Origin of the sequence: Auritidibacter sp. NML120636 (genome assembly GCF_003185945.1) — a bacterium.
Taxonomy (GTDB): Bacteria; Actinomycetota; Actinomycetes; order Actinomycetales; family Micrococcaceae; genus Auritidibacter; species Auritidibacter ignavus.
Genome location: NZ_QHLO01000004.1, coordinates 1 through 57,671, shown reverse-complemented (window position 1 = coordinate 57,671; position 57,671 = coordinate 1). Strand labels below are relative to the sequence as shown.

42 protein-coding genes (1 of these 42 running past the window's edge) are annotated in these 57,671 nt (G+C 60.0%); 29 read left to right on the top strand and 13 right to left on the bottom strand.

Annotated elements, in window-relative coordinates:
- The 5 genes in view from DCC25_RS04875 to DCC25_RS04860 are tightly spaced (at most 29 nt apart) and all read left to right on the top strand, a layout consistent with a single transcriptional unit that may run on beyond the window.
- Positions 1–1,508: the 3' portion of an amidohydrolase gene (locus DCC25_RS04875; RefSeq protein WP_110100811.1), read on the top strand. Its footprint begins 109 nt before the window's first position; the window shows 1,508 of its 1,617 coding nt (coding positions 110–1,617); its start codon lies off the left edge, out of view; the stop codon is at positions 1,506–1,508.
- Positions 1,509–1,537: 29 nt separating this feature from the next.
- Entirely contained in the window at positions 1,538–2,500 is a 963-nt protein-coding gene (locus DCC25_RS04870; protein WP_233487908.1) for an ABC transporter substrate-binding protein, read from the top strand.
- Positions 2,501–2,517: 17 nt separating this feature from the next.
- A complete protein-coding gene (locus tag DCC25_RS11415) occupies positions 2,518–2,886 on the top strand; it encodes an ABC transporter permease subunit (protein WP_199445873.1) in 369 nt (122 codons plus the stop codon).
- A gap of 6 nt (positions 2,887–2,892) precedes the next feature.
- A complete protein-coding gene (locus tag DCC25_RS11410) occupies positions 2,893–3,465 on the top strand; it encodes an amino acid ABC transporter permease (RefSeq protein WP_370443907.1) in 573 nt (190 codons plus the stop codon).
- Between the two features lie 3 nt (positions 3,466–3,468).
- A complete protein-coding gene (locus DCC25_RS04860) occupies positions 3,469–4,236 on the top strand; it encodes an amino acid ABC transporter ATP-binding protein (protein WP_110100809.1) in 768 nt (255 codons plus the stop codon).
- 21 nt (positions 4,237–4,257) lie between these two features.
- Here DCC25_RS04860 and panD read toward each other — a convergent pair whose 3' ends face one another.
- Positions 4,258–4,668, bottom strand: a complete 411-nt coding sequence (gene panD, locus DCC25_RS04855; protein WP_110098997.1) for an aspartate 1-decarboxylase — start codon at positions 4,666–4,668, stop codon at positions 4,258–4,260.
- A gap of 191 nt (positions 4,669–4,859) precedes the next feature.
- Between panD and DCC25_RS04850 the strand changes: the two genes are divergently transcribed.
- Entirely contained in the window at positions 4,860–6,773 is a 1,914-nt protein-coding gene (locus tag DCC25_RS04850; protein ID WP_110100808.1) for a heavy metal translocating P-type ATPase, read from the top strand.
- A 37-nt stretch (positions 6,774–6,810) separates the two neighbouring features.
- Here DCC25_RS04850 and DCC25_RS04845 read toward each other — a convergent pair whose 3' ends face one another.
- The 5 genes from DCC25_RS04845 to DCC25_RS04830 form a co-directional block, all read right to left on the bottom strand.
- Positions 6,811–8,067, bottom strand: coding sequence for a DUF418 domain-containing protein (locus DCC25_RS04845; protein ID WP_146206412.1), 1,257 nt, complete (start codon positions 8,065–8,067; stop codon positions 6,811–6,813).
- 177 nt (positions 8,068–8,244) lie between these two features.
- Positions 8,245–9,054, bottom strand: coding sequence for an alpha/beta fold hydrolase (locus DCC25_RS04840; RefSeq protein ID WP_110100806.1), 810 nt, complete (start codon positions 9,052–9,054; stop codon positions 8,245–8,247).
- A gap of 218 nt (positions 9,055–9,272) precedes the next feature.
- Complete coding sequence (locus DCC25_RS04835; protein WP_110100805.1) at positions 9,273–10,895, bottom strand: AbgT family transporter; 1,623 nt, start codon at positions 10,893–10,895, stop codon at positions 9,273–9,275.
- 121 nt (positions 10,896–11,016) lie between these two features.
- Positions 11,017–11,151, bottom strand: coding sequence for a hypothetical protein (locus tag DCC25_RS11750; RefSeq protein WP_255410754.1), 135 nt, complete (start codon positions 11,149–11,151; stop codon positions 11,017–11,019).
- Between the two features lie 163 nt (positions 11,152–11,314).
- Positions 11,315–13,204 (bottom strand): FAD-binding monooxygenase, encoded by a 1,890-nt coding sequence (locus tag DCC25_RS04830; protein WP_110100804.1) that lies wholly within the window; start codon positions 13,202–13,204, stop codon positions 11,315–11,317.
- Positions 13,205–13,343: 139 nt separating this feature from the next.
- On the opposite strand from DCC25_RS04830, the gene DCC25_RS04825 reads away from it, so the two are divergent.
- The 13 genes from DCC25_RS04825 to DCC25_RS04765 all read left to right on the top strand — a co-directional run bounded on the left by DCC25_RS04825 (position 13,344) and on the right by DCC25_RS04765 (position 28,252).
- Complete coding sequence (locus DCC25_RS04825) at positions 13,344–14,069, top strand: IclR family transcriptional regulator (protein WP_110100803.1); 726 nt, start codon at positions 13,344–13,346, stop codon at positions 14,067–14,069.
- Between the two features lie 140 nt (positions 14,070–14,209).
- A complete protein-coding gene (locus tag DCC25_RS04820; RefSeq protein WP_110100802.1) occupies positions 14,210–15,856 on the top strand; it encodes a thiamine pyrophosphate-binding protein in 1,647 nt (548 codons plus the stop codon).
- 165 nt (positions 15,857–16,021) lie between these two features.
- Positions 16,022–16,609, top strand: a complete 588-nt coding sequence (locus tag DCC25_RS04815) for a TRAP transporter small permease (RefSeq protein WP_110098989.1) — start codon at positions 16,022–16,024, stop codon at positions 16,607–16,609.
- Positions 16,606–17,979, top strand: a complete 1,374-nt coding sequence (locus tag DCC25_RS04810; protein ID WP_110100801.1) for a TRAP transporter large permease — start codon at positions 16,606–16,608, stop codon at positions 17,977–17,979. The genes DCC25_RS04815 and DCC25_RS04810 overlap by 4 nt, the downstream gene beginning before the upstream one ends.
- Positions 17,980–18,015: 36 nt before the next feature.
- The gene (locus DCC25_RS04805; RefSeq protein WP_110100800.1) at positions 18,016–19,200 is read left to right on the top strand and encodes a TRAP transporter substrate-binding protein; all 1,185 of its coding nucleotides are present in this window, start codon (positions 18,016–18,018) and stop codon (positions 19,198–19,200) included.
- 77 nt (positions 19,201–19,277) lie between these two features.
- Positions 19,278–20,771, top strand: a complete 1,494-nt coding sequence (locus DCC25_RS04800) for a fumarylacetoacetate hydrolase family protein (protein ID WP_110100799.1) — start codon at positions 19,278–19,280, stop codon at positions 20,769–20,771.
- Positions 20,771–21,469, top strand: a complete 699-nt coding sequence (locus tag DCC25_RS04795; RefSeq protein WP_110100798.1) for a GntR family transcriptional regulator — start codon at positions 20,771–20,773, stop codon at positions 21,467–21,469. Before DCC25_RS04800 ends, DCC25_RS04795 begins: the two co-directional genes overlap by 1 nt.
- A 2-nt stretch (positions 21,470–21,471) precedes the next feature.
- The gene (gene hpaE / locus DCC25_RS04790; protein ID WP_110100797.1) at positions 21,472–22,980 is read left to right on the top strand and encodes a 5-carboxymethyl-2-hydroxymuconate semialdehyde dehydrogenase; all 1,509 of its coding nucleotides are present in this window, start codon (positions 21,472–21,474) and stop codon (positions 22,978–22,980) included.
- 49 nt (positions 22,981–23,029) lie between these two features.
- Positions 23,030–24,190 (top strand): 3,4-dihydroxyphenylacetate 2,3-dioxygenase, encoded by a 1,161-nt coding sequence (gene hpaD, locus DCC25_RS04785; RefSeq protein ID WP_110100796.1) that lies wholly within the window; start codon positions 23,030–23,032, stop codon positions 24,188–24,190.
- A 41-nt stretch (positions 24,191–24,231) separates the two neighbouring features.
- The gene (locus tag DCC25_RS04780) at positions 24,232–25,641 is read left to right on the top strand and encodes an FAD-binding oxidoreductase (protein WP_110100795.1); all 1,410 of its coding nucleotides are present in this window, start codon (positions 24,232–24,234) and stop codon (positions 25,639–25,641) included.
- 9 nt (positions 25,642–25,650) lie between these two features.
- The gene (locus tag DCC25_RS04775; RefSeq protein WP_110100794.1) at positions 25,651–26,436 is read left to right on the top strand and encodes a 2-oxo-hepta-3-ene-1,7-dioate hydratase; all 786 of its coding nucleotides are present in this window, start codon (positions 25,651–25,653) and stop codon (positions 26,434–26,436) included.
- A complete protein-coding gene (locus tag DCC25_RS04770) occupies positions 26,421–27,278 on the top strand; it encodes an HpcH/HpaI aldolase/citrate lyase family protein (RefSeq protein WP_110098980.1) in 858 nt (285 codons plus the stop codon). Before DCC25_RS04775 ends, DCC25_RS04770 begins: the two co-directional genes overlap by 16 nt.
- On the top strand, positions 27,275–28,252 hold the full coding sequence (locus tag DCC25_RS04765; protein ID WP_233487907.1) for a helix-turn-helix domain-containing protein: 978 nt from the start codon (positions 27,275–27,277) through the stop codon (positions 28,250–28,252). Before DCC25_RS04770 ends, DCC25_RS04765 begins: the two co-directional genes overlap by 4 nt.
- Here the strand turns inward: DCC25_RS04765 and DCC25_RS04760 are convergent.
- Both DCC25_RS04760 and DCC25_RS04755 read right to left on the bottom strand, forming a co-directional pair.
- Positions 28,233–29,567, bottom strand: coding sequence for an NAD(P)/FAD-dependent oxidoreductase (locus DCC25_RS04760; RefSeq protein ID WP_110100793.1), 1,335 nt, complete (start codon positions 29,565–29,567; stop codon positions 28,233–28,235). The two genes, DCC25_RS04765 and DCC25_RS04760, sit on opposite strands and share 20 nt — an antisense overlap.
- Positions 29,560–31,029 (bottom strand): APC family permease, encoded by a 1,470-nt coding sequence (locus tag DCC25_RS04755; protein WP_110098978.1) that lies wholly within the window; start codon positions 31,027–31,029, stop codon positions 29,560–29,562. Before DCC25_RS04755 ends, DCC25_RS04760 begins: the two co-directional genes overlap by 8 nt.
- A gap of 175 nt (positions 31,030–31,204) precedes the next feature.
- Between DCC25_RS04755 and DCC25_RS04750 the strand changes: the two genes are divergently transcribed.
- Complete coding sequence (locus DCC25_RS04750) at positions 31,205–32,620, top strand: aldehyde dehydrogenase family protein (RefSeq protein ID WP_199445871.1); 1,416 nt, start codon at positions 31,205–31,207, stop codon at positions 32,618–32,620.
- 148 nt (positions 32,621–32,768) lie between these two features.
- Positions 32,769–34,592, top strand: a complete 1,824-nt coding sequence (locus DCC25_RS04745) for an alkaline phosphatase (protein ID WP_110100791.1) — start codon at positions 32,769–32,771, stop codon at positions 34,590–34,592.
- A 73-nt stretch (positions 34,593–34,665) separates the two neighbouring features.
- On the opposite strand, the gene DCC25_RS04740 is transcribed toward DCC25_RS04745, so the two are convergent.
- Positions 34,666–35,511, bottom strand: a complete 846-nt coding sequence (locus DCC25_RS04740; protein WP_110098976.1) for a CoA transferase — start codon at positions 35,509–35,511, stop codon at positions 34,666–34,668.
- A 113-nt stretch (positions 35,512–35,624) separates the two neighbouring features.
- On the opposite strand from DCC25_RS04740, the gene DCC25_RS04735 reads away from it, so the two are divergent.
- From DCC25_RS04735 to DCC25_RS04720, 4 genes are all read left to right on the top strand, one after another.
- On the top strand, positions 35,625–36,734 hold the full coding sequence (locus tag DCC25_RS04735) for an alcohol dehydrogenase catalytic domain-containing protein (RefSeq protein WP_110098975.1): 1,110 nt from the start codon (positions 35,625–35,627) through the stop codon (positions 36,732–36,734).
- Between the two features lie 147 nt (positions 36,735–36,881).
- A complete protein-coding gene (locus DCC25_RS11405) occupies positions 36,882–40,142 on the top strand; it encodes an isopeptide-forming domain-containing fimbrial protein (RefSeq protein WP_199445870.1) in 3,261 nt (1,086 codons plus the stop codon).
- Positions 40,143–40,545: 403 nt separating this feature from the next.
- Positions 40,546–43,095: an immunoglobulin-like domain-containing protein gene (locus tag DCC25_RS11820; protein WP_158524724.1), complete on the top strand. Its 2,550-nt coding sequence runs from the start codon at positions 40,546–40,548 to the stop codon at positions 43,093–43,095.
- Positions 43,096–43,268: 173 nt separating this feature from the next.
- On the top strand, positions 43,269–46,772 hold the full coding sequence (locus tag DCC25_RS04720; protein ID WP_110100789.1) for a lamin tail domain-containing protein: 3,504 nt from the start codon (positions 43,269–43,271) through the stop codon (positions 46,770–46,772).
- Here the strand turns inward: DCC25_RS04720 and DCC25_RS04715 are convergent.
- Together DCC25_RS04715 and DCC25_RS04710 are read right to left on the bottom strand one after the other, a co-directional pair.
- Positions 46,769–48,097 (bottom strand): hypothetical protein, encoded by a 1,329-nt coding sequence (locus DCC25_RS04715; protein ID WP_110100788.1) that lies wholly within the window; start codon positions 48,095–48,097, stop codon positions 46,769–46,771. The genes DCC25_RS04720 and DCC25_RS04715 overlap by 4 nt on opposite strands.
- A 92-nt stretch (positions 48,098–48,189) precedes the next feature.
- On the bottom strand, positions 48,190–49,332 hold the full coding sequence (locus tag DCC25_RS04710; RefSeq protein WP_110100956.1) for a zinc-binding dehydrogenase: 1,143 nt from the start codon (positions 49,330–49,332) through the stop codon (positions 48,190–48,192).
- Positions 49,333–49,706: 374 nt separating this feature from the next.
- On the opposite strand from DCC25_RS04710, the gene DCC25_RS04705 reads away from it, so the two are divergent.
- The 4 genes from DCC25_RS04705 to DCC25_RS04690 all read left to right on the top strand — a co-directional run bounded on the left by DCC25_RS04705 (position 49,707) and on the right by DCC25_RS04690 (position 55,285).
- Positions 49,707–50,783, top strand: coding sequence for a 2,3-butanediol dehydrogenase (locus tag DCC25_RS04705; RefSeq protein ID WP_110098971.1), 1,077 nt, complete (start codon positions 49,707–49,709; stop codon positions 50,781–50,783).
- Between the two features lie 91 nt (positions 50,784–50,874).
- A complete protein-coding gene (locus tag DCC25_RS04700) occupies positions 50,875–51,621 on the top strand; it encodes an IclR family transcriptional regulator (RefSeq protein ID WP_110098970.1) in 747 nt (248 codons plus the stop codon).
- Positions 51,622–51,716: 95 nt separating this feature from the next.
- Positions 51,717–53,105 carry an FAD-binding oxidoreductase gene (locus DCC25_RS04695; protein WP_110098969.1) on the top strand — a complete coding sequence of 463 codons (1,389 nt, stop codon included), beginning with the start codon at positions 51,717–51,719 and terminating at the stop codon, positions 53,103–53,105.
- 2 nt (positions 53,106–53,107) lie between these two features.
- Positions 53,108–55,285 carry a malate synthase G gene (locus DCC25_RS04690; protein WP_110100787.1) on the top strand — a complete coding sequence of 726 codons (2,178 nt, stop codon included), beginning with the start codon at positions 53,108–53,110 and terminating at the stop codon, positions 55,283–55,285.
- 48 nt (positions 55,286–55,333) lie between these two features.
- Here the strand turns inward: DCC25_RS04690 and DCC25_RS04685 are convergent, their stop codons facing one another.
- Both DCC25_RS04685 and DCC25_RS04680 read right to left on the bottom strand, forming a co-directional pair.
- Positions 55,334–56,350 carry an alpha/beta hydrolase gene (locus tag DCC25_RS04685; RefSeq protein ID WP_110100786.1) on the bottom strand — a complete coding sequence of 339 codons (1,017 nt, stop codon included), beginning with the start codon at positions 56,348–56,350 and terminating at the stop codon, positions 55,334–55,336.
- Positions 56,351–56,352: 2 nt separating this feature from the next.
- Positions 56,353–57,396 (bottom strand): hypothetical protein, encoded by a 1,044-nt coding sequence (locus DCC25_RS04680; RefSeq protein WP_110100785.1) that lies wholly within the window; start codon positions 57,394–57,396, stop codon positions 56,353–56,355.
- Positions 57,397–57,671: the final 275 nt, after the last annotated feature.

The window sequence follows — 57,671 nt, the reverse complement described above, 5'->3', positions numbered from 1 at the left end:
TGGACGACGCGCGAGGTCTTGCATCGGAGAGCTGTGTAGAAGTTCGGCTTCCTGGAGAAGCCGTTCTTCCCGGATTTCATGACGCACACATTCACACTGGCGATATGGCACGAGGGCTGGTGGCACCTCAGCTGGGTGGAGCCACAAATTACCAAGACGTGTTGAGACGGTTGTCCGAGTTTGCAACATTCCGGTCAGGTGAAACCTGGGTGCTTGGCGGACGTTGGGATTCTCATGAATGGCACTGCGGATCGGCTCCAGATAAGGCTGACCTCGATGCGATTTTTGGGGCGACACCTGTGGTGCTACAAAGCGTCGATGGACACGCCTCGTGGGCAAATTCTGCTGCCCTTGCGCAGGCGGGAATTCACCGCGAAAGCCCCGAAGTTGAGGGCGGTGAGATCGTTCGGGACGATACGGGTGACCCCACAGGATTATTGCGAGAAGCTGCACAAGATATACCTCGTCGGATGGCAGAGAGTTCGCTTGAACCGCAGCTTCCCGACCTGATCAGTGCCATTCAGGGTGAGCTGATTCGTCTTGGCATTACCCAGATCACAGATTTCGATGGAGAAGAAATCCGGAACGTGTATCAACAACTGGATGACGCCCGAAAGCTTCGTTTGCGGGTTAATAAAGCGGTACAAGCAGCTGATCTTGAGCTCGCGATAGCGCAGGGGCGTCGAACCGGTGCGGGCTCCGATTACCTGCGGACCGGTCCCGTAAAGTTCTTTTCCGACGGTGCGTTGGGGACCCACTCTGCTTTGGTCTCAGAACCGTATGCAGACTCTACCCCAGAGCAGCCGTGTAACTGTGGCATCGCGGTTACGAGTGTTGCGGACCTCGTCACTGGTGTCACGCGAGCGAATGCACACGGGCTGTCAACAGCGATTCACGCGATTGGCGACCAGGCCAACACCAACGTCTTAAAGATCTACGCCGGTGTGTTTCTGTCCACCCGTGCCAACCGGTTGGTCAACCGCATCGAACACGCCCAGCATCTCAGTCACACCGACGTCGCCCGTTTTGCCTCATACGGCGTGGTGGCCTCACAACAACCCACACATTGCACCACCGACTATCCACTGAACTCCAAACGTCTCGGTGACCGCCCGCTGGCTAGTTATGCCTGGAAGACTCTCCTTGACGCGGGGGCCCTGGTCGCATTCGGATCCGATGCTCCCGTTGAACCAGCGAATCCATGGTTTGCTATCCACGCCGCAGTTACCCGGCGCACCCGAGAACTGAATGCGCTGACAGATGGTAAGACCTCAGAAACGTTGACTGTTGCCCAAGCACTTCAGGCTCACACACAGTCGCCGGCAGACGCACTAGGACTTGGGGAGTTGAGCGGAACCCTTGCCCCGGGAAAGTATGCGGATTTCATTGCATGCGACCAAGACCCCTTTGAAGTAGAACCCACCGATCTCTGGAAAACACAGGTGCAGGCCACAGTGATTGGTGGGACGGTCCAATATGCTGCGCCAGATTCCGCAGACGTCGGATGAGAACATCATCCCGAAAGGTGAAAATACGCGTGAAGAACGTCAAAACATGGAGCCTTGTCACAGTGCTTGCTGGGTCGTTACTCGGCCTGAACGGTTGCGGAGCGGAAGCGCTGTGGCTCATTGATGAGGAAACCGATCCAGCAAAAATAGACCTCAGCGATTTCGAGACAACCCCGGTACCCGAGGAAGAGAAGGCCAAAGAAATCATCGAGAGGATAGAGCCTCAAGAAGAACTTCACGCCATGCTTCCTCCCGAATACCGCGCTGGGCTGAAATGGACAACGTCAGTCGGCTACCCGCCAATGGAACTGTGGGCGAGCAATAACGAAGACATTATCGGCGTCGATCCCGCAATGGCACGAGCAATGTCCGCGGCCCTTGGTGTTGAGATGACCTTGGAAGACCAGGAATTCAACGCCATGATTCCAGGGTTGATCTCCGGGCGCTACGACGTATTGGCCAGTTCGATGACCGACACGGAAGAGCGACGGGAGACGACGTCCTTCGTGAGCTATGTGAAGTCTGGCAACGCGTTCCTGGTGGAAAAAGGCAATCCGCTCAACGTCGAGGTGCCAGAGGATCTATGTGGCAAAAAAGTAGCACTGGTCGATGGCGGCTCTAGCGCTGCATTTGCTGAAGGTGTTTCAGCAGAATGCGAAAGCAATAACGAGGAACCGTATGAAATTTTGAGGTTCGAACAAGATCAGACTGCCAATCTAGCGCTGGAAAGCGGGCGAGCCGATGCCACGGTCACCGATCTGCCGGTTGCACTGTCTCACGCAAGTTCCGACAACAAAAATTTTGAAGCGGTCCCGATCGACGGCGACGAGGCCATCTGGGGTATTGGCATTGATAATGCGCAAACACAACTCGCCGAAGCCATACAGGCTGCCATGCAGTATCTGATGGATGAGGGCTACTACGAGGAGATTCTTGCCGCCTGGGACGTCGAGGTCATGGCGGTCGACGAGGCCACACTAAACGGGGGATGACCAAGAGAGGGAAAACCGTGGAGAGAAGAACCGAACCTTTTGTCTTAGCAGATGGAAGAACGATTCCCGTTGCACCGGTCAAACATGTCAAACGGTGGATCGTCGGCGCAATTGCCATTGCGGTGCTGATCTGGTTGCTGTCGATTCTCGTCTTCAACGAGCGGATTCGTTGGGATCGAGTGTGGGAATACCTGTTTTTCCCTAATATTCTCAGCGGAGTCGGCGTCACCATCTATATCAGCATCGTGGCAACGATTCTCGGGCTCGTGCTTGGTGTTTTCATCGCGATTATGAAGTTGTCGAATAACCCGGTACTCCGGTGGATCGCTGAAGGCTATATCTGGTTTTTTCGCGGCACTCCGGTGCTGGTGCAACTGATCTTCTGATTTAATCTGGCGTTTCTCCTGCCGTACTTGGTGCTCAAAATCCCCTTCACGAATCTCGGGTTTCGATGGGACACGAATGAGCTCATCTCGGGGTCCACCGCTGGAATCTTAGGACTGGGCCTGAATCTGTCAGCCTATTTCGCAGAGACAGTGCGAGCCGGAATTATGGCGGTCGACCGAGGGCAAACCGAAGCTGCGTTGGCCTCAGGAATGACGCGCGGACAAACCACCCGGTTAATTGTCTTGCCCCAGGCACTGCGCATCATCATTCCGCCGACAGGCAACGAGTTCATCTCGATGTTGAAGACCACCTCACTGATCGTGGTCGTGGCCGGTAATGACTTGATGACCAATGCCAGCCAAATCTACAAGCAAAACAACCTCATCATCGAGCTACTGATTGTGGCAAGTATTTGGTACATGGTGATGACCGCGATTGCCACGTACGGGCAGTCACTGCTGGAAAAACGGTTTGGTAAAGAACGCGTCCGTGCTATTCGTGGCACCACTTTCAGCCAGAAGGTTGTTGAAGCCACGACCGGTGCACTCAAAATCCCTCAGGGCTCGAGAAAGGGCTGACCCATGGCTAGCGACGCATCACTTGTTCACGCGCATGGAGTGCGCAAAGCATTCGGCAACCACGAAGTCCTCCGTGGTATAGATTTCAGCGTCAAGCCGGGAGAGGTCTCGGTCATCATCGGACCGAGCGGATCCGGTAAGTCGACGTTCTTACGGGCGATCAACGGCTTAGAGACGCTCGACCAAGGAAGCCTCGTCGTTGATGACCAGCAAGTTGGGTTCGACTTCCGTGATGGAAAGTACCACGAGTGGCCCGATAAGCGCTGGGCTGAGTTTCGAGCCGGAATCGGGATGGTTTTTCAGCGTTTTAATCTCTATGGCCATCTCACTGCGGTCGAAAACGTGACGATCGCGCTGGTCCATGTCAAGAAGATGAGCAGGTCCGAAGCAAAAGAGATCGCAGAACGAGAACTACACCACGTAGGTCTGGCGGAGCATCAACATAAACGTCCCCACCAGCTCTCAGGCGGTCAGCAACAGCGCGTTGCGATTGCCCGTGCCTTGGCGATGGAACCAAAGCTGATTCTCTTTGACGAACCCACCAGCGCATTGGATCCAGAACTGGTCGATGAAGTGCTGGAAACGATGAAAACTCTCGCGAAAGCGGGCATGACCATGATTGTGGTCACCCATGAAATCGGGTTCGCCCGAGAAGTGGCCGATACTATTTCCTTCTTTGATGATGGACAGATAGTGCTACGGGAAGCGCCGGAACAATTTTTCACCAGCGACAACACCCGGGTTCAGGGGTTTTTGGAGCGGGTGCGCTAAAGACAACGCGGTGGACCAGCCCTACTGCGCCAGTGGCGGGCGCTGGGCGTTATCGGTGGGTGGCTCAGCCGGGTCGTTACCCAGGCGCAGGATGTTGTTCTGCTCATCGACGTGCACCACGGTGGGTTCGTAGGTGCGGGCTTCTTCGTCGTCCATTTGCGCGTAGGCAATCAAGATGACGAGGTCCCCGGGGTGGACCAGGTGCGCGGCCGCCCCGTTGATGCCCAGGACCCGAGTGCCTCGCTGTCCGGCGATAGTGTAGGTCTCCAGGCGAGCGCCATTGGTGATATCGACAATCGAGACCAACTCACCGGGCAGAATTCCGGCAGCATCAAGCAGGTCCTGGTCGATGGTCACCGAACCAACGTAGTTCAGGTTGGCTTCAGTCACCGTGGCGCGATGGATTTTCGCGTGAAACATGGTACGGAGCATGGGTCCTAGTCTAGGGGGCTTGGGGACAGACCGTGACCTTCAGTGACCGAGCCAACGTCGATGGTCGCCACGTAGCCCGGAAGGGGAGCCTCACCACGGTGAGGGATAGCAGACTACAGCAGGGCTATATACCCATTTAGCCTTGCCTAGGATTGCTGGAAGCTCGACAGCGTCAGCGAGATACTTGAGCTATGAAAAAGATCGCGACTTTCATTCGGCAGTATCCCATTGTGGCCATTACCTTGGTGTTGCTTGTCGTCGTGCTCGCCTGCGAGTTCTCCGGTGCCACCACTGCGGCGCAGTGGATTGCCACCGGGTATGTCATTGTCATTATTGCCTTGACCGCCTTCGACATGATTCGCGATATTCTGCGTGGCCACTTTGGCCTCGACATCCTTGCGTTGGTGGCGATGATTGCCTCCATTGCGGTGGGCGAATATATCGCAGCGATGATTATCGTGCTCATGCTCTCGGGTGGTGAAGCGATTGAAGACTACGCCGCCCAACGAGCGACCAAAGACCTCGACGCGCTGTTGAAGATGGCGCCCAATACCGCGCACCGGTTGCGCAGCGATGACCCGCACGCCACCGCCGATGACATTGACGTCACCGAGGTCGCCGAGGGCGATCTATTACTGGTCAAGCCTGCCGAAGTAGTCCCCGTCGACGGTGAGCTGATCAGCGATTATGGCGACTTCGACGAGTCCTCCCTGACCGGTGAGAGTCTGCCGGTCCAATACGAACGCGGTCACGCGGTGATGTCGGGTTCCATCAACGGGCAACGGGCGGTGCGGATCCGTGCCACTGCAGACTCCAACTCCTCCCAGTATCAGAAGATTATTGCGCTGGTAGCAGAAGCCGAGCAAGCCAAAGCCCCCACCGTACGGGTGGCCGACCGGTTTGCGGTCCCGTTCACGCTCGTCTCGTTGGCCATCGCCGGTCTGGCCTGGTGGCTATCGGGCGACCCGGTCCGTTTCGCCGAAGTGCTGGTGCTGGCTACCCCATGCCCGTTGTTAATTGCTGCCCCGGTGGCATTCATGGGCGGGATGAGTTCCAGTACCCGCAACGGCATCATCGTCAAAGGTGGAGCCACCCTCGAGGCATTGGCGCGGGCGAATTCAGTGGCCTTCGATAAGACCGGTACCCTCTCCTACGGCCAGCCCGAACTGGTTGAGGTGATCCCCGCCGACGGGGTGGATGCCGACGAGTTGCTCACCTTGGCGGCCTCAGCTGAGCAGTACTCCTCCCACGTACTCGCCGAAGGCGTGATCTCTGCAGCTTATGAGCGTGGACTGAGGCTGACCACCACCGAGGATGCGAACGAAATTGCGACCAACGGTGTCACTGCGGTCATCGACGGTCGCCACGTGGTGGTGGGTAAGTTGGCTTTCGTTCAAGAGACCGACCCGGAGGCAACGCGTGTTCGGCTGGAGCCGGGACAAACCTCGGTGGCGGTGGCGATCGATGGCAGGTTTGCCGGTAGTTTATTGCTCGCTGACTCGCTGCGCGACAACTCCTCGACCACCGTCCGAGAGTTGCACGACCAAGGCATCGACACGATCGCGATGCTCACCGGTGATAATCAGGACACTGCCACCTCACTGGCTGAACAAGCTGGCATTGATACGGTCCACGCCGAACTGTTGCCCCACGACAAGGTGGAGATCATCAAGACTCTGCCCAGCCCGGTGATGATGGTCGGCGATGGCGTCAATGATGCCCCGGTGCTCACCGCCGCCGATGTCGGAATCGCCATGGGCGCTCGCGGAGCCACCGCCGCCAGCGAGTCCGCCGACGCGGTGATTGTCCGCGACGACATCAGCCGGGTGGGCTTGGCGGTGCGCATCGGTAAACGCACCTTCCGGATCGCGCTGGAAGCGATATGGATTGGCATCATCCTCTCGATCGGGCTGATGCTGGTGGCCGCCTTCGGCTACATCCCCGCTGTGTGGGGCGCGCTAACCCAAGAACTGGTCGACCTGGCCGCTATCCTCTACGCCCTGAGGGCACTGACCGGCGGGATCAAGGGCACGAACAAAAACCGGGGCGCGGACCGTCATGACGAGGCCCAGCCCTCCGACGTCACGGAAGTTTCGCGTAGCTGACGCGTGCTCCCGGGGCTCTGGGTCCACCTGGTTTTTCTTATTCGGTGGCGTGGCGACCCGTTTCATGGCGATGTAATTCTCCGGTGGCCAGGCGACCAACATGGCGAGTGAGTGACTCGAGCGGTCCACGTCCGGTGACCGCCATCCAGAGGGGGCAGACGATCAGGGCGCCGATGACCATGAACAAGGCGGTGAGGTCCTCTTCAGCTGGCCCGATCCAGTCTCCGAGGTTGATGTTGCCATAGACGATCAGCGTGACCACCGCATGGGCCGCATAGACAGTCAGGGGCATGGCTCCCATCGCCGATAACGGGTAGGTGACCCAACGTACCGGACCGCGACATATCAGCAGGCACGCTCCAAGGACCGTGGCACCCACGCCGAGGCCCAGCATGATTTCCAGGCTGCCACCGGTGTGTGGGCGGCTCGAGGTCAGACCTAATCTCAGCCATTCCACGGGGTCGACGGGTTCTTCTTCCGGAACAACGTCCTCTGGTTTCCATGACGAGGAATCTTCTGTGTCGTAGGGGTAGAAACTCCCGTCCTCGACGTAGCCGTACGAGTCTGTGCTGTCGTAGATGCTCCCGTAGGAAGAGTAGCTCTTTTCATCCAGGGAGGTTCCGGCGCCGTCTTCAGTTAGCGATGCCAGGAAAAAGCCCAGCGCGGCCACCACCAGACCGCCTAGAGCTAGCACCGTAGCCAGTCGGATACTCCGTAAATTGGAACGACCAATAGCCATCCCGGTCAGGGCCAGTGCGAGCCAGGCGGTGAGCGGGTAGGGGCTGAAGAAGAGAAATGCGAGTGCGCCGTCAAAGGCAGAGAGGGCATTAAGCATCTCCAACACGACCGGGCCGATGATGGCGAATCCGGATGCCCAGACCAGCAGCCAGCGACGACGCAACCGCATAAACGGCATCATGGCAATATAGAGCATTCCGAAAATCGGCAAGATGACCGAGATGGGAGTGCCCAACGCCTCGAGGGCAAGACCGATGCCGAAAATGATGGCCGCGCGCCCTAGCAAACGCAGACGCAAGAAAGGCAATGCCTCGATATCGGGACGCCGGGTGCCTCCGGTCATCATCGCCAGCGAGATCCCGGCCAGTAGCGCGAATAACAACGAGGAAAAGCCGTGCACAATTCCCGGCCAGGTCGACGGTTCGGAAATTTCGAGCTCAGGAATTAACGCCATATGGGCGAAAATCATGCCAATAATGGCCAGAGCCCGGGCCACGTCGAGGCCCGGAACGCGGGGCGGTGTTATCAGCGTGCGCGCTGAACGAAATGAAAGCACAGCATGTATTTATCTCATGCTCTTCTGGAGAGCAAATGCGACACACTGTTGAGACCTTGTTGCAATAGTGGTGGCCATCGTGTGCGAATCAGCGCGATGATCAACACAAAGACCCAGAACTCTTGTACTGGTGCCGAGAAAGCACCGAAAATGATGGCGACCTAGAGGATGGGCACCTTAGCCTCGTTGTTTAGTCAGGAACGTCAGCATCAGGTTGGCGAGGACTTCAGGTTGTTCAACATGGAGGAAGTGAGGGGTGTTACTGCCTTCGAGGAGATGGAATTCCGCGCCGGGGATGGCGTCGGCAACTTTCTTCGACTGCCACGGTGGAGTGAGGAGGTCCTGTTCTCCGACCACCACGAGGGTCGGTGTTTTGATCTGGGGCAATCGGTCGAGGGTGTCATGAGCCAAGTCGGCGTCCCACTGCTCGACGGTGGTTTGGATCTGCACCTCACTCTGCGGCAACCCGCGCAGAACGGGGGCGAGAAATTCCGTGAGATCGGGGCGGTCCAACGTTTCGGGAGAGAAGGCAAGACCGGTGGCTGTGGCGGCAACGTCTAAGTCACCTTTAACGTAGGGATACCGTAGGGAAGTAATCACTGCGGCTTGGAACCCGTCGCAGCGACCCCATGTGGAGTAGAGGATCAGGGACTTGACGTGGTCCGGATAGTTGATTGCGAGCTCTTGTGCGACAGCGGAGCCAAGGGACCAACCCAGAATGTGCGCTTGAGGAATCTGCAGTGCGTCCATCAGGGCCGCCACATCCTGAGCCATTGAGCGGACTGAAATAGCACCATCGCCACGGTCAGTCTCGCCGATCCCCCGGTTATCGAAAGTGATGACACGGTAATTCTGAGCAAATCGGTCTTCAAACTCGGCCCAGGTATCAATAGCTCCCGAGGTGCCCATGATCAGAATCAGAGGTTCGCCCGAGCCTTGCTCTTCGTAGTGAACATTGATGCCGGTCGAGATCTGCACGTGTGGCATGTGAGGCTTCTTTCTGGCGTCGAGTCGTTCTTATCTCTGTGACTGAGACTACCTGGGTTGCACGACCGGAGACCAGGCATACAGCAGACGTAGCGCCCTGTGCTTCTCGCGTTTCACGATAGCCTGGCAACTTCGACAGGACACTTCAGACAAAGATGCCTAGATACACTCTGCGGGGAGTGCATCTAGGCATCGGGAAGCGGTCGTGGGCTGTGAAACTAGGGTGATTCGTAGAAGACCGGAGCGTTGGGTCCTAGTGGCAAGTCGAGTCCCATCCAACCGATGGTCATCAACGTCCAGACGGCCCAGAATGCTAGCGAGTAGGGCAACATTACCGAGACCAATGAGCCGATGCCGATCTTCTTGTCGTAGCGTTGGGCCACCACGATGATCAGCGCAAAGTAGGTCATCAGCGGACTGAGGATGTTGGTGGCTGAATCCGAAACGCGGTAGGCGGCCTGGGTGAACTCCGGGGAGATGCCCAGCTGCATCATGATGGGCACCATGATGGGTGCCAGCATCGCCCATTTTGCGGAGGCCGAACCGATGAATAGGTTTACCAGGCCGGTGAACAGCATGAAGAGTAGCACCAGAGGAATTCCGGTGAGGTTGATCGAGTCTAGCGCTTCAGCGCAGAGGACCGAGAGAATCAGACCCAGGTTGGTTTGTTCAAAGTAGGCGATGAACTGGCCTGCGGTGAAAGACAAGACCAGGAACATGGCCATCCCGGAGATGTATTTGGAGATGTGGTTCACGGCATCGGTGTCGTTTTTCACCACATTGGTCACGATGCCGTAGACCAGGCCGGGAATGAAGAAGACAACGACGAGAATAATGGCCAGCGAGCTCATGAACGGCGACTGGATAACAGCACCGTCTTCACCACGCATCGGAGCATTCGGTGGAACAATGAGCAGAAGCAACAACCCAATGGTGATCACCAGCGAAATGCCGGCCCAGATCAGGCCCTTTTTCTGCAACGGGGTGACCTTCAGCTGTTCCTCGTCCTCGCCCTCGATGGCCCCTTCACCGGTCCATTTACCCAGCCGGGGTTCCACGATGAACTGGCTGACCAGTGTACCGACGATAGCCAAGATAAAAGTCGAAGCGATGATGAACCAGTAGTTCATCGCCAGGTTCATCTGGTCGGCGTAGGCAGGGTCGATGGTGGCGGCGGCTTCAATGGTGAGCTCGCCGAGCACCACGTCTGTTCCGGAAAGCAGAAGGTTAGCACTGAACCCTGCCGAAACGCCGGCGAAGGCGGCAGCAATACCGGCCAGCGGGTGTCGTCCAAGGGCGACGAACAAGATGGCTGCCAGTGGAGGTAACACCACGTAGCCGGCGTCGGAGGCTACCGAGGACATTACACCGGCAAAGACAATGGCGAAGGTGACCAGCGTGCGGGGGATAGAGAGGATAAAACCACGTAGTGCGGTACCGATCAGTCCGGTGGATTCGGCCATACCGATACCGATCATGGTAGCGAGCACCACGCCGAGTGGGGCGAAGTTGATGAAGTTATCGACCGCTGAGGAGAAGATCCACTCAACACCTTCGGCGGAAAGCAGGTTGAACACTTCCACCGTTTCGCCTTCAACTGGATCTTCGACACTCAGCCTGGCCTGGGAGAGAACCCATGACAGCAGGATGACCAGCAGGGCCAAAATCCCGAAGAGAGTGACGGGGTGCGGAAGCTTATTGCCACCCCACTCGATGACGTCCAAGAAGCGTTGGAAAAAGCCCTTCCGCTTTCCACTTTCCAAGGTTTTTGACGGGGCATCATCATCGGTGACGGTGTTGTCGGTCGTTGCTGCTCCCGAGTCGTTGTGGTGGATGCTCATAGGGGTCCTCTAGTAACGGTTATGTGATGAGATAGCCAGCGAGCTGGTGGTGTAGCATGCCGGAATGGTCTTATTTTTCCTGTGAGGAGACATAAGACCTTTGAGGTGAGGTAAATCATAGCTAAAGTTTTGGGGTGATTTCAAAAACGTCACTCTTAAAATCGGTGTAGTTAGCCATCCGCAGGGCCTCTTCTTCACCGTCGACCTTGAGAATGCCAATAGCGTCTTCGAAGATCCGGCGGGTAGCGATGCCCATGCCTGGGTGGAGAAATCCGACCTACACCCCGAACGCGAGGCAGCTCCCGTTACTACAGCGGTCTAGTCGGACTTGTTGATAGCCTTCACGACAGGCCGGTGCCGGTCACCTCGATTGATGAAGGCACCGGCCCGCCAGTGTCTTTGCCACGCTTGTAGCACGCCTAGTTGGTGGTCAACACCGCATCGAAGTAGGCGGCAATACCGTCCACATCATCCAGTGGTAACACAGCGGCGACATACTGGTCCGGACGGACAATCACGACCACACCGTCGCGAGAAAGTTCACGATCCTCAAAGATGTCCTCGTCCGGTATGGTGGCGTAGATCTTCTCCCAGTACTCCAGGCCAAACTTCCCGACCTCGGGGCGGAAGATGGCCGGGGCATCCACGCAGTCGAAGCTCGCGGTGTCTTGCTGATAGATCACATTCGGCTCAACCTGAGCGTTGATGTCATCGCCTTCGCGACGGTATTTCATAAACGGTGAGTCCGCGGAGGTCACCAACCACTCGGCCAGCTTTGAGAGCTTGGAATCGTGCTCGCCACAGGCCGGGCGGTCCGCAAAGGCGTACAGTCGCCAGCGACCATCCGCCACCGCCTGATGGCCGATGTGCAAGGGATTGGCGTCACAGACGCGCATGGCCTTAGCCGACTTGAAACGCTTACCCACCGGGAACCCGGCGGCCAACTCCTGGTGCTCGGTGCCACCGGTGACCATGGAGGGACGGTACTCGGTCAGGAATCCAGCCGGGAACTCGGCGGTTTTGACGTAGAAGTCCTCCAGGTAGGTCGGATCCGGCAGCTCTTCGGTCGGAGTGGCCATCAGGGTCGACCATTCCTTATCGAAGTCGATGAGGTTCTTGGCTACCTCTTGGCGCTCATCCGAGTAAGTGTGCAACAGGGTCTCAGGGCTACGCCCCGACAGCACCTGGCCCAGCTTCCAAGAGATATTGAAACCGTCTTGCATTGAGACATTCATACCCTGGCCGGCTTTGGCCGAGTGGGTATGGCAGGCGTCGCCGGTAATGAACACGCGCGGGGTCAATCGGCCGCGGTCTGCGGTGTCGACATCGTCGAAGTGGTCGGTCAACCGGTGTCCTACCTCGTAGACCGAGTGCCAGGCCACGGACTTCACATCCAGGGTGTAGGGCGTGATGATGTCGTTGGCCTTGCGGATGATTTCCTCAATCGGGGTGTCGCGCACCTTGTGGTCATCATCCAGAGGCACTTCACCCAAGTCCACGTACATGCGGAACAGGTGTCCACCCTCGCGAGGGATGTGCAGAATCTGGCCGTGCTTGGAGTTGATGGCGCACTTGGTGCGGATATCCGGGAAGTCGGTGTTAGCTAGCACGTCCATGACACCCCAGGCGTGGTTGGCGACATCGCCACTCATCACCCGCCCGATGGAATCGCGGACGCGAGAGTGGGCGCCATCGCAACCGACGACGTACTTGGCGCGCACGGTGCGTTGTTCGCCCTTCCGGGGACCGGCTACGTACTCCACCTGGACCTCGACCGGGTAGTCCTGCTCGCGGTCCACACTCAGTCCGAGGAACTTAATCCCATAATCCGGGGTAATCCGACCCGGAGCCCGCAGTGCAGCTTCGGCGTAGCCATCCAATACGCGTGCCTGGTTGACGATCAGGTGTGGGAACTCGGAGATGCCGGAAGGGTCATCGGGAGTCCGGGCGGTACGAATGATGTTCTCGGGGTTGGTGGGGTCCGGCTTCCAAAAACACATCTCGGTGAGCCAGAAGGCCTCATCGATAATTTCGTTAGCGAAGCCAAAGGCTTGGAAGGTCTCCACCGAGCGGGCCTGAATACCGTCGGCCTGGCCGATCTCCAGACGTCCCTCACGGCGTTCAATAATGCGTGTATTGACTTCGGGGTAGTAGGACAGCTGAGCGGCGGCCAGCATACCGGCCGGACCGGTTCCGACAATCAGCACGTCCATTTCGTCGGGGAGTTCGTCGCTGCGATTGAGGCCGTAGCCAGCAGCAGGACGAATTCGGGGGTCTTCGGAGACATAGCCGTGTTCGTGGAAATGCATCGGTGGTTCACTCCTTGTCGGAAAAGACAGAGTAGATCGTGCCGTAGAGCGTGTTCTATAATCGAACACTAAACTCTATTATCGAATTTATGAGTCAGATCATAGAGGAAATATGAGCTGACTTACAAGGAGGTGTGTCGTGGCAGACCCGGTTACTCGGTCCGCAGGATCACAAACCCTCAGTCGCGGTCTTCGAGTACTGGAAGTGCTCGCTAATTCCGCGTCTGCGATGAGCATCGGCCAGGTCGCTCACGCTTTGGGGCTACACCGCTCGGTGTGTTACCGGCTGGTGCGCACCCTGGAAGACCACGGGCTGGTGGTGCGTGATCAGCTGGGGAAACTCGCGCTAGGTGTACGACTCGTGGCCTTGGGCGCCTCGGTCGAGCGAGATATGCGTGCCACTGCCCTGCCCTTATTGACCCTGGCCGCTCAACGGTTAGTCATGACCTGCTTTCTGGCCATCGAAGACCGCGGGGAATGCTTGACGGTCACCAGCGTGGAACCTCCCCACCAAGAAACCGTCATCGCCCAGCGCCCCGGCGCGCGTCATCCCATCCAAGACGGGGCCACCGGAAGAGCGATCTTGGCGATCATGGACGAGGCTTGTTGGCCAGAGGGCATCAGCGACGAGGTGCGAGCCAATGTCCACGAAATCAGGCAGCGCGGTTGGGCGGAGTCCTACAGCCAGGTCATCCCCGGACTGTACGGCGTCGCGACCCCGGTGCGTTTCGAGGACGGCCGGCTGGGATCGGTTGGAGCATTGAGTCTTTTCCACGCCACGGGCGAGCATCTCAACCGTGTCTTGGAAGGCCTGTGCACAGTTGAGACCGGACTTGTTGAAGCTGGCGTGTGTACTTTAAGGTAGGGGTGTCGAAGGTCATAGTGGGCTGAACCAACTGTGACGCCTTCTCGGCCTGGCGTTTGAAAAAGAGACGCTAACTCTTCGGTGAAGAGCCAGACATATATGGAATCGATCGACATATCTGTCTGTTGGGAGCGTTTCATATGCCAACTGTTGCCGCCGTTCTTGCCGATGCCCTACACCGTCACGCCACCGCCTTCTTCGGGCTGATGGGCAATGGCAATGCCTATTTCATTGACGCGCTACATCAGCTCGGCACCGACATCGTGCCGGTCCGCCACGAAGTCGCCACGGTAGCCTCCGCCGATGCCTACTACCGGGTGCGCCAAGAACTCGCGGTGGCCACCACGACCTATGGGCCGGGCTTTACCAATACGCTGACCGCGCTCGCTGAAGCCTCGCTATCACGGATTCCGCTCATCCTGGTGGTCGGAGACCAGCCCACTCCGGGGCGTCGCCCCTGGGATATCGACCAAGTTGCCACAGCGGCCTCCATGGACGTGCCGACACTGACCGTTGAGCCCTCCAACGCCGGCACCGTAGCCATCTCTGCTGTCGAACAAGCCGTGTCGCTACAACGCCCCGTGGTCCTCGCGATTCCCAATGACTTGGCCACCGCTGAGGTCAGCGCCGATGGTGCCGTCATCCCTGAGCTCACCCCTAAGGCGCCGAGCCCGGTAGTTGATACCGAGACCATCCACAACATGGCCACTGCCTTGCGGGAGGCTTCCCAGCCACTCATTCTGGGTGGTCGCGGTGCCCGTCACTGTGCTGGGGCCTTGCGTGAACTGGCCGGCCTGCTCGGCGCCGATGTGGCTACCTCCGCACCCGGGCGCGGGCTGTTCTACACCGATGGCACCGACGGATTCACCGATTTGGGCGTGTGCGGAGGATTCGCCGCCTCGGGCTCCGCCCAGCGCATGCGTGAAGCCGATGTTGTCCTGGTAGTCGGAGTCGGGCTGAACCAATTCACCATGGCCTTTGGTGAAGCCTTCGGCCCCGAGGCGCACGTCATCCAGATTGACAGCGAACCACAGGCCACCCACGCCCGCGTCAACCAGTTCCTCAGCGCTGATTCCGCTACCGCCGTCCCCGCGCTACTGGATGCGTATAAAGCCACCACCTCTGCGACCGAGTCGCGGGCGAAGACTGACAACACCGAAGACACCGCTCGCGAGCTCCGCGCCTATGAGACCGGCACCGAATTCGGCCCCGCCGGTGGGCTCGACCCCCGCGCGCTGAGCACCCGGTTGAACGAGCTGCTGCCACCAGACCGGATCTACATCACCGATGGTGGCCACTTCATCGGCTGGCCTAATATGTTCTTCGACGTGTCCGAGATCGACCACATGATCTTGCTGGGCACAGCCTTCCAAACTATTGGGCTGGGTTTCTCCGCCTCTGTCGGAGTTGCTCACGCTGCCCCGGAGAAAACCACTGTGTTGGTCACCGGTGACGGGGGTGGCATGATGGCCTTCGCTGACGCTGAATCCCTGATCCGTACTGCCAAGAGCGCCGTGGTCATCGTCTTCAACGACGCCGCCTATGGGGCTGAGGTCTTCCAATACGGCAGTAAGGGATTGGCCGAAGAACCCATGCGCGTCGGCGAGATCGACTTCGCCGGGCTGGCCACCAGCCTGGGCGCTCGCGCCTCCGTGATCCGCAGTTTCAACGATTTGAAGGACTTCACCCAGTGGGTTGCCGACGGCGCACACGGCACCTTCGTATTGGACTGTCGCGTCGACGGGAGCATCGTCGCCCCGTATATGCAAGAGATCGCTGGGATTTAACGCTGTATACCGCCCTGCCACTGTGAATGATGTCATGTGGTCTATATGACATGAGATCTCAAATCGTATATAGTCTGAGCTCAGCGGGTATGACCTAGACCACTATGCAGCGGTCGAAACGCCCTCTCTTATCACATTCACACCCTGAGAAAGTAGCAGTGGACCATGGAGAAACTAATACGCATTGCGGTTCGTTTTCTCGCAGTGCTCTCAGCAATCGCAGTCGTCGTGATGGTCATCGCCATCGCCATCGATGTCTTTGCACGCAATATCACTGGTGCATCGTTACCGGGCATGATCGAAATCGCCGAAACAGCCATGGTGACCGCCGTAGCCTTCGGTCTGGCCTGGGCCGGACTGAACGGCGAACACGTCGCGGTTTCCCTGGTGACCGACCGTTTTGGCCCCGGATTGACCAGAGCTACCAATGTCTTCGTCTGGGCCCTGGTGACTCTCTACACCGGCTGGCTCTCCTATGCCAACATCATGCGCGCCATCGATTCCTTCATCTTCCGTGAAACCCGCTTTGGCATCGTGCAGTGGCCGATGTACCCGATGCGCTGGATCCTGGCGATCGGCCTGCTCTCTCTGTTGTTGGTAGCCGTCCTTAACCTGGTGCGCACATTGCGTGGCCAAGAACCCACCGGCCACGCCGATGAGGTCCAAGCCGCTCTGGCCGACCAGCCGGATGTCGTCTCCAAAACATCCGCCAGCATCGCAACTTCTACCGCCGAAGGAGGCCGTGCATCATGAGTCTCGGCGCTGTCGTGATCCTCGTGCTGGTGCTGATGCTGGCACTGCTACTGCTCCGAGTCCCCGTGGCCGTCTCCTTGGGTCTGGCCGGTGCCATCGGCCTGGTGCTTTTGCATGGATTTAACCATGCCACCCTGGAACTCGGTGCTGACCCGTTCTCCCAGATCGCATCCTTCTCATTGACCATCGTGCCGATGTTCGTGCTCATGGGCATGTTCGCAGTACGAGCCCATGTGGCCGAATACGTCTTCGCCATCGCCGACCGCGTGTTGAGCCGTTTTCCCGGCGGGCTTGGTGTCGCCACTGTGGTCGCCTCGGCCGGTTTCTCTGCAGTCTCCGGTTCCTCGATCGGTACCGCGGCCACGATGGCGCGCCTAGCCGTGGGAGAAATGCGGAAATCCGGGTACCCGGCTCACATGGCCACCGCCTTGGTTGCGGTCGCCGGAACCCTGGGATCGATGATTCCGCCCTCGACTTTCCTCGTCCTTTACGCCATCCTCTCTCAGCAATCGGTAGGAGAAATGCTGGCCGCCGGTATTGTCCCCGGCGTGCTCTCTGCGTTGGCCTATGCCATCTGGATCGGCTTTGCCGGCTGGCAGCTCCGCCGTCGTGGCCAGGTTGTCGCAGACGCAGACAACGTCCAAGATGCCCTGAGCCAAGCCAAAGCCATCCAGGCGGAAAACCGTCGCCACGCCCCGTTGTCCTCTCTGCCGTGGCGCGGTCTGGGCTACATTCTTCTGCTGTTCGCCATCGTGCTGGGCGGGATGTACTCCGGGATCTTCACCGCCACCGAGTCCGCTGCATTCGGCGCGATTGCCGCGGTGCTGATTCTGATCTGGGAATTGCGTAAACAAGGCGCCAAGGGCATTTGGCAGGGTATTAAAGGCGCCCTGGAATCCACGGCGGGGACCACCGCGATGGTCTTCTTTATCATCATCGGTTCCGGAATCCTCTCAGCCTTCTTCGTCTCCGCTGGCGTGCCGGGAATGGTCACCGCCGCAGTGAGTAGCTGGAGCCTGTCACCGACCTGGATCATGCTGATTCTACTGTTGTGCCTGGTACCGATGGGGATGGTGCTGGAATCGTTGTCCCTGCTGATGATCTCGGTTCCGCTGATCCTGCCGGTCGCCCTAGAATTCGGCTTCGACCCAATCTGGTTGGGCATTCTGATCGTGAAATTCATCGAAATTGGCATGGTTACTCCGCCGGTGGGCATCAACGCCTTCGTCGTCTCTGGCGCCACCGGCGTGAAATCCGAGACCGTCTTCCGCGGTATCATTCCGTTCTTTGTTATCGACATGATCTTGATCCTGATCTTCTTCTTCACCCCGGATCTGATCCTGTTTTTGCCCGGATTAGTACAGAACTAGCCCTGGGTGAGCCCTGGCGCAGAAAGAAGTGAACTCATGAGTTGGACGACAAAAACTGCCCGTCGCGCACGAACCTCGACCCGTGGCTTGCTGGCGGTCGCCGGTATCGTGGCTGGCTCGCTGACGTTGACTGCCTGTGAAGAAGGCGTGGTCGACTGGGAACGAGCAGATCAGACCGATGCCGAATACATCTTCACCCAAGCCAACGGCGCCAGCGTGGGGACCCAGCACGAGCTGGTTGCCGAAGCCTATATGGACGCGGTCGAAGAAGCTTCCGATGGCCGTATCGCCTTTGAACGCACCCCCTTCCAAGCCATCTGCGATATGGCCGATGTCGCAGACTGTATACGCGACGGCCGTGCCGACTTCGGACTAACCGTCACCGATTACACCCCACACCTGCTACCCACCACCTCGGTACTATCCATCTCGTTCAAAACCGATGACATTCAAGCAGCTACCCAGGCGCTTTACGAACTCCACCGCGAGTACGAGCCAGCCAAAGAGGTTATGGAGAAGGCTAACCTGGAACACGTTTCAACGTGGCCGGTGGGCGCGCTACTCATTGGGGCGAAGACCCCGATTGATGGGTTTGAAGATCTCGATGGGCTTCAGGCTCGCGCAGCCGGTCCGGTCACTCAGCGCTCGCTGGAAGATGCCGGGATGAATGTCAGCGCCATCACCGCCGGAGAAACCTATGAGGCACTACAGCGCGGAGTAATTGACTCGGTGGCCTCCTCGCTGGACTTCGGCGTGAACTTTGCCATCACCGAACAACTTCCTTATTGGGTCGACCCTGGTTTTGACCAATACACCGCCTACGGCATGTGGTGGAATAAAGACTCCTACGAGTCCTTGCCTGAGGACCTGCAGGCCACCGTGGATGACGTAACGAAGGAATTCAATGAGGGCAAGACCATTGACGTTGCCAACGGTGAGCTGGAAAGTATCTGTGATGAGATGCTCGACTCCCCGGACGTGGAAGATTTCGACACTTGGTCCGATGAGGAAACTCAGAAATGGAAAGACATCGCTGCCGAGGGGGCCGAGGAAACCTGGTTGGATGTGATGGACTCGTTGGATTTCGAGAACGCGGAAGAATACCTGCGGGTCTACAACGAGAAGTACGAGTCCCTGAAATCTCCGGAAAACCCAGACGATGCCGGTATCGCCTGCGCTCAGCGCTGGCAAGAACGTCACGGCGATGCAGCAAATAAGTGATTGTGACACCCTGACCCCATCGCATAGAATGATATACGATTTCGAATACTCTCAGATCTGCTGAGCAGGAGGCCTGCATGCCGAACCCTCTCCACGACGTTCCCGTCACCCCGGGCAAGATTATTGCGGTGCACGTGGCCTTTGAGTCTCGCGCCGCCCAGCGCGGTCGGCGCCCGGCCACCCCGTCTTATTTCCTTAAGCCCACGAGCTCCTTATCGGGCTCCGGTGCCGACGTAGCACGCCCCGCCGGGACCGAGCTGATGGCTTTTGAGGGCGAAATCGCCCTGATCATCGGGGAACCGGCCCGCCGGGTCTGCCTCGAAGACGCCTGGAAGCATGTGGCTGGGGTGACCGCCGCAAACGACCTGGGCATCTACGACTACCGCCCGGCAGATAAGGGCTCTAACCTCCGCTCCAAGGGCCGGGACGGTTACACGCCCCTGGGCCCGACCGTGATTGACGCCCACAGCATTGATCCGACCGCACTCCGGTTGCGCACCTGGGTCAACGGTGAGCTGGTCCAGGAGGATGGCACCTCCGAGGACCAGCTGATCTTCCCGCTGGCTCAGTTCGTGGCCGACCTGTCGCAGCACATGACCCTGGAAACCGGTGACGTGATCCTGACCGGTACCCCGGCCGGCTCGTCAGTGGTGGCCCCCGGCGACACCGTGGAGGTCGAGGTCGATGCCCCCACCGCCACGGGCGCACCCACCTCGGGTCGGCTGATCACCCACATTACGGAGGGCCCCGGCGACTTCGACCCGGCGCTTGGGATGTTGCCGGCTGTCGATGAAAAGCAAGCCGAAGACGCTTGGGGATCCCGTGAAGCCGCCGGTCTGCCACCGGTTGCAGATCCCACCGCGGCGCTCCCTGATGAGTTGCGGACCAAGCTGAAGGTAGCGCCCACCGCCGGACTATCGGCCCAATTGCGTTCCCGCGGTCTGAACAACGTCGTCATCGAAGGCGTGAAGCCCCAAACCGCGGGCACCAAGATGGTCGGGGTGGCCAAGACCCTGCGTTTTGTGCCCAACCGTGAGGACCTCTTCGGCAGCCACGGCGGTGGCTACAACGTCCAAAAACAGTGCTTTGATGCCGTCCGACCGGGCGAAGTCATTGTCATTGAAGCTCGCGGTGAAGCCGGCTCTGGCACCCTGGGCGATATTCTCGCCCTCCGCGCCCAGTACAACGGAGCCGCCGGTGTGGTCACCGACGGGGGAGTCCGCGACTACGCCGAGGTTCAGCGTATCGGCCTACCGGTCTTCACCCAGACCGCGCACCCGGCCGTGTTGGGGCGTAAGCACGTGCCCTGGGAGGTCGATGTGGCCGTTAGTTGTGGCAACGCCACGGTGCTCCCCGGCGACGTGATCGTTGGTGACGACGACGGGGTGCTTGTGATCCCGCGCGATCTCGCCGACGAAGTTGTCGAGGCCGCCCTGGCCACAGAGCACCAGGACGAGTGGGTGGCCAACCAGGTTCGAGCCGGCGCACCGATCAAGGGCACCTTCCCGCCCACTGGCGAACAGAAAGAGGCCTATGAGCGCTACGCCGCCGAAAGCGGGGAACAGAACTGATGACCCCACCGACCACAACCGAGACCGAGCAATTGTCCAAAGCCCAGATTGCTTACCGGTGGATTCGGCAACGGATCTTCACCCAAGAATTCAGCCCCGGCTACCGGCTGGTGCTGGCCACCATCGGTGATGCCCTGAATATGTCGGTGGTACCGGTGCGGGAGGCCATCCGCCAGTTGGAAGCCGAAGGACTGGTGACCTATCAGCGCAATGTGGGCGCACACGTGTCGATGGTGGATGAATCCCAGTACATCAACTCGATGCAGACCGTGGGCATTCTCGAAGGGGCCGCAACCGCCGCGGCTGCCCCGCATGTGAGCGCAGATGATCTGGCCGAAGCCCGGGCGCTGAATGCGCAGATGCAGCGCTCGCTGTCACATTTCGACCCGGCCAGCTTCACCAAAACCAACCAGGCCTTCCACCAGGTGCTCTTCGCTCGGTGCCCGAACCAGCGACTGACCGATCTGGTCTATGCCGAATGGGACCGGCTGAACCACCTGCGGGAATCCACCTTCTCCTTCGTACCCGGACGCGCCAGAGAATCGGTGGCCGAACACGCCCACATTCTGGACCTCATTGCCGGCCATGCGTCCGCGATCGAGATTGAACAAGCCGCCCGAGACCACCGCAACGCCACGCTGACCAGCTACCTGAACAGCCCCGAACACCAGAACCGATCGACCCTAGGAGAGTACTGACCGTGACTGCCACCTCCCAACGCCCCGCCAACCTGCCCGATCAGATCCGTCACTACATCGGTGGCGAGTTCGTTGATTCCCTCGACGGCGACACGTTCGAGGTGCTCGACCCGGTCACCAACGAGACCTACATTAAGGCTTCCTCCGGGAAGAAAGCAGATATCGACCGTGCCGTGGCTACCGCCAAGGACGCTTTCACCAACGGCCCCTGGCCGACCATGCTGCCACGCGAACGCTCCCGTGTGTTACACAAGATCGCCGATGTGGTCGAATCCCGCGGTGACGAGCTGGCCGCCATGGAATGTTTCGACACCGGTCTACCGATTACCCAGGCTCTGGGCCAGGCCCGTCGTGCTGCCGAGAACTTCCGGTTCTTCGCCGACCTGATTGTTGCCCAGCACGATAACGCCTTCAAGGTGCCGGGCCGTCAGGCCAACTACGTCAACCGCAAGCCGATCGGTGTGGCCGGGCTGATTACCCCGTGGAATACCCCGTTCATGCTGGAATCCTGGAAGCTCGGCCCGGCCATTGCCACCGGGAATACCGTGGTTCTCAAGCCGGCCGAATTCACCCCGCTGTCAGCGTCGCTGTGGCCGGGCATCTTTGAGGAGGCCGGACTACCGACCGGTGTGTTCAACATGGTCCAGGGTTTCGGTGAAGAAGGCTTCGCCGGTGACTCGCTGGTCAAGCATCCCGACGTTCCGCTGATCTCCTTCACTGGTGAATCGAAGACCGGTGAGATCATCTACGCCAACGCCGCCCCCTACCTGAAGGGTCTGTCCATGGAGCTGGGCGGTAAATCCCCGGCCGTGGTCTTCGACGACGCTGACCTGCAGACCGCGATTGACGCGACCATTTTCGGCGTGTTCTCCCTGAACGGTGAACGCTGCACGGCCGGCTCCCGCATCCTGGTGCAGCGCGGGATCTACGATGAGTTCGTTCAGCGCTACGCCGCCCAGGCCAAGCGGGTCACGGTGGGTTTGCCCTCAGAGAAGACCACCGAGGTCGGCGCCCTGGTCCACCCCGAGCACTTCGAGAAAGTCATGTCCTACGTGGAGATCGGCAAGAACGAAGCCAAGTTGGTCGCCGGTGGCTCCCGTCCCGAGCAGTTCCCCGACGGCAACTTCGTCCAGCCCACCGTTTTCGCCGATGTCTCCCCGGACGCCCGGATCTTCCAGGAAGAAATCTTCGGCCCCGTCGTGGCCATTACGCCCTTCGACACCGAAGAAGAAGCCCTTCAGCTGGCCAATAACACCAAGTACGGTCTGGCCGCCTACATCTGGACCAACGATCTGAAGCGCGCCCACAATTTTGCCCAGCACGTCGAGGCCGGGATGGTGTGGCTGAACTCCAATAACGTCCGCGACCTGCGCACCCCCTTTGGCGGGGTCAAGGCCTCCGGCCTGGGCCAAGAGGGCGGTTACCGCTCCATCGACTTCTACACCGACCAGCAGGCCGTGCACATCAACCTCGGCGAAGTCCACAACCCGGTCTTCGGCAAGCAGGACTAAGCGCACCCCAGGCCGCTGACCCGTCGTGAGCACAGAAAGAACAGAGACCATGACTGATATGAAGGATCGCACGCTGACCTCCTCGGGATTCTACGTCTCCCAGGAGACCCCGATTCAGACCGATAACCCCATCCCCAGCCCGAGCGTGGAAGCACCCGATGTATTGCGGTGCGCCTCGATGGAACTGGTCGTCACCGACCTGGCCGCCTCTCGCGAGTTCTACGTGGACGTGCTCGGTTTGGTGGTCACCGATGAAGATGAGCACACCATCTACCTACGGTCGATGGAAGAGTTCATCCACCACAACCTGATCCTGCGCGCCGGCCAGGTGCCCGCGGTGGCGGCATTTTCCTACCGCGTGCGCACCCCGGAGGACCTCGACAAAGCCGTGGCCTTCTACGAAGAACTCGGCTGCCGGGTCGAACGCAAAAAGGACGGGTTCGTCAAGGGCCTGGGTGACTCGGTGCGCGTGGAAGACCCGCTGGGCTTCCCCTATGAGTTCTTCTACGAGGTCGAGCACGTCGAGCGTCTGGCTTGGCGCTACGACCTCTACAGCCCCGGGGCCCTGGTGCGTCTGGACCACTTCAACCAGATCACCCCCGATGTCCCCCGGGCAGCCCGCTACATGCAGGATCTAGGTTTCCGCGTCACCGAGGATATTCAGGACGAGCACGGCGTGGTCTATGCCGCTTGGATGCGACGCAAACCCACCGTGCACGACACCGCCATGACCGGCGGTGACGGCCCGCGGATGCACCACGTGGCCTTTTCCACCCACGAGAAGCACAACATTCTGGCCATCTGCGACAAGATGGGGGCCTTACGCATCTCCGACCGCATTGAGCGTGGCCCGGGACGGCACGGTGTCTCCAATGCCTTCTACCTCTACCTGCGTGACCCGGACGGCCACCGCGTGGAGATCTACACCCAGGACTACTACACCGGCGACCCGGACAACCCGGTGGTCACCTGGGATGTGCACGACAACCAGCGACGTGACTTCTGGGGCAACCCGGTCGTACCCTCCTGGTACACCGACGGTTCCCTGGTCCTGGACTTGGACGGCAATCCGCAGCCGTTGACCAGCCGAGAAGAAGACTCCGAAATGGAGGTCACCATCGGCGCCGACGGCTTCTCCTATACCCGCGAATCCGGTGAAGAAATGCCCGACTGGAAGAAAGGCGAATATAAGCTGGGCAACCAGCTCTAGACTGAAAGACAGTCCGCCTCCACGCTGGAAGGAAACACCGTATGAGCACCACCGAGAATTTCTCCACCGTTCTGGCCGAGTTGCGCGACCAGCTACCTGCCGATGCGGTGGTGGACGATCCCCGGGCGTTGAGTGTGTATCAATACGATCGTTCCGGACATCTCAGCGACACTGTGCCCTCAGCTGCGGTCTTCCCCCGCACCGTCGAGGAGGTTCAGCACATCGCACGGGTGTGCTTCCACCATCGGATCCCGATGGTGCCTCGTGGCGCGGGGACCGGGCTGGCCGGTTCGGCCATCGGTAGCACCGGTGAGATCATGGTCTGCACCGACCGGATGAACCAGATCCTGCAACTGCAACCCGAGAACCGCTCGGTCACGGTCCAGCCGGGCATCCTCAACGGAGAACTCAACACCTACCTGGCGACCCAGGGCTTCTGGTGGCCACCGGACCCGGCCTCCAAAGACATCTCCACCGTGGGTGGCAATATCTCCATGAATGCCGGAGGGTTGCTCTGCGCCAAATATGGGGTCACCCGTGAAGCGGTGCTGTCGCTGCAGGTCGTGCTCGCCGACGGGTCACTGATCACCGTCGGGCACCACACCGTCAAAGGCGTGACCGGCTACGATTTGTGCGCGTTGCTGATCGGCTCCGAAGGCACCTTGGGCATCATCGTCGAGGCCACCCTGAAAATCCGGCCCCTCACCCCGGGCACTACCGTCACTCTGGGGGCCTCGTTTCCGACCGTGACCGATGCGGCAGAGGCCGCCTCAGCGGTCACCCGCCACGGCCACACCCCGGCGATGATGGAGCTGCTCGATGACCTCACCGTGGCGTTGGTGACAGAACACACCGGCGAAAACTTCGGCTCCGGCAACTCCTTCCTGCTGATCCAAACTGACGGACCGGCCGCCGCGACTGAAGCCGAAGAGATTGGGGCGATCCTCACCGACCACCAGGCCGAGCTGACCATCACCGACGACCCGGAAGAATCCCAGCGCCTGGTCGGTATCCGTCGCAGTGTCTTCCCCTCTCTGGAGGCCAAAGGACAGTTACTGGTCGAAGATATTGCCGTGCCCCGGTCCACAATGGCCGAAGCCTTCGCCCGAATTCGCGACCTCGAACAAGCCTCCGGGATCAAAATCCCCACCGCCTGCCACGCTGGTGACGGCAATCTGCACCCGGTATTTGTCGTCGAAGGTCAAGACCACGGCCAGAACCGCGAGGTGCCCGAGGCCATCTGGGACGTGGCCGGACAGGTCTTTACCATGGCCCTGGAATTGGGTGGCACCCTCACCGGTGAACACGGGGTGGGCGTGCTGAAATCCCGCTGGCTGCGTGACGAGCTGGGTGACGTGCAGTACCGGCTGCAACAGAACATCAAAGCCGCCTTCGACCCCCACAACTTGATGAACCCGGGCAAAGTCTTTCGCCCGGCACCCACCGCCTAAGGACAGCCCATGTTGGATCACCAGACCCACACTGCGATCGCCGATGAACTCCACCGGGCCAACCGAGACCGCACCCCGGTCCCGCTCCTGACCGCCCGATACCCGGACATGGTGATTGAAGACTCCTACGCCATTCAAAAAATCTGGGCCGAACGCCAGGTCGAAGCCGGCCGCCACCCGGTCGGACACAAGATCGGGCTGACCTCCAAGGCCATGCAGGACGCCACCGGCATCGACGAGCCCGACTACGGGGTGATCTTCGATGATCAGGTCTTCGACTCCGGCCATGTCTACCAGTGGGAGAACTACACCCACCCGCGCATTGAAATGGAATTGGCCTTCGTGCTCCACCAGGACCTCGAAGGCCCCGGCGTGACCCTCTTCGATGTGCTGCGAGCCACCGAATACGTGGTGCCGGCTCTGGAAGTGCTCGACTCTCGGATCGAGATGCAGGGCCGTACGATTATCGACACCATCTCCGATAACGCCGCACTGGGTTCGATGGTCATCGGTGGCCGGCCGGTCTCCCCGGATGCGGTGGACCTACGCTGGGTGGCCGGCGCACTGTGGCGCAACCACGAAATTATCGAAACCGGGGTCGCCTCCGGCGTGTTGAACCACCCCGGCAATGGCGTGCACTGGCTGGCCAACCGGATTGCTGGCCACGGCGACCACCTGGCCGCTGGAGAAATGATTCTCGCCGGATCCTTCACCCGCCCGATGTGGGTCTACCAAAACGACACGGTCTATGCCGATTACGGTCCATTGGGAGTCGTGACATGTCACTTCGCGTAAAACAACTCCTCGCCCAAGACCCCGCCACCAGTGGCCTATTGCCCGGGGCACTACCGAGCCTGCGGGATCTATTCCCCGCCCAGAGCGGCAAACCCGACCAGCACGGCCCCATCGTCGGGATCTTCGTCTCTTCCGGTGACGCCGGGGTGGCCGAAATCTGCGCCGGGGCCGGATTCGATTACCTACTCATCGACGGCGAACACTCTCCGCTGAGTCTAGAATCCATCCAGTCCCAGCTGCGCGCCATCGCTGGTTATCCGGTGCTCTCGGTGGTCCGGGTACCACATAACGACCCGGTGTTGATCAAGCAATACCTGGATCTGGGCGTGCAATCACTGATTGTGCCCATGGTCGACACCCCCGACCAAGCCCGGGCGGCTGCTTCGGCGGTGGCCTACCCGCCGGACGGGGTCCGTGGCCTCGGCTCGGCCCTGGCCCGCTCGGGTCGCTGGTCCCGGATCCCCGACTACTTGGCGCGGGCCCGCCACACCCTGACCCTGTTGGTCCAGATCGAATCCCACACCGCGGTCAACCACGCCGCTGAGATTCTGGCCACCGACGGTGTTGACGGAGTCTTCATCGGCCCCTCGGATCTCTCCGCCTCGATGGGGCTGCTGGGCCGTCAGACCCACCCGGAGGTCATCGCCGCCGTCACGCAGGTCATCGCCCAGGCGAACGCGGCCGGCAAGATTGTGGGCGTCAACGCGTTCCACGCCGATCAGGCTCGCGACTACGTGGCCGCCGGGGCCGACTTCGTCAACGTCTCCGCCGATGTGGCGATCCTGGCCCGCGGAACCGAGAAGCTGGTGGCAGAGTGGGGGATCGAACAGGAAGCGCCGTGACTGTCGCACCTGATCACCGGTTCGGCGCCTGTCAGCATCCGGGGCCACACAAGCACTTGAGCCTGGCCCAGTGGACCGAGGCCATCTCCCACAGCTTCCACAACCTGACCATCACCGCAGACGACCCGCAGGCGTTTCGGGCCGGGCGCCGGCAGGCGCTACTGGGAGAGATCCTGCTGGTGGATATGGCCACCGACGCCCACCGGGTGTGCCAGCCGCACGTTGTGCCCGAAAACACCCAACCGGCCATGTGTAAGCTTTCGTTGCAGATCGAGGGACAATCCCAGCTGACCCAGGACTGCCGGACCACAGTGCTGGCCCCCGGGGATTTGGCCCTGTACGTCACCCACCGGCCCTATGAGCTGGTCTTCGACCGGCCCCAGCGCTCGCTGGTGATGCAGTTCCCCCAAGAGTATCTGCACCTGGTGCAAGAACAGGTTTCTCTGGTCACCGCCACACCGGTCAGTCGCGAACACGGACTGGGTCGGGTGGTGGTGCCACTATTTGAAAACCTGGTGAACAACCTGCAGATCCTGCATACCCCCAGCGCGCTGTCGCTGGTGCGTTCATCCTTGCAGATGCTGGTCACCATCCTGTTGGAGGCGTCCAAGGCCCAAGGACGTGACACCAGTGAGAATCCGCTGTTTCATCTCGCGACCGCCTATATCGAAGACCACCTGGGGGATGCGGAGCTGGGGCCACAACGCATTGCCGAGTACTTCTACGTCTCCGTCCGCCAGCTCTATACCCGCTTCGCCGAGCACGGCACCACGGTCAGCACCATGATTCGCGACCTGCGGTTGCACCGGATCCGCGACGATCTCGCCGATCCGGTGCATGCCTCCGAGACCGTGCAACAGATCAGTACCCGCTATGGGATTCACGACGCCTCGCAGGTCTCCAAGCTGTTCAAACAGGCCTTTGGCGAATCGCCCTCGGCCTACCGGGCCCGGGTTAAGAACCCAGGTGCGTGATCAGCTTCCGGGCGGTGGTCAGTCCCGACTCCAGGGCCCCGTCCACGCACACCCCGCGCCAGCCACGAGCCAACTCAGAGCCGGCAAAGACCACCGGGGGCTCGAGCCGTTCGAAGTGGTGCCAGGCATCGGTGAACTGCCCGGTGCGTAACGTGCCCCAGGCTTGGCCCGACCACGGGTCGTTCTGCCAGTCGTGACCGGTAGACTCCACCACCTCGAGGTCATCGCGCCAGTAGTCGAGAATCCGCTGGGCATCAGCGGTGGACTCCAGATCCACGGCGGAGGCCTCCGGGCCGAAGCCGACCAGGATGGTATCGCCTTCGGGGGTGAAGTATTCGGAGCGGATACAGGCCATCGGCGCCGGGTAGGGCGCATAGGCCAGTAGCTTGTGTCGGCCCTTGACCTTGAACCAGATTTTCGCCCCCGAGGTGTTCCACCCCTGCTCGATGGTCGCGGTGATCGTCTCGGGTAGCTCAGGGGTGAAACGGATGGTGCGCAACGCACCCGCCGGGACGGTGACGATCACCGCGCTGGCCTCGCGCACCTCACCGGTGGCCAGCGTGACACGGGCGCTGTGCCCGTCGTGGTCGACGGCAGTGACCGGGGTATTGAGGCGAATCGGGCAGTTCAGCTCGGCCGCCATCGGCTCGTAGAGGGCCTTCATTCCATTGACCAGCTTGTACTTCAGGGTGATGTCATCCAACAGACGAAGCCGGTGATCGGAGAGCGAAACCCAGTGTTTGGCCATCAGCGCCGACCCAGTGTGGGGCGAGCCCACGTACCCGGCCGACCAGTAGGCATCGACCAGATCGATCTGCTCCTGAGTGAAATTCCCGCTGGCCCGCACTGCGTCCAACACCGAGGCTTGGTCATCGGCCAGGAACTGCTCGCGCAACTCCGCGGGCCCGTCGAAATCCTCCGAGAGGATCCAGAGCGGATCGTAGGGGTGAGGGAAGTACTGCTCTGAGCGAGCAAAGATCTCGGCCATCGGGGGCTGAATCGTCCGATCCAGATCCTGTAGGGTGCCCTGATGCGTGGTGTCTTGCGAATTCCAGTACACCAGTTCGGGCTCCGGTGAGGCGACAATCGGTTGCTGGTAGCGGGTGATCTCCTGCCACACATGGGCTTGGAACCAGTGCACCCACGTCGCGCCGAGCTCAATCGCGCGCCCCATGCGCTCATCGGTCCAGGCTCGTCCACCGACCCGGTCGCGGGCCTCGACGATCTCGCACGAGATCCCGGCGGACTCTAATTCGCGGGCGGCACGCAATCCAGCGAAACCGGCCCCAATAATCACAACGTGTGGTTCAGTCATGGTGTTCCTTTCCGACGGTGACAAGTTCGGCTGGTGCGCCCGGCACGGCCTCGGGTTCGCGACGTCGTAGCACCTCGCCCCAGAGCAACCCGAGCACTCCGGAGCCGAGAATGATGCCGGGCATGATGAAGATCAGCGAGGAGCCTTCCTCAGCGTCGATCATCACATCGAAATTGGCCAAGATCAGGATGAACACCACCGCCAGCCCGAGGGCTGCTAGGGCCGGGGCGATGACGCGCACCCAGAGCCCGTAGCCGTGGGGGTGGCGGATAAACCAGGCCATGATCGCCACGGAGGTGACCGCTAAGAGGAAGACGAGTCCGAAAGCTGCGGCATTGGTCAACCAGGTGAATAGCGTGATGACCGGAAACAGCGGGCCGAGTTCGTGGCCGGTGCCGGCGATGGCGAAGCCGATCACGACCACCACGGCCAGGGCTGACTGGGTGAGAGATCCGGCCAGCGGGGCGCCGGTGCCGGTGGTGGCTGCCAGCTGACGAGGTAGTACCCCGGAGCGGCCGAGGGAGAAAAAGTAGCGGGCGGCGGCATTATGGAAGGCCAACAGTACGGCAATCAGGCTGGTGACGAACAGGATCGAGGCGAATTGGCCCAGCACGGGGCTGGTCTCGCTGAGCCACACGAAGACCAGATCGGGGCCGAGCTCGGCAGAACGCTCGACCACCTGCGAGGGGCCAATACCAATACCGAAGGCCCACGCGGAGAACGCGTAGAAGATCGCGATGGTGATCAGTGCGATGTAGGTGGCTCCGGCCACGGTGCGACGGGGGTCGGTGACCTCTTCGGAGTAGATCGCACCAGACTCAAAGCCCATAAAGGCCGCAATCCCAAAGGCCAGCAGCACGCCGATACCGGGGGCAAAGAACTGATCGGGGGCAAAGGCATCAGCGGCGGCTCCCTCAGGTGCCACCGCAAGTGCCAGCACATCGATGATGATCACGACCAGGAACTCCAACGCGACGACCACGCCCAGCACCTTGGCGGATAGATCGATGGAGTTGATGCCCAGAATTGCGACCAGGGCCCAACAGAGCAGGGCCATCAGCCACCAGGACACCTCCAGGCCGGTGAGTTCTCGTAGCAGATTGGAGGAAGCAAACCCTACCAGACCGTAGAGCCCGATTTGCATCATGTTGTAGGAGACCAGTGCCAGAATAGCGGCTGCAATACCTTGGCGGAGCCCCAGCCCGGCTGAGACATAGGCATAAAATGCTCCGGCATTGTGCAGGTGTCGGCTCATCGCGGCGAATCCCACCGCAAAGACGACCAGTAACAATCCGAGCACGATATAGGTTTGTGGCACACCCAGCATGCCGGAGACCGCGTAGTTAGTTGGGATCCCGCCAGCCATCACCGTCAGTGGGGCGGAGGCGGCAATGATCACCAAGACCAGGGACACGGTACCGATCCGTCGGGGCGCGGGGGTGGTGTGGGTCGTGGTTGTCATGATCTGTCCTTCACTGGAAACTAGGTCTCTTTAGTGTGAGCCAGATCACCTGAAGTGTCTTGTCGATTCCTGCACAACGCTTGGGCGCCAGTGCAGTGCAGCGTTGAGTGTGACGCAAGTCTCATGTGTCGGGGTTAGGGTGTGGAATAACAACAGTCTGATGAAGGGACAAGAGATGACTGCCGATCTCACCACATATCAAGGATTGCTAGAAGCTGTCACCGTCGATGGTGGCGTGGAGGTTAAAGACCCGGCCACCGCCGAGGTGATCGGCTCGACCGGACAGGCGAGCGTCGATGACGTTGACGCCGCCGTACAGCGGGCCAAGCGGGCTCAGCCAGCATGGGCTGCGCTGGGTGGTGACAAGCGGTCCGAGTATCTGAACCGTGTCGCCGATGCGGTCGAAGCCAGCGCTGAGGCTCTGGCCGAATTGCTCAGCCGTGAGGTGGGCAAGCCGTTGAACGGCCCGAACGCTCGTTTCGAAGTGGGAGCGGTTGCGGGATGGCTCCGCGCCACCGCGTCCTTCGAGCTCAATGACGAGGTGCTCGTGGACGATGAGTCCGGCACCGCCGTGCTGAGCTATCGACCCGTCGGTGTGGTGGGTGCGGTGGGCCCCTGGAACTGGCCGATGATGATCTCCACTTGGCAGTTCGGCGCCGCACTCAAAATGGGCAACACTGTGGTTCTCAAGCCCTCCGAATACACTCCGTTATCCGTCCAGGCATTGGTGGCCGTGGTCAACCAGGTCCTACCTGAGGCGGTGCTCCAGGTGGTGGCCGGGGGCGGCGAGATCGGTGCGGCGCTGACCGGCCACCAGGACGTGGACAAGGTGATGTTTACCGGTTCGACCCGCACCGGCCAGGCCATTATGCGCTCGGCCGCGACGGACCTGAAGCGCCTGACCCTGGAGCTGGGCGGTAATGACGCCGGCATCATGTTGGACGACGCCGATCCGAAGGCGCTGGCTGAAGAATTGTTCTGGGGTGCCTTCATTAACACCGGACAGACGTGTGCGGCCATGAAGCGGCTCTATGTTCCTGAGGCCTTGTACGACCAGGTTGTCGACGAGCTGGCCCAACAAGCCAGCAACGCTGCTATGGGCGTGGGTCTGGAGGAGCATAACGTGCTGGGCCCATTGCAGAACCAACAGCAGTACGACATCGTCGCTGATCTGGTCAACAAAGCCCGCGAGGGCGGTGCCCGGATGGTGACCGGCGGGAACCCCGATCCCGACCAGGCGGGGTACTTCTATCCCGCAACTATTGTGGCCGATATCGATCAGTCCAATCCGCTGGTACAAGCAGAACAGTTCGGCCCGGTGTTGCCGATCATCCGCTACACGGACCTAGACCAGGCCATTGCGTGGGCTAATGAGCTCAACGTCGGTCTGGGTTCCTCGGTCTGGAGTAGTGATCGACAGCGGGCGCTGACGGTTGCCGATCGGCTTCAGGCCGGTACCACCTGGATCAATCAGCACGGTGCGATAGATCCGCGGGTGCCATTCGGTGGCATCAAGAAATCTGGATTCGGCCTCGAGTTTGGGTTGGAAGGCCTCAAGCACGTCGCGGTGCCAAAGGTTACGAAATACTAAACCTGTGGCCCTCTGACGCCGGGCCGCGATCATCGATCTCCCCAGGTCCCGGCCCTGTTTGCTGTATGTTTACTGAATCGTTATAAACCTTGAAAAAGAGATTAACGATATATCTTTGTGGCCTCCGTAGCGTGGAGCGCAGTGCCGAGTGCTGTTCGGTACCGTTTTTCTCAACCACGACGAAGAGGACTCGTTAATAATGCGTATTTTCCGCTCCACGTGCGGCCGCATCGCCCTGGGTGCTGCTGCAACGGTGGCAACCGCATCGCTGGTAGCCCCCTCCGCCACGGCGCAAGAAACCGCTAACGCCCCCGAGGCCGCCCAGGCCCCGAAGAACATCATCCTGCTCATCGGTGATGGTATGGGCTATAACCACGTCGACTCCGCCAGCTTGTTTGAAAATGGTGAGTCGAACTGGCAGATCTCCGTTGATCCCGAGAACGATCAGCAACAACACCAGTCAGACTACGGTGACAACCCCCAGCAGTCGTACGAAGAGTTCGACCTGCAGATTGGCATGTCCCACCACTCGCTGGATTCACCGGTCTACGATCCCGAAGCCGCCTGGGCTGACTTTGACTGGGTGAAGAACAACCCGACCGACTCCGCTGCCTCCGGTACCGCTCTGGCGTCCGGTCACAAGACCCACAACGGCTCCCTGGGCGTTGATGATGACGGCGAACCAGTCGAAAACTTCGCTGAGTACGCTGCGGAGAAGGGTCTGGCCACCGGTGTGGTCTCCTCGGTTCCCTTCGGCCACGCCACCCCGGCCTCCTGGGGTGCACACGTTGCCGATCGTGGTGAAAACCACGCCATCGCCGAGCAGATGATCAACGGTGAGCTGGACGTCATTATCGGTGCCGGTCACCCGCTCTACGATGTGGACGGTCAGGAGCGCGAGGCCAACTGGAAGTGGCTGACCGAGGAACAGTACACCGACCTGCAGGAGGGCAACACCGACTTCACCTTCCTGGAGACCACCGCTGAGCTGAAGGACGTGGCCAACGGTAACAACGTTCCGGAGTCCCTATTCGGCCTGGTGCCGGTGGCAGAAACCCTGCAGTTTGACCGCACCGCCCTGGCTGAGGCTGAGCCTCGTCGTGACAACGGCCGTGTGGACGGCGTTCCCCTGGAAGAGGGTCAGTCCCCGCTGCCCGGTGAAATCGCTAAGAACGACGTGCCGACCCTGGCTGAACTGACCGACGCTGCCCTGAACGTTCTGGAGCAGAACGACGAGGGCTTCTTCACCATGATCGAAGGCGGCGCCATTGACTGGGCCGGTCACGCTAACGCCACCACCGGTAACCTCGAAGAGCAGATCGAATTCAACGACGCTGTGGATACCGTCGTGAACTGGGTTGAGGAAAACTCCAGCTGGGATGAGACCCTGGTGATGGTGACCGCTGACCACGAGACCGGCTTCCTCTCCGGCCCCGGTGCAGGTACCGCCTGGACTCAGATCACCGGTGAAGCTGGCCAGCTTCCCGTTGACGGCTGGTACTCCGGTGACCACACTCAGGCTCTGGTGCCGTTCTTCGCACACGGTGCTGGCGCTGACTCCGTGCTGAACTACGTTCAGGGTGAAGACCCGGTTCGCGGTCAGTACATCGACAACACCGATGTGGCTAAGCTCAGCTTCGACCTGCTCTCCGGCGAAGCCGCCCCCGGTCCCGGTGCTGGCGACGATGACGAAGAAGCCCCTGGCTCCGATGACGACGACGCTCAGACCCCCGGGTCTGACGACGAGGACGGCACCGCCGGTTCCGATGAGGACGAAGAGGGCACCGCTGGCGCCGGTACCGAAGACGGCGTTGCCGGCTCCGGCGACGATGTTGCCGCTGGTGACTCCGAGCAGTCCGGTAGCCTGGCTGACACAGGTACCAGCGTGGCCATCATTGCCCTGCTGATTGCTGGTGCTTTGCTGGTTGCTGGTGTGACCCTGATGGTGCTGCGGAAGAAGAAGACCGCCTAAGCGTCACAAGCTCACCAACCTTTCAGGGGCCTACCCGCCAGGTAGGCCCCTGAGTCGTGTTGATGGTGAGTGATTAATGATCGGTGCTAACCACCGGTTCAAACGGCAGATCGTGCTCGCGAGCAAAAGCCACCCACTCGGCGTTGGTGCGTGAGGCGAACTGAGTGGCCAACTCTTCGGCTGTTGATCCCAAGAGCTCGGCGGTGCGTTGGGCGAAATGTGGTTCCAGACTCGCCACCGCCAACACACCGTCAGCGGTGTCATACATCCGATAGAACGGATTGCCACCTCCCAACGGTGCGCCCGGGGTGGTCATCCCGTAGCGGGCCGGAGCGGCTGCCCACTCGGCAGCCTGGTCCAGCACCACCCGTTGCACCGTGCCCTCGGTGATCTCCGGATGATTTCGCAACAAGTTCAGGCCAGCTAAAGCCGCCGTCGCGCCGCGTTCGCCACCGAGTAAATCGCCACCCAGAATCTGTGGCATGGCTGGTGGTACGAGCGAGCCGTGCCGGGCCTGATAGGTGAGATCATGGCCGGGCTCATTCTCTCGGTCACCGTCGAAACCCACGATCTCCACGTGCACCAGATTAAACTGTCGTACCACCTGGTCCAAGCCCAATTTGGCCACGGCAGCCGGCCGAATCGAGGTGATCAACACCTGCGCGGTGGCCGCGATCTCGAGCAGCTGACCCCGGCCCGCGTCGGTCTTCAGATCAGCTTGGACGATCTGCATCCCCGCGGTGAGCTCGGCGTAGTAGTCGGGAACGAACTGGCGCAACGGATCACCGGCTGGATTCTCCAGTTTAATGACGGTTGCGCCCAGGTCTCGGAGTCGAGCTGCCGCCAAGGGCCCAGGCAGATTGATGGCTGTGGAGACAACCGTGATGTTGTCGAGTGGCTTGAGTGAGGTCTGTGTCACATTCAGTACTCTAATGGATCTGAGCGTCACCGAAAATGGCTGTCCGCGGACTCTTGTCGCCGGTGGTTCGCTCTGCTTGACTGAGGGCACAACCACTATTGAGGAGGCAGTTCGTGCAGATCACCGGTGCAGTTTTGGAAGAGATTGGTCGGGACCGGCCCTACGGCGAGTCCCAACCCATTGTGGTGCAAGAACTCGAGCTGTCCGAGCCCGGAGGGTCTGAACTATTGGTGCGTATGGAAGCAGCCGGGGTCTGCCACTCTGATCTATCCGTGGTCAATGGGTCTCGCGTCCGACCGGTGCCGATGCTCTTAGGCCACGAGGCTGCCGGCATCGTGGAGAAAGTCGGAGACGAGGTGACCGATATCGAGGTCGGTCAGCGCGTGGTGATGACTTTCCTGCCCCGGTGCGGAGAGTGCAAGAACTGTCAGACTGACGGAAAATTGCCCTGTTCGGTAGGGTCAGCAACCAATAATGACGGAACCCTCATCTCCGGACAGCGCCATCTCTCGCGCGATGGTCAGACGGTCGAGCACCATCTAGGTGTCTCCGGATTTGCCACCCACGCCGTGGTGGACCGCCGCTCAGTCGTACCGGTGGGTGATGACGTTCCGGCCGAAATCGCAGCGGTCTTTGGATGCGCCGTGCTGACCGGTGGTGGCGCCCTGCTCAACGCTGTTGCCCCCGAGGCCGGCGAGTCGGTGATGATCGTCGGGCTGGGCGGGGTCGGCATGGCAGCACTGTTGACTGCAGTAGCCGAAGGAATTGACCGCATTATCGCTGTCGATATGTCCGAAGAAAAGCTCGAGCAGGCCCGCCAGCTGGGCGCCCACGAGACCTACACTTCCGAAGAAGTCAAAGACCAAGGCATCACCGCAGACCATACCCTGGAATGCGCCGGTCACCCCAGCGCCTTCGAACTCGCATTCTCTGCCACCAACCCCGGCGGTCGGACGGTGACCGCAGGGCTCCCCTCCCCGGATGCCACCTCCACCATCACCCCGCTGACTTTGACCAGCGAAGTACGTACCGTGATGGGCTCCTACCTGGGATCTTCGGTGCCATCCCGAGACATTCCGCGGTTCGAAAAGCTGTGGCGGGAGGGAAAACTTCCCGTTGAAAAGCTCATCACCCGCCATATTCGCCTTGACGAGATCAATGATGCGATGGATCAGCTCGCTGACGGAGCTGCGGTGCGTCAGATCATCGATTTCTCAGGCTGACTTGCCGGCTCAGAAGGGTAGTAATTAACCTCACAGGTGTTCGGTGGTGCGTCGTGTATATTCAGTAGCCACGCGCGCACTTACTTGCTAGTATATAAACGATCATCGCTCATCACCCCTGGTCAGGGGCTTATCGAAGGAACGCCTGTGCCCATCCGCTTACGCCTGCGTTTCAGCGCGATATTTTTGACTGCCCTTGCCCTGGTTGCCGGGCTGGTTCTTCCCTCGGCCCTCCCGGCTGAGGCTGAGACCGGTCAGACTAAGGCCTATGAATTTACCGGAAACTGGATTGACCAGCCGGAGGCTTTGGAGTCCGGGGTTGGGGTTGTCGGGGCCCAGTGGCGACTCGATATCAACGACTCGGCCGCTGCTCCGGGTAATGCCAATGTTGATGGCAACGTTCTTGAAGTGACCCTGGAGAACGCGGTGTTTACCGATACGCCTGAGACCTGCGAGTCAGCGGAGCTGTCGGAGGATCGCCGCTCCGTGACGTGTGATCTGGGTGAACGCGCTCAGGGTACCGCCGAGGTTGCTTTCACCGGTGTGCTGGCTGATGGCCCGGCCGGTTCCTTCGTGACTGCGACTGGTACGTTCCGGGGCCACGAGGTCAAGCTCCCCGAGATCCCGATTATCAAAAACTTCGGTATGACCGCAAAATTCGATGGTGGTCACCCACAGTCGCTGATTGCCACCAATACCAGGTATCAGAACATCAACTTCCCCTTCTCGATTTCTCACGCTCAGCAGACCGCCAACGGCCCGGACTCGGTGACCTACAGGCTAGACATTCGCTACGTCGACCAGAATGGGAGAATGGTCGCTACTGTCGATCCTCGCCAGACGAGCTGTTCGGCCAATGACCGTATCCAGTCCGGTTACCCGTTCTCGGATGGTCAGCACGCCGAAAACCAGTCCACGCATTTTCCCGACTGCACCCTGAGAAAAACCGGGGACACCACCTTCGAGCTCACCCTCAGCGACCTGAACTACGACAACGGGCCTCGTTTGGACTCCAACGGTCAGCCTCTCCCGGTCGGTTGGGATGTGATCGCCGCCGGTAATATTCACCTTCAGGTGCCATATAACCAGCAGGCACGGGGCGGTACGGTGCGGCTCAAAGCAGAGCCCCAGACCTACACCTCGGTTGAGGGAGAAACCTACGAGGACACCTTAGATAATAAGACCAACGCCATTCCGGTCGTGCGCGGTGCGTTTACCGGAGGGTGGATTCTCGGTGCCCAGCGCCCCAACGCTTACCCAGGCTCTCCCTGGACAAATACGTACCGCGTACCAGCCGGCGCTACCGTGACCTCGGTCGCGGCCACCACGCCAACCACGAGCCAGAATTCAAAAGCGCACAATTGGGTCTGCACGACTTTCGACACTGAGTATGTAGAGTTTCAAGACGCACGTGTGTCATTGAAACGGGAGGCGCAACCTACCTATATTTATGATGACTCGTACGAGGGAGATATTTGGTACTACACCGGTGACATGGTTGACGCCTGGACCGGGGAGCCGGTAGATCCCAATTTCTTCAACTGTGGTACCGAGGCCAAGAGGAGCGATCCTGCTCACGGCAACCCGCCAGGCTGGTCAACTGAGAAGCCCGATGACCTCTCCACGGTCAAGGCCGTGAAGGTTGAACTTCGCCCAGAACTCTTGGCCGAAACAACACACGAGAGATCAGTGGTCTACCTGGTTTCGGAGCTAAAGCTGAAACCGAGTGCGAAGCCCGGTCAAGACGTTTATACCTGGGCTTACTCTCTGGAACAAGGTCGTAACGAGTGGCGAGCCGATCGGATCCAGAACAATCTTGATTATTATGACCGCTCGATGAATCCTGATCTCGCAGAGCCACACAACACCTTGACGCCGGAGGGCTGGCGCTACCCGTACTCCGGGCCAGGACGTGATGCTCTTCTGGTCGTCGGGTCGTTCCCGTTGGTGGAGAACCTCATTGAGAATACCGAATACAAACCAGGTGACGCTGCGAAGTACACGGTGCGTTATGGTTTGGAATCCAACTTGGCTGAACCGGACACTGACCAGGTCGTGGTGAAAAACACCTTGGCGAAGGGCATGGAATACGTCCCCGGGACCGCGCAAGCGAGGACTGGAGCTACGGTGGGCGAGCCGGAGGTGAGTACGAATGACGATGGCCAGCAGGTACTGACCTGGACCATCGATAACGTGCTACCCAACGACGAACTGGGTGAGATAGTCTTTGAGGCCACGGTGCCTGACGATGCCGAACCGGGTGCGGTTTTCGTGAATAAAGCCACAGCCACGTCCCAGGAAGTCACGGTTGACGATAGCGTGCAGTTCGTGGTCCCGCGCTCTGGACACACCTCGATTGTGAAGGATACCGAGCAGGCCACCTTGGACCTGCCGAAGGCTGATGACCCGGATCAGGACGTCACCGCCTGGTGGGATGTAAAGGTCACTTCCGAAGACCCGAACACCTCCTCGTTTGTGGACGTCATCGACTCATTGCCGTATGACGGTGATGGTAGGGGGACCTCAACCGATGCCCAGTTGAAGTTGGCTTCGGTAGACGCTCCCCAGGGTGCGACTGTTTACTACACGACGGTTGATCCCGCTGAGCTGGACGAAGATCCGGGAGCTGAGGTCAACGGTGGTGCTGGTACTCCGTCGGATATTTGGTCCACTGAGTTTACTGAGGATGCCACGGCTGTGCGTGTGATTACCGGTGAGCTGGCACCTGGAAAGACGCTGTCCTTCCGGGTCAACCTTTCGGTGATCGGTGGTAAGAATGGCGATATTCTGGTGAATAAAGCAGTTGGACGTGCCGAGAGTACCCAGTTGCGGATGCGTACGTCCTCGCCTGTGACGTTCGTTGGTGCTGAGGAGCCCTCGCCGTCGCCAAGTGAGCCGATTGAGCCGTCGCCGACGGAACCTTCTCCTACGGAGCCCACTCCGACGGAACCGTCTGAGCCGACTCCGTCTGAGCCGACTCCGTCTGAGCCGACTCCGTCTGAGCCGACGCCGTCTGAGCCGACGCCTACTGAGCCGACTCCGTCTGAGCCGACGCCGTCTGAGCCGACTCCGAGTGAGTCTTCGCCAAGTGAGCCGACTGAGCCGAGCCCCAGTGAACCGACTCCGAGTGAGCCTTCTCCTAGTGAGACGCAGCCAGGTTCTTCTGAGCCTTCGAGTCCGGAGCCTAGTGGCTCGGCGTCGACTCCTACGTCTACCCCGGAAGAGCCGGGCGTGACTGAGTCTTCCACTGCTGGTCAGCCAGGTGCGACGCCTGATCAGCCTTCGGATCGTGAGGACGATGATTTGGCCAGTACTGGTTCGGCGGTGCTAGCTATGGCTATGGCAGCGGCAGCGTTGATCGGTCTGGGTCTGGTGCTCACGGTTGCTCGACGCAAGCGGCACGGCTAGCTGATCTGCTAGCGCACACGGCGGCGAACTCTCCTGCGGGTTCGTCGCCGTGCTGTGTTCGGATGTTGCGTTCCAGCCGGTCGCGCCATGCTCAGAGTAGCTAGTCAACCAACTAGAGGCACAAGACCTCGGTATGACTCAGTCTGTGTACCAACGCCACGTGTGGTTCCTGATGTTGACGGTTCGTCGCGTCAAAAAGTTCTGTTCAGTGTTTTGCCAGCCTCCACTCAAGTAGCACTGAATTAATAGCCGGAGTTCACACAGAGTTCGTCCAAGCTACCCATAATCGAGACGGTGCGTTTCGAGTGCACGCTTTTTATGCTCATAGACCCGTTAACTCACACCCTGAATTGAGATGAGAGCTTTGAACAAACTGTTTTCCGTCCGCACGGTAGGTGGGTTGTTGACGCTGGTTCTGTCCGGTGGCGCCATCGCCACGACCGTTGTTCCAGCCCATGCCGCCCCCGAAGATGAACTGATCACCAGTGGAACTACGGAATGGCGTTACCTTGATGATGGTACCGATCCAGCTGATGGCCTTCCCGGACGTACTGATTGGACTCTGGCTGAGTTTGATGACAGCCAGTGGGAGACTGGTGCCGGTAGTTTCGGTGCGAAGAACGGCGAACAGCAGACCTTGTCTGGGGGTTACACGCCGGACAACCTGCTGAACCAGTACAAAGAAGGGACACGCGACAATCATGAAGCGTTCTTCTTCCGTACCACCGTTGATGTCGATGCTGCTGACCTTGAAGGCGACAAGCAGCTGACCGGTGAAGTGATCTACGATGACGCTGCAACTGTCTTCGTCAACGGAGAAAAAGTTGCTGGTTTCGACGATGCTGGCATTCAACATGCGGCTGAAGGCGAAGGACGTAACCTGGTTTATGGTGGCTCGAACGCTGGCGCGCCGAAGACCGGCCAGATCAAGGTTGATGCAGATATCCTCGAGCCCGGTGAGAACACTGTTGCGGTTCAATTGCACCAGGGGCGGGCCGACAGCTCTGATATTTACTTGGATATGACCAAGCTGAGCCTCACTGGTGGGGGCCAGGACTCACCGAATCAAGCCCAGCATTCCTTGCTCCTGGGCGTCGGTTCCGACCCCAGTGAGCGCTACATCTCCTGGTTCACCACCTCTGGTGTTCATGAAGTCGTGCAGATCGCAGCCGGTGAGCACGCTGAAATGCCGGCTGAGGCCCAGACAGTTCAGGCGGTCACGCGCGGGACGAGTGCTGTTGAGGGTGAAGATTTTGTTCACGCTACTCTGAGCGGTCTGACCCCGAGCGTTTATTCCTATCGTGTTGGTTCCGAGGAAGGTGGCTGGACTGATATTGAGCAGTTCCGCGTCTACGAGGACACCTTGGAGCACCAGTTCACCTTCATGGGCGACGCTCAGATCGGAGCGTCTGGCAATATTGAAAGGGATGGCATTGGTTGGCAGACCACCTTGGATGCTGCCAACGAAATGTTCCCCGAGGCCCAATTCATGTACTCGGCCGGTGACCAGGTGCAGACCTACGCTGGGGATTCGGCCGAGTATCGGTCTTATCTGGCTCCGAAGCAGATGCGTACTCAGGTTTCTGCCCAGACTCTGGGTAACCACGACTTCAACCGCAACCAGATTCAGAAGCTCTACGGTGAGCACTTCCACCAGCCCAACCTGTGGGAAGGCGACCCGACCGAGGGCACCTACTGGTTCAAGTACAACGGCGTATTGCATCTGAACATCAGCACCGAATATCCGCTGAATGATGGTAGCTACGATGCCTTGCGGGCTTATTTGCAGAATGTCATTGCTGAAGAGTCTCACGACACTCACTGGACCGTGCTGACCTTCCACCGCTCGATCTACTCCTCCGGAGCTACCCACTCGCAGACGATCACCACCCGGCGCCTCCGTGAAGGCATCTCCCCGATCGTCAAGGACCTTGATATCGACCTGGTGCTGGCTGGTCATGACCACAGCTACACCCGTACTCACCTGATGGACGGTACCACCCCGATCGTCCCCGAGGACGCCGAGGCTAACGCTGAGACGTTCGCAGCGACCCCCGTCAATGACCCGAACGTCGACCACGACGTTGTCTACCCTCAAGATGGTCAGGTGCTGTACATCACCGCGAACTCGTCCTCCGGTTCAAAGTACTACAGCCTTGTACCGTCTAGCTGGACCCCGTGGAAGCACACCAATAACCAGAACTACACTCCACAGTTCACCAACGTGGACGTCAAGGAGTGCTCGCTGACCATGACCACGCTCACTAACACGGGTGAGCAGGTCGATAAGGTCGAGCTGGTCAAGGACAAACTGGCTCCGGAGATAGTTCATCCCGGTGACACCTCGATTCAGGTCGGGGCTGACTTCGATCCGCTGGCCGGCGTTGAGGTTTCCGACGGTTGCGATGCCGTTGCCGTTGAAGACGTCACCGTCACCGGTGAAGTTGATACCGCCGTACCCGGAGAATACGAGCTGATCTACACCCTTGTGGATGCTTCCGGGAACGAACGGGCCGTGACTCGTACCGTGACCGTAGTTGAAGGTCAAGCCCCAGGCGAAGACCCGACTGAGGTTCCGACGGAGAAGCCAACTGAGGTTCCGACGGACGAGCCAACCGAGGAGCCGACGGAAGGCAGCACCCAGGAGCCTACTGAGGGTGCAACTGAGGAGCCGACGGAAGGTAGCACCCAGGAGCCTACTGAGGGCGCAACCGAGAAGCCGACCGACGACACTAGTCAGAAGGCCAGCGAGGATGCTTCTGCGACTGCGACAGAATCGACAGAGCCTGAGTCCAGCGAAGCTGGTCAGGACGCCGAGCAACCCGGTCAGCAAGACCGTGATGGTGATCTGGCCAGCACCGGTACGATGGCCTTGGCTATCGGCGTGGTAGCTGCTGTGCTGATTGCTCTGGGTCTACTGCTGACCATCACCCGACGGAAGCGTCACAGCTAAGAGTTGACCGACATAACCACTACAGTTCGGTGGCGAACTCACTGACGGGTTCGCCACCGAACTGCGTTCCGGTGAAGGTTTCGACGGTGTTAATCTTGGGGTCACCGGCGGTTCTCGTGTATCTGCTCTACTGCTGGTGATCACTTCATCACTCATGAGAGGAAATCCCGCCGATGTTCTCTGCGCGCAAGCGTGTCCTGGCGACCATTTTGCTGGCGCCGCTGACCGGTGCCGGCTTGGTGCTAGCTCCCTTCACAGCCACCGCTGAAACTCTTGAACAACCATCCGCCGAGGTGGCCCAGTCCGAGGTCACGGTGGTGATTAGTGAAGTCGTGTCGAAGGGTGGAGACCCTGGCGACTGGGTGGAGTTCTACAACTACGGCACTGAGGATGTCGATCTGTCGGGCTACGTTCTGAAAGACGATGACGACAGCCACTCCTATGTCTTCCCGGAGAACACGGTGATTCCGGCTGGGGGATACCTGGTCATCGACGAGAAAACCGCTGATAACCCAGGATTTGATTTCGGGCTCGGCGGAAAAGATCAGGTACGCCTGTTCGCACCCGATGGCACCACCCTGGTGGATTCGGTGTCCTGGGATACCCACGCCAATGGTAGCTATAGTCGCAACGCTGACGGTGACGTGGTCGAAACCGCCAACCCCACCAAGGGCGCTGCTAACGACTTCGGTTCCGAGGATACCGCTCCTGGAAACGACCGGTCTGTGGTGATCAACGAAGTCGTTTACGACGACATCGAAGGTTACGAAGACTCCATCGAGCTCTACAACACGTCCGAGACCGAGGTGGACCTGACCGGCTACAGTGTCCACGACGACAAAGATCGTCCCGGCGAAGGTGACTTGAAAGGTTCCTTGGCCCCCGGCGAGTTCCTGGTGCTCACCAAAGACAAGGACTTTTCCTTCGGTCTGGGGAAGGGCGACTCGGTTTCCCTCCGTGATGCGTCTGACGCCGAAATTGATCGCCTCGACTACGAGGCCACCAGCCCGATTGCTAACTTCTCTCGGTGCCCGGACGGCACTGGCGAGTTCCAGCACGGTACCAAGACCACGCTGGGTGCACCCAATAATTGCGAACCAGTTGCCGAGATTCCGACCCCAGGCGAGCTGGTGCTCAACGAGATTGATTCCTCCCCGGCTGACTGGCTGGAATTCTTGAATCCCGGTGATGAAGAGATCGACATTTCCGGTGTGGAAATTCGAGACAACTCCGATGACCACCGCTTCCGCTTCCCGCAGGACACCACGTTGGGCGCGGGTGAATACCTGATCGTCGACAGCAAGACCACCGGTGAGGTCTACAACGATACTGCCGATATCTGGGAAGAGGGCACCTTTGAGGCAGCGATCGGTATTGGATCCGGAGACAGCATCCGCGTCTACGATGCCGAGACAGGTGAACTGACGACCGAATACAGCTGGAGTAACCACCCGGCCATTGATGGCGATGAACAAGCTGCCACCTGGGCACGGTGCCCCAATGCGACCGGACCCTTCGGGCTGGGTTATGCCACCCCGGGTGAAGCCAACAAATGCGCTCAGCCGGCCGTGGTGATCAACGAAATTGAATCCAATGGTGACGCCACCGACTGGGTGGAGGTCAGCAACGTCTCCGAGTCCGAGGTCAACATCTCCGGCTGGACGCTGATGGATAACGACCCCATCGGTCACGCCAACGACACCACGCCACTGCCCGAGGGCACCACGCTGGCTCCCGGTGAGCTGTTCGTCTTCGACCAGGGTGAGCACTTCGACTTCGGCCTGGGCTCCGACGACACCGCAACCATCCGCGATGCCGCCGGCAACACCGTCGACGAGCACTCTTGGACCCAGCACGCCGAGGGCGTACTGGCCCGTTGCGATGGTGAACTGATCGACGTCCCGGTTTCCACCAAGGGTCAGCCCAACGCCTGCGGTAACCCCGTGGTGCTCAACGAAGTTGAATCCTCCGACGCCGATGGTGGCGAAGACTGGATCGAACTCTACAACCCCACGGCTGAGAAGCTGGATGTCTCCGGCCTGGGCGTGATGGACGACAAAGAGCGTGACTACACCATCGCCGAGGGCACCATTATCGAGCCCGAGAGCTACCTGGTGATCGACAACCTGGACTTCGGTCTCGGTGGCGATGACGAGGTGCGCATCTTTGACGGCGAGCGGTTGATTCAGTCGACCAGCTGGAGCTCTCACGCTGAGCAGACCTGGGGTCGCTGCCCGGATGCTACCGGTGAATTCGCCAACACTCAGAAGCCCACCCCCGGCGCGGTCAACCAGTGCCACGGCATCCCGAATGTCATTGAATGGCCCGGCGACCCGAATCCGCGTGTGATTGATGAGGAACCGATGTTCTTGACCGACTCCTCCGGTCTGGATTTTGCTGATGGTCACCTGTGGGCCGTAGATAACGGCACCGGCATCTTCTGGAAGCTGGTTGCCCACCAGGACGGCTCCGTGGAATACGCCGAAGGATGGGAAAACGGCAAGCGTGCCCGGTTTATCCAGGATGCTGACAACCCGGAGGCCGCTGGCCCAGATGCGGAAGGCATCACCGTTGACGGCGACGGCATGGTTTACATTGCCTCCGAGCGTGACAATAGCGATAAAGGGACCAACTACAACACCATCCTGCAGGTTGATCCCAACGAGCCCGGCCCCGATGTGGTCGCCAGTGCTCAGTGGGATCTGACCGACCTGTTGCCCAGTGTCAATGCCAACCTGGGCATTGAAGCTGTCGAATGGATCTCCAACGACGCTGTGAAGGACAAGATCGTTGATCTCTCCCAGGCTGAAGACGGATCGGTGCTCTACGATCCGGCAAACCACCCGAACGCTATCGCCAACGGGCTGTTCTTCACCGCTTTGGAGAACGACGGCAAGCTGTATGCTTTCGTTCTGGAACCGGAAGGCAAGGCTACTTTGGTGACGGTCATTGATCCTCAGATCGGTGGCGCGATGGGACTGCACTACGACGTGGATACCGATACGCTGTGGGTTGCTGCTGATGACGGATACCAAGGCACTCACGCCAAGGTGACCTTCAATGGCACCGACACTCCGGAGGTGGTTCACGTCCAGCGTCCGGCTGGTATGGAGAACCTCAACAACGAGGGCTTCGCCATCTCCACCATGGACTACTGCGTTGACGGTGAACGTCCGGTCTGGTGGTTCGCCGATGGGTTCGAGTCCGGTTCATTGCGCGCTGGCACCCTGAAGTGCGGTGCCCCGGATGACGAACCAACTGAGGAGCCGACGGACGAACCGACTGAGAACCCGACCGGTGGTCCGACGGACGAACCGACGGAAGAACCAACTGAGGAGCCGACGGACGAACCGACTGAGAACCCGACCGGTGGTCCGACGGACGATCCGACTGAGGAGCCGACGGACGAACCGACTGAGAACCCGACCGGTGGTCCGACGGACGATCCAACTGAAGAGCCGACGGACGAGACCACTGAGTCTGACCAGCCCGGTCAAAAGCAACCGGAGGGCGACGACAGCGTCCCGGCCGCAGGCCAGGATGGAGAGGACGGTAGCTCTCAGGATGGTCTGGCTGCGACCGGTGCGGTGGGTATTCCGCTCGGGGTTGTCGGTATCGTCTTGCTCCTGCTGGGCGCATTCATGGCGATTCGACAGAACCGCCGGATGCTGAACTAACTCTCCCAGCGCTGCTGCTCGCGCGCGTGGGTCTCAAGGTAGGCACCTGGAGAAAACTTCTCGTCGTAGAAGTCAGTATCCAGGTGCTGAGCCTGGAGATAGTTCATAATCCACACTGACGGAACCGTGCCGGGGAATTTCCCGAAGGTCTCGTCGATATATTCGGCCTGGATCGAGATCAACTCGATAAACTCCTCGTCGAACGGTGCTGCTGCTGAACGCACGCGTGGCGTGTCCTTCCAGGGCCCCGGTGTGTCCGGGTGGAATGGTCCGCCGACCCCAAACTTCCGCTCCGCCAGAGCATGCACGGCCTGAGTCATCGAGCCGAAATGCGGGCGGGTGAAGGACTCGAATACACCCTCACGTCCGGTGGGGTTTGGGATTGCCCAGCGCTCATCCTGGTCGTAGCGGAAGCCCAATCCCGGCACCTGCGCCTCACCGGATGCTCCGAGAACCGACAGCCGGTCGATTCCGTCAAAGCTCCACCCGCCGAGTCCGATAGCCCCCAATGTCAGATGTCCAACGTAACTGGATGTCATCAGCTCGGCACTGGCTTCAGCCAGTGAGTACTGCTCGACGAAGCTCAGCGGTTGTGGGTCGTCGAAGTGGTCCAGCCGGTGCTCGAATTTCTCCAGCCCGGGAATCGGACGATCGTTGATGTCGTCGAAGAGCACGTATCCGTTCTGGGAGAAGAAGGCGATGTTCAGTAGCGTCTGTTGCGCTAAGTCCGCGACCGGAATCACCAACAGTGAGCCCGGCCAGTTGCCAATCCAGGTGTTATGTCCCTCGAAATAGGGTTGTTTGCGAGGTAAATACAGTCGCTCGTCGTTGAGCTTGACCGCCCGAGCTAACACCGCGTTGAGTGTCGCTTCGACCTGGTCGGTCTCGGCGGAGTTCACGCCTTCCCAGCTGTGCTCCAGCGGTTGATCGCGGGTGGGCAGATAATAGGTGCCGGAGTCATCGGTGAAGAAGAACTGAGTCGTGTGAAAGCCGGCTGCCGAGGGGAAGGTTCTGCCGATAGCCGAGCCACTGTAGTTGGGAAATTGGGGCTGATAGCCCGGGTGTCGGGTAATACCGAAGTGCCAACCGGTTTGACCGGTTACGGTGGCTAAAACCAACGCCCGTTGGAGATCGGTCAGGGGACGAGACGCCTGCGAGGAGGTGTAAGCTAATACCCCGTCCGGGATCTCACCGCCGACCGGAAACCGCCGAGATCGGCGACCAATGATCGCCTCATACAGCGGGAACGTCGCAAGTTCGGCCAGGGCCGTGCGTTCGTGATCGGATAAGGAAATCGACTGCAGGCCATTATCAAAAACCGTCATGGTGCTCCTTTGAGTGTGTCAGCAGGTCCGGTCAGTGATGCCTGTAGCCTAACGACGGGTACACCATGGCAGAAGGGTGTTGTCACGAACTGTCACATCGCCCTGGTCTGTTCACCGCCGATCTGCACGACGCCACGACCTCGAATCTTCCGGTTCGCCAGGTCCTGATACGCCTGATCGATCTGGTCAAAGCGGTAACGGTTGGTGATCAGTTTCGAAAACTCAAGTGCGCCGGTAGCCGCCAGCTCGATGACCTTCGGCATCGTCTCAGCCGGAGGAGCGCCGAAGCAGCCACGAATCTGGATCTTGCGACGGACCAGCTTGGTGATTTCGACCTCCAAGAGATGACCGGCCGGGGCAATACCTGCTAACACCACGCGACCACCGTCATCCACCAGATCCACGGCCTGCTTGGTGGTGGCGGTCGAACCCAGCGCCTCAAACACCACCGTGGCGCCGTGTCCCAGTAGCCGGGTCACCACCGTGGCTGGATCAGCTACGGCGGAATTGATGGTCGCAGTGGCACCCAGTTGCCGAGCTAGCGCAAGCTTCTCGTCGTCAATATCCACAGCAATGATGTTGGTAGCCCCGGCCGCCCGGGCAAGATGAATAATGCTCAAACCGATCCCGCCGGCAGCAACCACTACCACGTCATCGCCGGGTCCTACCTCGCCGACGTGGTAGATCGCACCGTAGCCGGTGAAGATGCTGCACCCGAGGATCGCGGCATCCTGAAGTGACACCTCATCCGGGAGCGGGAAGACCGCATTGACCGGCACCACCGCGCGGTCGGCATGACCCGACATGGAATACATGGCCACCTGAGAGCCGTCGGCACGGTGGAGCCGGGTGGTCCCATCCAGTAGGTGACCGTTGAGTCGGTTCTGTGTGAAAAACACCTCGCAGAGTTCGGAGATCCCGCGCTCGCAGTGTCGGCACCGTCCACACGGCATGATAAAGCTACAGGCGACCCGGTCCCCAGGTTTCACGCGAGTCACCCGGTCTCCCACCTGCAGCACCACCCCGGAAATCTCGTGTCCTAACACCGCCGGGCGAGGGAATGCCACCTCGTCTTTGAGCACGTGCAAATCGGTATGGCAAACACCGCAAGCGGCCACCTCGACCAGCACCTCATCAGCTCGGGGCGCATCCAGTGACAGCACTTCGGGGCGCAGCCGAGGTTCACGGTCCTGGAGGACGAACGATTGCACGGATGCGGGTGGGGTAGCGGTCATGGTGAGGAGGTCTCCTTTCACCAACATGACGAGATCCACGCAGGTATCTCAAAAATCAACAGTCTTAGCAAAGAGCGGAACTCGCGAGATCGGTTTGAGCTGTCAAAACGCACCTCAGACCGAAAATCTGCGGAGTTTTCGCTCGCTGTGGCCGAGTCGCAGAATTTCCCATTCGGCTCTGACATGCACATTTACGCATATGTTTATAAGAGGCTATGGAAAGCCCCGCGCTGACCGGGTTTCCCTAGCTTAACACAGTAGTGAGGTAGATCACGTTACCGGCGGTTACCCCCGTATGACTTACCCGACGGGCGTCAGTACGCTGAAAGCGAGTCCACATCACAACTCACAAATACGACAAAGGGAGCAAAGTGATGAAGGCAGTACTGTACTACGGCAAAGAAGATCTACGCAACGAAGAAATCGATGAGCCAGAGTTGGTTCCCGGTACCGTGAAAATTGCCCCGGCATACAACGGTATCTGCGGCTCGGACTTGAGCTTGTACTTTAACGGTCCGGTACCGCCGGCACCGACCGCAGACGAAAAGCACCCCCTGACCGGAGACACCCTGCCGATCGTCTTCGGCCACGAATTCTCCGGCGTCGTCACCGAGGTTGCTGACGACGTGGAAGGCATCAGCCCCGGCGATCACGTTGCTGTTGAACCGGTCATCGTCTGTGGCGAATGTTTTTCCTGCCAGTCTGGTCAGTACAACCTGTGCACTAAGGCCGGTAGCCACGGCATCTCCGGTAACGGCGGTGGCTTGGCGGAACAGCTCGTCGTGGACAAGCAGTGGGTTCACCAGGTCGGTGACCTGCCCCTGGATCAGGCTGCGCTGATCGAGCCGCTGTCTGTAGCGCTACACGCTGTGAAGAAGTCCGGCGTGGAGTCCGGTCAGACCGCGGTGGTTGGCGGTATGGGCCCGGTGGGCCAGCTGGTCGCCGCCGTGCTGAAGGCGCGTGGCGTTCATGTGATTGCCTCCGAGGTGTCGGCCAAACGGAAGGAATTCGCCAAGAAGGCCGGCTACGTCGACGCCGTGATCGATCCGACCGAAGAGGACCTTGTCGACTACGTCAAGGACAAGACCGACAACGCCGGTGCCGCCGTGGCCTTTGACTGCGCCGGTGCTCAGGTGGTCTTCGAACAAATGCTGGACTCCCTGGGCGCAGGCGGCCATCTCGAGGTCGTCGCTGTGCACACCAAGGCCGTTGACCTGGATATCACCAACAAGCTGACCCTCTCGGAGCACTCGGTGGGTGCTTCTTTCGGATACGCCGGTGACCACGAAGAAGCTATTGAGCTCGTGAAGTCCGGCAAGGTGAACCTCGAGCAGTTCATCTCCTCAGTGATCAAGCCCGAAGATATCGTGGAAAAGGGTTTCAACCAGTTGCGTGACCACGCTGATGAGGAAGTGAAGATCCTCGTCGAGGTCAACGCTCAGGATAAGTAAGACTGCGTTCTCGCTCACATCGCGCTCCCTTCCGGTAAAGTTTCCGCAATATGGACTTATCGTTCCGCGGACTGACTGGAAGGGAGCGCGAATGGTTAACGGCGTCCAATCGGTGGAGCGGGCTTTCCTCCTTCTGGAGCACATTGCCGGTGCCGGCGGTGAGATCTCGCTGTCCGAGCTAGCCGAGCAGACCGCACTCCCGCTGCCGACGATTCATCGGTTGTTGAAGACCCTGGCCCACAGTGGCTACGTTCGGCACTTGCCGAATAAGCACTATGGGCTGGGACCGCGTCTGATCCGGCTCGGTGACCTCGCTTCACAACAGTTGGGGTCTTGGGCGCGACCCTATCTCGCCGAAGTCACCGATGCCGTTCAGGAATCCACCAATATGGCTGTGCTGGACGGCGATATGGCGACCTATGTCGCCCAGGTTCCCTCCGCTCAAAGTATGCGTATGTTCACCGAAATCGGTCGGCGCGTCCACACCAATTGCTCCGGTGTCGGAAAAGCCATGCTCTCTCAGCTACCAGACGAGCAGATCGAACAATTGCTCGCCCGTGCGGGGATCCACCAGCCCACCGGACGGGGCCCTGCCACAGTCGCCGAACTGCTCGACGACATTCGCACCGTCCGCGCTCGCGGATACGCCACCGACCACGAAGAACAAGAACTCGGCGTGCGCTGTTTTGCCGTCCCCGTCCCGGACTTGCCGACCCCGGCGGCCATTTCTGTCTCGGGTCCGGTGACCCGGGTGGATGCTGCGTTCAAAGAACGAGCCGTGCCCTTACTCCAGCGAGTCGCCTGGCGCATCGCACGTGTCGCCGCAACGCGTGGCTAATATCCACGATACGGAAAAGAACTTTCACAAATACGCGAGGTGGGCTAGAGTACATTTCGTCACACCTGCCCGTGAACTCCATCTCAGGGGGACCGATGGAACGTCTTGCGCTTGAAGAGCTCCAGCAGCAACTCCCTGCTGACGTGCTGGTGACCAATCCGGCCACCATCGAGTCGTACCGCTGGGATCGGGCGAACGACCCTGAGGCCGGTACCCCTCTGGTTGTGGTGCGTCCGACCAGCACCGAGCAGGTCCAACAGATCGTGACCATCGCCGCCAAGTACCGCATTGCCCTGGTACCCCGGGGTGCCGGAACCAGCCTCTCGGGTGGCTCTACCGCCGTGGACAACGGTATTGTGCTCTCGCTGGAACGGATGAACTCCATCGAGGTTCACCCGCAAACACGTTCGGTCACCGCCGGCCCCGGGGCGCTGAATGCCGAGGTCAAGGCCGCCGCGGCAGAGCACGGGCTGTGGTACCCACCAGACCCCTCCTCCTTCGAGATCTGCTCCATTGGTGGCAATGTGGCCACCAATGCCGGAGGCTTGTGCTGTGTGAAATACGGGGTCACCACCGATTACGTGTTGGGGATGACCGTGGTGCTCGCCGATGGCAAGATCATCACGCTCGGTGGCCCCTGCATCAAAGACGTGGCCGGGCTGTCGTTGACCAAGCTGTTCGTGGGGTCGGAAGGCACCCTCGGCGTGATCACCGAAGTCCATCTGCGCCTGATCCCGCACCAAAAACAACCCACCACGATGGTGGCCACCTTCCCGAGCCTGGAGTCGGCGACCCAGGCGGTGCAACAGATCACCCAGACAATGCGCCCCTCCATGCTGGAATTCATGGATCAGGCCACCATCCAGGCCGTCAACGCCGCTACCGGCATGGGACTGGACGATCAGGCTGCAGCGTTGCTGATTGCCCAATCCGATGAATCGACTGCCTCGGCGGTGGAAGAAATCCAGCGGATGGAAGCGATCTGTACCGAGCAGGGGGCTACCGAGGCCTTCTGTACCGATGATCCTGAGGAAGGCGAGGCTTTTGTCACCGCCCGTCGAGTCGCGATCCCCTCTATTGAACGGATGGGTGCGGTGTTGCTAGAAGACGTCGGCGTGCCCCTGCCGAAACTTAGCGAGTTGGTGGTGGGGATCAACCAGATCGCGACCCGGCACCAGGTGAGCATCCCGACCATGGCTCACGCCGGGGACGGCAATACTCACCCGTTGGTGGTTTTGGATCCCACCGATCCGGAGCAACAGGCCCGAGCGCACCAGGCCTACGGAGAGATTATGGACCTGGCGATCGGTTTGGGCGGGACCATCACCGGCGAACACGGAGTGGGGCGACTGAAGCGACCCTGGTTGCAGGACTATCTCGGCGAGGACATCATGGAACTCAACCAACGCATTAAGGACGCCCTGGACCCGCTGGGCATCATGAACCCCGGCGCCATCTTTGACGCGACAGATAAGGAGAACTGACCGTGACTCAACCAAACTACACCGAACGTGCTGGACTGCAGGTGGCCGATGAGTTGCTGGAGTTCGTGGAAACCCACGCGCTACCGGCTGCTGAGCAACACGCCGAGAGCTTCTGGTCCGGGGTGGCTGAGATCTTCGCCGATCTGACCCCGAAGAACCAGGCGCTGTTAGCCACCCGTGATGAGCTACAGCAGCAGCTGGACACCTACTACCGCGAGCACAACGGCGTCGGCGACGCTGCGAGGTATCGCGCATTCTTGGAAGAGATCGGCTACCTGTTGCCGGCCCCCGACGAGGTCAAGGCCACCACGACCAACCTGGATGTGGAGATCACCCACCAGGCTGGCCCGCAGCTGGTGGTCCCGGTGAGCAACGCCCGCTTTGCCATCAACGCCGCCAATGCCCGATGGGGTTCGCTCTACGATGCCTACTACGGCACCGATGCGATCGATCAGTCTGAGGGGAAAGAACCGGTGGGAGACTACAACCCGGTTCGCGGTGCTGCGGTGATCGCTAAGGGTCGCGAACTGCTGGATTTCGCTGCCCCGTTGACCGCTGGATCTCATGCTGATTCCACCGGCTACCGGGTGGTTGAGGGTGCCCTGAAAGTCACGTTGTCGAATGGGACCGAGACCGAGCTGGCTAATCCAGAGGGCTTCATCGGCTACACCGGATCCCCCCAACGGCCCGAGACGGTGTTGTTGCGCCATAACGGCCTGCACCTGGAGATTGACTTCGACCCTTCGGGCACCATTGGCTCCACCGATGGCGCCGGGATCCAGGACATCATGCTGGAATCTGCCGTGACCTCGATCATCGATCTGGAAGACTCGGTGGCTGCGGTAGACGCCGAAGATAAAACCCTGTGCTACTCCAACTGGTCCGGGCTGGTCAACGGCACGCTGAGTGAAGAGGTGACCAAAAACGGCACGACCTTCACCCGCGTGCTGGCCGATGACCGCCACTACACCGCCGCCAATGGCACCGACACCATCTCACTGAAGGGCCGATCGCTCTTGTTGGTGCGCACCGTGGGCCACCTGATGACCACCGATGCTGTGCTGGATGCCGAGGGCAATGAGGTGCCCGAGGGTATTTTGGACGCGATTATCACCTCGCTGGTGGCCGTGCCGAACCTGCGCTCCGGCAAAGGGAATTCGTCGACCGGATCGCTGTATATCGTCAAACCGAAGATGCACGGTCCGGCCGAAGTTGCTTTCGCCGTGGAGACCCTGGGCCGGGTCGAGCAGCTGCTTGGATTGCCCGCAACCAGCCTGAAGATCGGCATTATGGACGAGGAGCGTCGTACCTCGGTCAACCTAGCTGCCGCGATCAACGAAGCCAGCGATCGGGTGTTCTTCATCAACACCGGATTCCTGGATCGCACCGGAGATGAGATCCACACCTCGATGCACGCCGGTGCCGTGGTGCGCAAGGCCGATATGAAGGCTCAGCCCTTCCTGAAGGCCTACGAAAACTCCAACGTCGACATTGGCTTGGCGGCCGGCTTCCGCGGTACCGCCCAAATTGGTAAGGGCATGTGGGCCAAGCCGGATCTGATGGCCGATATGCTTCAGGAGAAAATCGGTCACGTCCGCTCCGGAGCCACCGCCGCCTGGGTGCCCTCACCGACCGCGGCCACATTACATGCCCTGCACTACCACCTGGAAGATGCCTTCCAGGTCCAGTCCGAGATCGCTCAGCGTCAGGCCCAGTCCCTCGAGCCGTTGCTCCAGCCCCCGCTGGGTGAGCCCGAGAAACTCACCGATGAAGAGCGGACCGCGGAGATCGATGAGAACGTCCAGTCCATCCTGGGTTATGTGGTGCGCTGGATCGACCAGGGCGTGGGTTGCTCGAAAGTTCCCGATATTCACGACGTGGCCCTGATGGAAGACCGCGCCACCCTGCGGATTTCCTCTCAGCTACTGGCCAACTGGCTCGAGCACGGCGTTGTCACTCAGGAGCAGGTGGATGAATCTCTGGCTCGCCTGTCTACAGTGGTCGATGAGCAGAACGCTGGCGACCCGAACTATGAGGTGTTGATGCCCAACGGTCAGGGCGGGATCGCCTTCCAGGCCGCTCGTGCGCTGATCGTTGAGGGGGCCACCCAGCCCAACGGTTACACCGAACCGTTGTTGCACCGCTACCGTCGGGCCAAGAAGCAGGAACAGCGCGGCTAATTCTCACACGCACTCGGCACCGTTCTGAATCGGGACGGTGCCGAGACGTTAAAGGTCGCGCATGAACCTGACGGCGTGGTGCATTGCCTCACGTGCGCCACGCCAGACGCCCAAGGAATTGACGAAGGGGTGCAAGAGTCCGGAGTTCACCCGCAGTGTGGTCTCCACTCCGGCCTCACGTAGAGCCTGAGCATAGGCGAGACCTTCGTCGCGTAGTGGATCAAATCCGGCCACTGACACGTAGGCCGGTGCGGTGCGTGCCAGCAACTCAGGTGGCGCCAACAATGGAGAAACGCGCCAGTCGGTGGCCAACTCCAGTTCAGAACCCAGATAGTGGTTGCGATACCATCGCATGTGCTTGCGCGTGAGGAAGTACCCGCGTGCGAATTCGTCGTATGAGACCGTATCCAGCCGGCTCAGGTTAGTTACCGGCACAAAGAGCATCTGTGCCACTGGCTGTGAGCTACCTGAATCCGCTCTGAGCAAAGATACCGCCGCACTTAGGTGCCCACCGGCCGAATCGCCGGCAATGATCACCTTATGCGGATCCACCCCGGGAACCTGGCCTTCCAGGACGGCATCCAGGGCGTCGTTCACGGCCAACAGCGCCGTCGGATGAGGGTGTTCCGGGGCGAGCGGGTACTCCAGGCTAATCACGATGACCTCGGCACGATGGCACAAGAACCGGGCGGTCGAATCGTGACTGCGCGCCGATCCCAGGGTCCAGCCACCCCCATGAGCGTAGAGCACAGCGGGACGAGGGATCTGAGCTCCAATCGGATAGTAGATCCGCGCGAGTACTCCGCCCACATACCGGGTGCTGACAGCTAAAACGGCCGGACTTCCTGGGTCGCCGGCGGCCGCTTCCTTCTCGATCTCCCTGCGGGCCTGATCTACCGGGAGATCGGAGAAGTCTTTCGTGGCGAGGTTGAGAACCGCCAGAGAAAGACGAACATCGGAGTCCATCCGGTCCCCCGAGCGATTCGTCAGAGCAGGGACAACTCGGTCCAGTACAGTAGCAGGGATCCGGTCGAGGGCCCGAGCCGCCAGCGTGAGGCTAGACATGGTTAATACCGCATCAAGGCAGCAACATTCTCGACGCGACCGTCGGAAATGATGATGACCCGTCCGGAATTCAACAGCGTATGCAGAATGGCGGTGTTCACCTGACCGGTGCCGTCTGAGGCCGACAGTGCCGGGTTGATAAAGAGTCGGTCCACCCGTCCTTCGACCGCTCCATCGCGAATCACATCGGGTTGGGTTTCGCCCAAACCCGTACCGGCTACATTGGCGAAGCGCTCATATTCGGCATCATCGGCGGAGGCGAAGCGTGGGCGGATGATCTGGTCCCAGACCGCATCGCGCAGTTCGGCACCGGATTTGGCCTCCGGGTTACCGGCCAGGAATTCCTCGGTCACTACCGGGTACGACGAATAGCCTCGAATCTCGGGGACGAGCTCGGACACGGAAGCCACCACCAGTGGCTGGGACCGTGCCCGACCAATCTCATCACCCAGCGAGGCGCCCACATCGTGTAAGAACTTTTGTTGTTCGACTTCGAAGTTGCTGTTCCCATTGCCACGCACCCCGGGCGTGTAGCCGGAACTGCGGTCATCGGATTCCCATTCTTCACGGGATTCGGGAACGTGCCGCAGCGGAAGCTCCTCGACGGTGTCCTTGGTGGCATCAAAAAGCCGCACCTTATTCTGCGCTAACGCCAGAATGTAGAACGCTGATGACTCGGTGAGCGCTTCGGCAATGGGTCGCAGGACAAAGTGGTGGTTGACGTGGACGTATTCGGTGACCGGAACGCCGAGACGGTAGGCCCGCCAGAAACCGTCGGCCGCAAAGAGTGCGAGCGTCTCCGACTGCTCGCGGACGAAATCAGAATCAGACACCAGGTCTTCCAGCGGCGCCACGATCTGATCAATGGCAACGTCACTTTGCTTTTTTGCCTCGTTGACGGCCGACTTGATGCGGGTCGCCGTTTCAGAAGACGTGTGGTGGGTCGGATTCGTGGGGAGAAAAACCGAAACCTTCAGCCCCTCGGCGTTGGCCATGGCCTTCAGGTCGTCTGTCGTGATCTGATCAAATTGTCCATGTAGTCCCATGAGTTCACACTACCGATGAGGTCTACGTCACGTCTAGGTGTCGACGTACCTTATTCATATTGAGCGCGTAGCTCAGGTCGTGCCTCACGTATCGTGAGCGCGAAGCCATAGTGTGAACGCATGGATAAGGACATTGTCTCGATGAGTGCTCGGATTGAAGTCACCAAGCACTATGCGGCCAGGTATGCTGCGGCTTCCAAGAAGGTCAAGGGTCAGATTCTGGATACGGTGGTGGAGCTGACTGGCTGGCACCGGGATCATGCCCGTCAGCAGCT

Excerpts from the sequence above, each read along its gene's own strand:
- DCC25_RS04805 (WP_110100800.1), top strand. The coding sequence starts at position 18,016 with ATGAGTTGGACGACAAAAACTGCCCGTCGCGCACGAACCTCGACCCGT.
- DCC25_RS04680 (WP_110100785.1), bottom strand. The coding sequence starts at position 57,396 with ATGGGACTACATGGACAATTTGATCAGATCACGACAGACGACCTGAAG.
- DCC25_RS04760 (WP_110100793.1), bottom strand. The coding sequence starts at position 29,567 with ATGACTGAACCACACGTTGTGATTATTGGGGCCGGTTTCGCTGGATTG.
- DCC25_RS04770 (WP_110098980.1), top strand. The coding sequence starts at position 26,421 with ATGTCACTTCGCGTAAAACAACTCCTCGCCCAAGACCCCGCCACCAGT.
- DCC25_RS04685 (WP_110100786.1), bottom strand. The coding sequence starts at position 56,350 with ATGTCTAGCCTCACGCTGGCGGCTCGGGCCCTCGACCGGATCCCTGCT.
- DCC25_RS04800 (WP_110100799.1), top strand. The coding sequence starts at position 19,278 with ATGCCGAACCCTCTCCACGACGTTCCCGTCACCCCGGGCAAGATTATT.
- DCC25_RS04830 (WP_110100804.1), bottom strand. The coding sequence starts at position 13,204 with ATGCATTTCCACGAACACGGCTATGTCTCCGAAGACCCCCGAATTCGT.
- panD (WP_110098997.1), bottom strand. The coding sequence starts at position 4,668 with ATGCTCCGTACCATGTTTCACGCGAAAATCCATCGCGCCACGGTGACT.
- DCC25_RS04775 (WP_110100794.1), top strand. The coding sequence starts at position 25,651 with ATGTTGGATCACCAGACCCACACTGCGATCGCCGATGAACTCCACCGG.
- DCC25_RS04780 (WP_110100795.1), top strand. The coding sequence starts at position 24,232 with ATGAGCACCACCGAGAATTTCTCCACCGTTCTGGCCGAGTTGCGCGAC.
- DCC25_RS11750 (WP_255410754.1), bottom strand. The coding sequence starts at position 11,151 with ATGGGCATCGCTACCCGCCGGATCTTCGAAGACGCTATTGGCATTCTC.
- DCC25_RS04810 (WP_110100801.1), top strand. The coding sequence starts at position 16,606 with ATGAGTCTCGGCGCTGTCGTGATCCTCGTGCTGGTGCTGATGCTGGCA.
- DCC25_RS04695 (WP_110098969.1), top strand. The coding sequence starts at position 51,717 with ATGGAACGTCTTGCGCTTGAAGAGCTCCAGCAGCAACTCCCTGCTGAC.
- DCC25_RS04850 (WP_110100808.1), top strand. The coding sequence starts at position 4,860 with ATGAAAAAGATCGCGACTTTCATTCGGCAGTATCCCATTGTGGCCATT.
- DCC25_RS04755 (WP_110098978.1), bottom strand. The coding sequence starts at position 31,029 with ATGACAACCACGACCCACACCACCCCCGCGCCCCGACGGATCGGTACC.
- DCC25_RS04700 (WP_110098970.1), top strand. The coding sequence starts at position 50,875 with ATGGTTAACGGCGTCCAATCGGTGGAGCGGGCTTTCCTCCTTCTGGAG.
- DCC25_RS04795 (WP_110100798.1), top strand. The coding sequence starts at position 20,771 with ATGACCCCACCGACCACAACCGAGACCGAGCAATTGTCCAAAGCCCAG.
- DCC25_RS04860 (WP_110100809.1), top strand. The coding sequence starts at position 3,469 with ATGGCTAGCGACGCATCACTTGTTCACGCGCATGGAGTGCGCAAAGCA.
- DCC25_RS04820 (WP_110100802.1), top strand. The coding sequence starts at position 14,210 with ATGCCAACTGTTGCCGCCGTTCTTGCCGATGCCCTACACCGTCACGCC.
- DCC25_RS04840 (WP_110100806.1), bottom strand. The coding sequence starts at position 9,054 with ATGCCACACGTGCAGATCTCGACCGGCATCAATGTTCACTACGAAGAG.
- DCC25_RS04835 (WP_110100805.1), bottom strand. The coding sequence starts at position 10,895 with ATGAGCATCCACCACAACGACTCGGGAGCAGCAACGACCGACAACACC.
- DCC25_RS04720 (WP_110100789.1), top strand. The coding sequence starts at position 43,269 with ATGTTCTCTGCGCGCAAGCGTGTCCTGGCGACCATTTTGCTGGCGCCG.
- DCC25_RS04710 (WP_110100956.1), bottom strand. The coding sequence starts at position 49,332 with ATGACCGCTACCCCACCCGCATCCGTGCAATCGTTCGTCCTCCAGGAC.
- DCC25_RS04715 (WP_110100788.1), bottom strand. The coding sequence starts at position 48,097 with ATGACGGTTTTTGATAATGGCCTGCAGTCGATTTCCTTATCCGATCAC.
- DCC25_RS04750 (WP_199445871.1), top strand. The coding sequence starts at position 31,205 with ATGACTGCCGATCTCACCACATATCAAGGATTGCTAGAAGCTGTCACC.
- DCC25_RS04815 (WP_110098989.1), top strand. The coding sequence starts at position 16,022 with ATGGAGAAACTAATACGCATTGCGGTTCGTTTTCTCGCAGTGCTCTCA.
- DCC25_RS04705 (WP_110098971.1), top strand. The coding sequence starts at position 49,707 with ATGAAGGCAGTACTGTACTACGGCAAAGAAGATCTACGCAACGAAGAA.
- hpaD (WP_110100796.1), top strand. The coding sequence starts at position 23,030 with ATGACTGATATGAAGGATCGCACGCTGACCTCCTCGGGATTCTACGTC.